The organism is Acinetobacter sp. BZX-2 (assembly GCF_055179795.1).
On record NZ_CM143686.1, the window covers coordinates 1,152,233 to 1,209,903 of the forward strand.

47 protein-coding genes and 1 pseudogene (1 of these 48 cut by a window edge) are annotated in these 57,671 nt (G+C 38.4%); 27 read left to right on the forward strand and 21 right to left on the reverse strand.

Going from position 1 to position 57,671, the window contains the following annotated elements; all coding sequences use genetic code 11:
* The first annotated feature begins 113 nt into the window (after positions 1 to 113).
* The 4 genes from ACY45D_RS05340 to ACY45D_RS05355 all read left to right on the forward strand — a co-directional run bounded on the left by ACY45D_RS05340 (position 114) and on the right by ACY45D_RS05355 (position 3,092).
* Positions 114 to 656, forward strand: a complete 543-nt coding sequence (locus ACY45D_RS05340) for a hypothetical protein (protein WP_463108764.1) — start codon at positions 114 to 116, stop codon at positions 654 to 656.
* A 64-nt stretch (positions 657 to 720) separates the two neighbouring features.
* Positions 721 to 2,037 carry a hypothetical protein gene (locus ACY45D_RS05345; protein ID WP_463108765.1) on the forward strand — a complete coding sequence of 439 codons (1,317 nt, stop codon included), beginning with the start codon at positions 721 to 723 and terminating at the stop codon, positions 2,035 to 2,037.
* 83 nt (positions 2,038 to 2,120) lie between these two features.
* Entirely contained in the window at positions 2,121 to 2,774 is a 654-nt protein-coding gene (adk, locus tag ACY45D_RS05350) for an adenylate kinase (protein ID WP_120382823.1), read from the forward strand.
* Between the two features lie 87 nt (positions 2,775 to 2,861).
* Entirely contained in the window at positions 2,862 to 3,092 is a 231-nt protein-coding gene (locus ACY45D_RS05355) for a hypothetical protein (RefSeq protein ID WP_463108766.1), read from the forward strand.
* 83 nt (positions 3,093 to 3,175) lie between these two features.
* Here the strand turns inward: ACY45D_RS05355 and ACY45D_RS05360 are convergent, their stop codons facing one another.
* The 3 genes from ACY45D_RS05360 to ACY45D_RS05370 form a co-directional block, all read right to left on the reverse strand.
* Positions 3,176 to 3,685 carry an N-acetyltransferase family protein gene (locus ACY45D_RS05360; RefSeq protein WP_463108767.1) on the reverse strand — a complete coding sequence of 170 codons (510 nt, stop codon included), beginning with the start codon at positions 3,683 to 3,685 and terminating at the stop codon, positions 3,176 to 3,178.
* Between the two features lie 137 nt (positions 3,686 to 3,822).
* Positions 3,823 to 4,503, reverse strand: coding sequence for an endonuclease III (gene nth, locus ACY45D_RS05365; RefSeq protein ID WP_463108768.1), 681 nt, complete (start codon positions 4,501 to 4,503; stop codon positions 3,823 to 3,825).
* A 10-nt stretch (positions 4,504 to 4,513) separates the two neighbouring features.
* Positions 4,514 to 5,311, reverse strand: a complete 798-nt coding sequence (locus ACY45D_RS05370; protein WP_463108769.1) for an RnfABCDGE type electron transport complex subunit B — start codon at positions 5,309 to 5,311, stop codon at positions 4,514 to 4,516.
* A gap of 303 nt (positions 5,312 to 5,614) precedes the next feature.
* Between ACY45D_RS05370 and gdhA the strand changes: the two are divergent.
* Positions 5,615 to 6,986 (forward strand): annotated as a pseudogene (gene gdhA, locus ACY45D_RS05375) (NADP-specific glutamate dehydrogenase).
* Positions 6,987 to 7,249: 263 nt separating this feature from the next.
* Here gdhA and ACY45D_RS05380 read toward each other — a convergent pair.
* The 3 genes from ACY45D_RS05380 to rlmH form a co-directional block, all read right to left on the reverse strand.
* Positions 7,250 to 8,029: a DUF4377 domain-containing protein gene (locus ACY45D_RS05380; RefSeq protein WP_463108770.1), complete on the reverse strand. Its 780-nt coding sequence runs from the start codon at positions 8,027 to 8,029 to the stop codon at positions 7,250 to 7,252.
* Positions 8,030 to 8,176: 147 nt separating this feature from the next.
* Positions 8,177 to 8,953: a dioxygenase family protein gene (locus ACY45D_RS05385; RefSeq protein WP_463108771.1), complete on the reverse strand. Its 777-nt coding sequence runs from the start codon at positions 8,951 to 8,953 to the stop codon at positions 8,177 to 8,179.
* Positions 8,954 to 9,262: 309 nt separating this feature from the next.
* Positions 9,263 to 9,745, reverse strand: coding sequence for a 23S rRNA (pseudouridine(1915)-N(3))-methyltransferase RlmH (gene rlmH, locus ACY45D_RS05390; protein WP_463108772.1), 483 nt, complete (start codon positions 9,743 to 9,745; stop codon positions 9,263 to 9,265).
* A gap of 202 nt (positions 9,746 to 9,947) precedes the next feature.
* On the opposite strand from rlmH, the gene ACY45D_RS05395 reads away from it, so the two are divergent.
* Positions 9,948 to 10,844 carry a M28 family peptidase gene (locus tag ACY45D_RS05395; protein ID WP_463108773.1) on the forward strand — a complete coding sequence of 299 codons (897 nt, stop codon included), beginning with the start codon at positions 9,948 to 9,950 and terminating at the stop codon, positions 10,842 to 10,844.
* A gap of 280 nt (positions 10,845 to 11,124) precedes the next feature.
* On the opposite strand, the gene ACY45D_RS05400 is transcribed toward ACY45D_RS05395, so the two are convergent.
* The 4 genes from ACY45D_RS05400 to ACY45D_RS05415 form a co-directional block, all read right to left on the reverse strand.
* Complete coding sequence (locus ACY45D_RS05400) at positions 11,125 to 11,502, reverse strand: VOC family protein (protein WP_463108774.1); 378 nt, start codon at positions 11,500 to 11,502, stop codon at positions 11,125 to 11,127.
* 222 nt (positions 11,503 to 11,724) lie between these two features.
* On the reverse strand, positions 11,725 to 14,154 hold the full coding sequence (lon, locus tag ACY45D_RS05405; protein ID WP_463108775.1) for an endopeptidase La: 2,430 nt from the start codon (positions 14,152 to 14,154) through the stop codon (positions 11,725 to 11,727).
* Positions 14,155 to 14,452: 298 nt separating this feature from the next.
* Positions 14,453 to 15,043, reverse strand: a complete 591-nt coding sequence (locus tag ACY45D_RS05410; protein ID WP_463108776.1) for a 5-formyltetrahydrofolate cyclo-ligase — start codon at positions 15,041 to 15,043, stop codon at positions 14,453 to 14,455.
* A gap of 5 nt (positions 15,044 to 15,048) precedes the next feature.
* Positions 15,049 to 15,426 (reverse strand): MerR family transcriptional regulator, encoded by a 378-nt coding sequence (locus ACY45D_RS05415; protein ID WP_463108777.1) that lies wholly within the window; start codon positions 15,424 to 15,426, stop codon positions 15,049 to 15,051.
* 81 nt (positions 15,427 to 15,507) lie between these two features.
* On the opposite strand from ACY45D_RS05415, the gene ACY45D_RS05420 reads away from it, so the two are divergent.
* Positions 15,508 to 18,441 carry a heavy metal translocating P-type ATPase gene (locus tag ACY45D_RS05420; RefSeq protein WP_463108778.1) on the forward strand — a complete coding sequence of 978 codons (2,934 nt, stop codon included), beginning with the start codon at positions 15,508 to 15,510 and terminating at the stop codon, positions 18,439 to 18,441.
* Positions 18,442 to 18,593: 152 nt separating this feature from the next.
* Here ACY45D_RS05420 and rsmI read toward each other — a convergent pair whose 3' ends face one another.
* Entirely contained in the window at positions 18,594 to 19,433 is an 840-nt protein-coding gene (gene rsmI / locus ACY45D_RS05425; protein ID WP_463108779.1) for a 16S rRNA (cytidine(1402)-2'-O)-methyltransferase, read from the reverse strand.
* A 10-nt stretch (positions 19,434 to 19,443) separates the two neighbouring features.
* Between rsmI and ACY45D_RS05430 the strand changes: the two genes are divergently transcribed.
* From ACY45D_RS05430 to ACY45D_RS05445, 4 genes are all read left to right on the forward strand, one after another.
* Entirely contained in the window at positions 19,444 to 20,394 is a 951-nt protein-coding gene (locus ACY45D_RS05430; protein ID WP_463108780.1) for a penicillin-binding protein activator, read from the forward strand.
* A gap of 36 nt (positions 20,395 to 20,430) precedes the next feature.
* Entirely contained in the window at positions 20,431 to 20,847 is a 417-nt protein-coding gene (locus ACY45D_RS05435) for a YraN family protein (protein ID WP_463108781.1), read from the forward strand.
* Positions 20,848 to 20,960: 113 nt separating this feature from the next.
* Positions 20,961 to 21,662 carry a BON domain-containing protein gene (locus ACY45D_RS05440; protein WP_463108782.1) on the forward strand — a complete coding sequence of 234 codons (702 nt, stop codon included), beginning with the start codon at positions 20,961 to 20,963 and terminating at the stop codon, positions 21,660 to 21,662.
* Positions 21,646 to 22,539 (forward strand): alpha/beta hydrolase, encoded by an 894-nt coding sequence (locus ACY45D_RS05445; protein WP_463109433.1) that lies wholly within the window; start codon positions 21,646 to 21,648, stop codon positions 22,537 to 22,539. Before ACY45D_RS05440 ends, ACY45D_RS05445 begins: the two co-directional genes overlap by 17 nt.
* Before the next feature lie 77 nt (positions 22,540 to 22,616).
* Here ACY45D_RS05445 and nudC read toward each other — a convergent pair whose 3' ends face one another.
* The 3 genes from nudC to dnaQ form a co-directional block, all read right to left on the reverse strand.
* Positions 22,617 to 23,375 (reverse strand): NAD(+) diphosphatase, encoded by a 759-nt coding sequence (gene nudC / locus ACY45D_RS05450; protein ID WP_463108783.1) that lies wholly within the window; start codon positions 23,373 to 23,375, stop codon positions 22,617 to 22,619.
* A complete protein-coding gene (locus tag ACY45D_RS05455; protein WP_463108784.1) occupies positions 23,375 to 25,018 on the reverse strand; it encodes a chemotaxis protein in 1,644 nt (547 codons plus the stop codon). The genes nudC and ACY45D_RS05455 overlap by 1 nt, the downstream gene beginning before the upstream one ends.
* 128 nt (positions 25,019 to 25,146) lie before the next feature.
* A complete protein-coding gene (gene dnaQ, locus ACY45D_RS05460; protein WP_463108785.1) occupies positions 25,147 to 26,718 on the reverse strand; it encodes a DNA polymerase III subunit epsilon in 1,572 nt (523 codons plus the stop codon).
* A gap of 215 nt (positions 26,719 to 26,933) precedes the next feature.
* Between dnaQ and ACY45D_RS05465 the strand changes: the two genes are divergently transcribed.
* From ACY45D_RS05465 to ACY45D_RS05490, 6 genes are all read left to right on the forward strand, one after another.
* The gene (locus ACY45D_RS05465; protein WP_463108786.1) at positions 26,934 to 30,248 is read left to right on the forward strand and encodes a lytic transglycosylase; all 3,315 of its coding nucleotides are present in this window, start codon (positions 26,934 to 26,936) and stop codon (positions 30,246 to 30,248) included.
* A 98-nt stretch (positions 30,249 to 30,346) separates the two neighbouring features.
* Positions 30,347 to 32,200, forward strand: a complete 1,854-nt coding sequence (locus ACY45D_RS05470) for an extracellular solute-binding protein (protein ID WP_463108787.1) — start codon at positions 30,347 to 30,349, stop codon at positions 32,198 to 32,200.
* 102 nt (positions 32,201 to 32,302) lie between these two features.
* Positions 32,303 to 33,373, forward strand: coding sequence for a microcin C ABC transporter permease YejB (gene yejB / locus ACY45D_RS05475; protein WP_463108788.1), 1,071 nt, complete (start codon positions 32,303 to 32,305; stop codon positions 33,371 to 33,373).
* Positions 33,373 to 34,389 carry an ABC transporter permease gene (locus tag ACY45D_RS05480; RefSeq protein WP_463108789.1) on the forward strand — a complete coding sequence of 339 codons (1,017 nt, stop codon included), beginning with the start codon at positions 33,373 to 33,375 and terminating at the stop codon, positions 34,387 to 34,389. Before yejB ends, ACY45D_RS05480 begins: the two co-directional genes overlap by 1 nt.
* Positions 34,361 to 35,953: a dipeptide ABC transporter ATP-binding protein gene (locus ACY45D_RS05485; RefSeq protein WP_463108790.1), complete on the forward strand. Its 1,593-nt coding sequence runs from the start codon at positions 34,361 to 34,363 to the stop codon at positions 35,951 to 35,953. Before ACY45D_RS05480 ends, ACY45D_RS05485 begins: the two co-directional genes overlap by 29 nt.
* A 103-nt stretch (positions 35,954 to 36,056) precedes the next feature.
* The gene (locus ACY45D_RS05490; protein WP_463108791.1) at positions 36,057 to 37,301 is read left to right on the forward strand and encodes an NADH:flavin oxidoreductase/NADH oxidase family protein; all 1,245 of its coding nucleotides are present in this window, start codon (positions 36,057 to 36,059) and stop codon (positions 37,299 to 37,301) included.
* 31 nt (positions 37,302 to 37,332) lie between these two features.
* Here ACY45D_RS05490 and ACY45D_RS05495 read toward each other — a convergent pair whose 3' ends face one another.
* From ACY45D_RS05495 to map, 5 genes are all read right to left on the reverse strand, one after another.
* Positions 37,333 to 38,040 (reverse strand): glutathione S-transferase family protein, encoded by a 708-nt coding sequence (locus tag ACY45D_RS05495; protein ID WP_463108792.1) that lies wholly within the window; start codon positions 38,038 to 38,040, stop codon positions 37,333 to 37,335.
* A 493-nt stretch (positions 38,041 to 38,533) separates the two neighbouring features.
* On the reverse strand, positions 38,534 to 38,677 hold the full coding sequence (locus ACY45D_RS05500; RefSeq protein ID WP_463108793.1) for a hypothetical protein: 144 nt from the start codon (positions 38,675 to 38,677) through the stop codon (positions 38,534 to 38,536).
* Complete coding sequence (locus ACY45D_RS05505; RefSeq protein ID WP_463108794.1) at positions 38,670 to 39,896, reverse strand: MFS transporter; 1,227 nt, start codon at positions 39,894 to 39,896, stop codon at positions 38,670 to 38,672. Before ACY45D_RS05505 ends, ACY45D_RS05500 begins: the two co-directional genes overlap by 8 nt.
* A 202-nt stretch (positions 39,897 to 40,098) precedes the next feature.
* Positions 40,099 to 41,217, reverse strand: a complete 1,119-nt coding sequence (locus tag ACY45D_RS05510) for an OmpW/AlkL family protein (protein WP_463109434.1) — start codon at positions 41,215 to 41,217, stop codon at positions 40,099 to 40,101.
* 320 nt (positions 41,218 to 41,537) lie between these two features.
* The gene (gene map, locus ACY45D_RS05515; RefSeq protein WP_463108795.1) at positions 41,538 to 42,365 is read right to left on the reverse strand and encodes a type I methionyl aminopeptidase; all 828 of its coding nucleotides are present in this window, start codon (positions 42,363 to 42,365) and stop codon (positions 41,538 to 41,540) included.
* Positions 42,366 to 42,598: 233 nt separating this feature from the next.
* Between map and rpsB the strand changes: the two genes are divergently transcribed.
* From rpsB to ACY45D_RS05545, 6 genes are all read left to right on the forward strand, one after another.
* Positions 42,599 to 43,351 carry a 30S ribosomal protein S2 gene (gene rpsB / locus ACY45D_RS05520; RefSeq protein ID WP_004831703.1) on the forward strand — a complete coding sequence of 251 codons (753 nt, stop codon included), beginning with the start codon at positions 42,599 to 42,601 and terminating at the stop codon, positions 43,349 to 43,351.
* A gap of 139 nt (positions 43,352 to 43,490) precedes the next feature.
* On the forward strand, positions 43,491 to 44,372 hold the full coding sequence (gene tsf / locus ACY45D_RS05525) for a translation elongation factor Ts (RefSeq protein ID WP_463108796.1): 882 nt from the start codon (positions 43,491 to 43,493) through the stop codon (positions 44,370 to 44,372).
* 167 nt (positions 44,373 to 44,539) lie between these two features.
* Complete coding sequence (locus tag ACY45D_RS05530; RefSeq protein ID WP_463108797.1) at positions 44,540 to 45,133, forward strand: DUF3465 domain-containing protein; 594 nt, start codon at positions 44,540 to 44,542, stop codon at positions 45,131 to 45,133.
* A gap of 139 nt (positions 45,134 to 45,272) precedes the next feature.
* On the forward strand, positions 45,273 to 46,094 hold the full coding sequence (locus ACY45D_RS05535) for an AraC family transcriptional regulator (RefSeq protein WP_463108798.1): 822 nt from the start codon (positions 45,273 to 45,275) through the stop codon (positions 46,092 to 46,094).
* An 84-nt stretch (positions 46,095 to 46,178) separates the two neighbouring features.
* A complete protein-coding gene (locus tag ACY45D_RS05540; protein WP_463108799.1) occupies positions 46,179 to 46,922 on the forward strand; it encodes an AzlC family ABC transporter permease in 744 nt (247 codons plus the stop codon).
* On the forward strand, positions 46,919 to 47,236 hold the full coding sequence (locus ACY45D_RS05545) for an AzlD domain-containing protein (RefSeq protein WP_463108800.1): 318 nt from the start codon (positions 46,919 to 46,921) through the stop codon (positions 47,234 to 47,236). Before ACY45D_RS05540 ends, ACY45D_RS05545 begins: the two co-directional genes overlap by 4 nt.
* A gap of 232 nt (positions 47,237 to 47,468) precedes the next feature.
* Here the strand turns inward: ACY45D_RS05545 and ACY45D_RS05550 are convergent, their stop codons facing one another.
* Both ACY45D_RS05550 and ACY45D_RS05555 read right to left on the reverse strand, forming a co-directional pair.
* The gene (locus ACY45D_RS05550; RefSeq protein WP_463108801.1) at positions 47,469 to 48,458 is read right to left on the reverse strand and encodes an ABC transporter substrate-binding protein; all 990 of its coding nucleotides are present in this window, start codon (positions 48,456 to 48,458) and stop codon (positions 47,469 to 47,471) included.
* A gap of 4 nt (positions 48,459 to 48,462) precedes the next feature.
* Positions 48,463 to 49,050 (reverse strand): ANTAR domain-containing response regulator, encoded by a 588-nt coding sequence (locus ACY45D_RS05555; RefSeq protein ID WP_463108802.1) that lies wholly within the window; start codon positions 49,048 to 49,050, stop codon positions 48,463 to 48,465.
* Between the two features lie 419 nt (positions 49,051 to 49,469).
* Between ACY45D_RS05555 and ACY45D_RS05560 the strand changes: the two genes are divergently transcribed.
* The 4 genes from ACY45D_RS05560 to ACY45D_RS05575 all read left to right on the forward strand — a co-directional run.
* Complete coding sequence (locus ACY45D_RS05560; protein WP_463108803.1) at positions 49,470 to 50,849, forward strand: MFS transporter; 1,380 nt, start codon at positions 49,470 to 49,472, stop codon at positions 50,847 to 50,849.
* A gap of 35 nt (positions 50,850 to 50,884) precedes the next feature.
* Positions 50,885 to 53,431 carry a nitrite reductase large subunit NirB gene (gene nirB, locus ACY45D_RS05565; protein ID WP_463108804.1) on the forward strand — a complete coding sequence of 849 codons (2,547 nt, stop codon included), beginning with the start codon at positions 50,885 to 50,887 and terminating at the stop codon, positions 53,429 to 53,431.
* A gap of 138 nt (positions 53,432 to 53,569) precedes the next feature.
* Positions 53,570 to 55,195, forward strand: coding sequence for a nitrite reductase small subunit NirD (nirD, locus tag ACY45D_RS05570; RefSeq protein WP_463108805.1), 1,626 nt, complete (start codon positions 53,570 to 53,572; stop codon positions 55,193 to 55,195).
* A gap of 356 nt (positions 55,196 to 55,551) precedes the next feature.
* On the forward strand, positions 55,552 to 57,671 hold the 5' portion of the coding sequence (locus tag ACY45D_RS05575) for a molybdopterin-dependent oxidoreductase (protein ID WP_463108806.1). The gene runs 685 nt beyond the window's last position; 2,120 of the gene's 2,805 nt are visible here — the first part of the coding sequence; its start codon is at positions 55,552 to 55,554; the stop codon falls past the right edge of the window.

Here is a 57,671-nt window from a genome sequence, read left to right on the forward strand (position 1 = left end):
CAGTAAATTTATGGTGATTTGTATATGAGTGATAAAATAATTCTGTTAAAGTCAAAAAATTACGGATAAATAAATTCGACCTAAGTAAAAGGTTAGGGGTAATGGAGAAAATAATGAAAAAAATATTTCCCTTATTATTGCTAGTAGCAATAGGAAATTTTGCGCATGCGACCAGCAGAGATAGTTTGCCAAGAGATGTGGAAAAGTTTTTACCAGAAGCAAAAATTAAACCAGAAGATGCATCTAAATGGAATCTTGGGGCTGGTGTTACACAGAAAATGATTCATGTGAATGGTGAGTGGGTCAATCCTTATGGGATTGCTTACGTTAAGCTAGGTTCATTCTACAATGATGATCATGCATTCGGTGGGCAGATTGGTTATCGTATACCTGTCGCTTTGAATGGAACGGATAAAAATGGTTTTTACCTCGGTGTTTACGGCGGATCTTTGCAAAGTAAATCTGTAGATGGAAAAGATGAAGTTCAATATGGTGCAGGTGGCGATTTGTCTTATGTATTGTTAAATAAAGAGCGTATCAGTACTTTCAGTGTGGGCATCGGTGCAGGCAGTGAATTACATGATAAAAATGGCAAGATGATTGTGGAAACAAGACCACAAATACAATTTGCTTACACATTAAGTGTAGGCTTTTAAAATTGATAATGATGTTATGAATACCTTTTGCCCGCAAATATTGAAATAAATACGAGAGTCATGCATGTTGGAATACGTTAGTGATTTGTGGCACGCTTTTACAGCCCGACCAGATCATCTTGCCATATTAAGTATCATTCCTGTGACCGCCTTTGTAACATGGGCGCACGTGTGGATGGCCTTGAAAATGGTCTTTTATCCAATTAAATTCTGGGGTTTTCATATCGGCCCATTGCCCGTAGGTTGGCAAGGCATTGTGCCACGTAAAGCTGGACGCATCTCTGGTATTATTACCGATAATACTTTGTCAAAATTAGGATCACTCAAGGAGTTTCTTGAGGCGATGGATCCTGAGGACATGGCTCGTATCATCGGTGAACAGGTGGGTTTTGAGTTGGAACATTTGATTGATGAAGTGATGATCGATCGTAATGCAACTTTGTGGGAAAACCTGCCTTATTCGATTAAGCGTAGAATTTATAATCAAGCACATAAACAGATGCCGGGGATTCTAAAAGAACTCGTGACTGAGCTTACGATGAGCGTGGAATCTTTGGTGGACATGAAAGAAATGATTGTTCGCCAAATGGAAGGTGATCGTCGTTTAATGGTGTATATGTTCCTGAAAGTGGGACAAAAAGAAATTAACTTCATTTGGCATATCAGTGCGTTAATTGGAGCATTCTTTGGTATTTTTCAAATGTTTGTTTATGTATTTGTACCACAACATTGGACAGTTCCATTTTTCGCAGCGATTTGGGGCTTCTTGACCAACTGGATCGCAATCTGGATGGTGTTTAACCCTGTAGAACCGCATTATGTACGTTATCCTCAATTTTTTGAGTTAACTAAAAATCGCAAATTTCCATGGATTAAGCCTGTCATTCCTCGTATCGGAACGTATAATGTGCAAGGTGCTTTTATGAAGCGCCAAGAAGAAGTTTCTGATGTTTTTGCAAGTGTAGTCACAGAAGACCTAATTACGTTAAAATCGATCATGAGCGAAATGATGTATGGGCCCAAAAAAGACAAAACACGACGTATTATCAAACGTCATGTCAATGTTATTATGGAATCGCCTTTAATTCGTACTGCTTTGCAATTGTCAATAGGTCCGAGTGAATACGCAAAGCTCAAGACAGACTTGATTGATCGATCAATTGAAATTACGATGGTACCTGTTTGCGACCCTGCGTTTAATGCGAGCCGTGCAAAGAAAATCTTTCAGATGTTTAAAGAACGTATTCGTGAATTAACACCGACAGAGTTTCAAAACTTATTACGTCCCGCTTTTCGGGAAGATGAATGGATTTTGATTGTATTGGGCGGTGTCACTGGATTTTTTGCAGGTTTAATACATTTGTTTGTGGCTTTCATATAATTTAGATGCCATTCCGATGACAAATATAAATTTGTCATGGCAAACGGTATCATACATTTTGTTTTAAATGAGGATGTTTTTTTATGCGCATTATATTACTTGGACCACCTGGAGCAGGCAAAGGTACACAAGCTCAGTTGATCTGTAAGCGCTACAATATCCCACAAATTTCAACCGGTGATATGCTCCGTGCTGCGATTCGTGAAGGTACTGAATTAGGTCTTAAAGCTAAAAGTGTAATGGAGTCAGGTGGTTTAGTCTCTGACGAACTTATCATCGGTTTAGTGAAAGAACGTATTGCACAACCTGATTGTGTAAACGGTTGTATCTTTGACGGTTTCCCGCGTACCATTCCTCAAGCTGATGCTTTAGAAAAAGAAGGCATTACCATCGATCACGTTATCGAAATTGATGTACCTGATGAAGAAATCGTAAAACGTCTTTCAGGTCGCCGTCAGCATCCTGCTTCTGGTCGTGTTTATCATACAATTTATAATCCACCTAAAGTGGAAGGTAAAGATGATGAAACGGGTGAAGACCTTGTTCAACGTCCAGATGACGAAGAAGCAACGATTCGTAAGCGTTTAGGTTCTTACCATACTGAAACTGAACAGCTTGTTGGTTTCTACCAAGGTCGTGCAGCTTCTGGTGAAAATGCACCAACGTATGACAAGTTGAATGGCTTACGTGCGATCGAAGAAGTTCAAAAAGATTTATTTGCAATCTTAGATAAATAAGACTGCATTCAAAGCGTGATTTAAAGCTTTGACAATCAAAGAGACCTGATTCATATTAGGTTTCTTTTTTTATGTGAAGTTTTATTCATGAAAATTGCACTTTTTGGATTGGTGATCGTCTGTGTTATTGGTCTACTTGCTTTGTTGTGGATGAGCTTTAAATTACTTCGTAAGGCACAAAAAGAGGAATTAGCTGAGCGCCGTGAGTTGCATAAATCTGGGCAAAGCCAAACTGGTCAGTATCAGGTGCATCCGCAAGTGGCTGAAGAACATAAGCGTTTGGAAAAATTAAGAAAAGAGTTGGAAAATAAATGTTAATAATTTTGCGTTAAGATAAGTATTTAAGTATTAAGGTTTTTTAAAAAATTTTTAGATATTCATTTGTAAAATAAAGGCTCAGATTAATTTGCATCTTTATTTAAGAACAAGACCATTAAGATTTCATCTTGATAACCTATTTCGCTTTTCATAGCACGTGGTTCCGTCCCATAGCTTTGAAATCCATGCTTTTTATAGAACTGAATGGCGAGATCATTGGTTGATACGACCGAAAGCATAATTTGTTCAACAGAATCTTGTGCATAGTTCAGAACAGTTTGTAAAAGTTGTGTTGCGATGCCTTGGTTTCTATATTGCGGTTCAATATAAAAACCATAAATATTGGCTTTGTGAGCACTTTTTAAGCCCGACTCTTGCAGAAAAATAATTACCCCGACGATTTGCTGTTCATGATAAGCCGCAAAAATAATACTCTTTTCAATGCGTTCAGCAAACAGGGCTAAAGGACGTTGTGATTCAACAGCATAGGTCGAACCGAACATTTCAGGATTGCTTTTCAGTCCTGAAAGTCGAATTGTTCTGAAGTCATTGGCATCATGGATGTCGAGTTGTCGAATATTTATTTCTGTCATTTTCTATTTTTTGAAAAAATACTTTAAGTCAATTATAGCGTTCCATTAAATTTTATTTCAATTTGAAGATGATATTCAGTAATCAAAAAAATCATTAAAACAGATAGATATAAAAGACATGTATATCAATATTGAACTTAAAGATTCTCCTTTATTTCCTTCACTGCCCCAAACTCATATCGATCAGGCCAATTACATACATGCGAAACCACACATTCAGCGCATTTTGGTTTACGTGCAATACAGCAATAACGGCCATGTAAAATTAACCAATGGTGTGAATCTAAGATAAATTCTTTGGGAATCACCTTGATGAGTCGATGTTCTACTTCTAAAACATTCTTACCAACAGCCAAACCTGTACGATTTCCTACACGAAAGATATGTGTATCTACTGCCATTGCTGCTTGACCAAAGGCAGTGTTGAGCACCACATTGGCAGTTTTACGTCCGACTCCTGGTAGAGCTTCTAAATCAGCACGATTATCGGGAACTTGGCTATGATGTTTTTCAATGAGGATCTTACACGCTTTGATCACATTTTCTGCTTTAGAATTATATAGACCAATGGTTTTTATATATTCTTTTAAACCATCCACACCAAGTGCATAAATCTTTTCGGGTGTATTCGCAACTGGAAACAGTTTATCTGTTGCTTTATTGACACTCACATCGGTTGCTTGAGCTGACAGTGTGACTGCTACCAATAGCTCGAATGGAGAAGAATAATTTAGTTCTGTTTCAGGATGAGGACGTTGTTCACGCAAAATTTCAAAAAAAGTTTGGATCTGTTTTTTAGTCATATTTTTAACAGTCACAATATTCTCCTCAATAACGATTCTGTAGTGTCGTTAATTGTTGTTGCAATTCATTCAATTGCGCTAATTTTTTATCATCTGCTCGTACAGAAAGCTGCTTTTCAAGTTTTTTAATTTGAGTACGAAGTTTGGCTAACTCAATTGTAGTTTTAGCATCAATTGCTGTCGTCGTTTCAGCTGGTTTTTGGCTGATTTCTATAGATGGAACAGCTTGGACTTGTGTAGAAAATTGTGCAAATAATTGTGTATCAATTTCTGCACGAACGACTGGACCCTTACGGTGAATTCGTTGTTTTTCTTCTCGTTGAATATGCGCATAGTAACGATTTCTTAAATCATTCTGCTCTAAAATGCGATGTTCTTCATTGGGTAATGCTTGAATATCTTCAATGAGATCGATGCAATCGACAGGACAAGGCGGAATACAAAGCTCACAACCTGTACATAAGTCAGTCAGTACAGTATGCATCAATTTACCCGATCCGATGATGGCATCTACAGGGCAGGCACTTATACATTTGGTACAGCCAATGCATTCGTCTTCACGAATCACAGCTTTCATACGTTGTGGTCGACCATCTGTTTGTATGGGCCATACACTTTCTTCAGCAGTCAGTTTCGCTCGATTCAGCAGTTCTGCCAAGGCATCTGCAACAGGTTGGCCTCCCGGAACGCATTTATTGGCCTCTTCACCTTGGACAATAGATTGTGCATAAGGAAGGCAGCCATCGCGATGACCACAGAGACCACATTGAGTTTGGGGAAGCAGTGCATCAACTTGCTGAATAAGAGAAATTTGCGAATTCATCGGATAAAAATTTGCTAGGCCTGAAAAGGTAAATACAAGGGAAATAAGCTGAGTATTTTAGCATATTTTTATCGTATTTTTTTGACCTAAAATAAGGCTAAATATGTTCAAAAATAATGCATTTTATTAATCATAAATCATTAAAAAATAGACTGAATGAATATACTAAAATTTATTAATTTAAAATTATTTAATTGAAAATAAATATTATTTTAAAAATATTGAAAAATTGTTGTGATTTCTTGATAAAAGGGATTAAATGCTTTGCGCCAAAATGTATCTTTTTAAAATTATTGCCCAGTTTTGATTCACCTTTTCTGAGGATTGTGCGTTGAAATATACTAGCCTAAATGACTTCTTAAATTACGTTAAAGCACGTGATCCCAATCAACCCGAATTTTTACAAGCTGTAGAAGAAGTAATGACCAGTTTATGGCCATTTATTGAAAAGCATCCTGAATATGCTGAACATGGTTTATTAGAACGATTGGTAGAGCCTGAACGTGTAATTCAGTTCCGTGTTGCTTGGGTAGATGATCGAGGACAAACACAGGTCAACCGTGCATTCCGCGTTCAATTCAATGCCGCAATTGGACCTTTCAAAGGGGGAATGCGTTTTCATCCATCTGTGAATCTGTCTATTTTAAAATTTTTAGGCTTTGAACAGACGTTTAAGAATGCTTTAACGACACTGCCTATGGGTGGTGGTAAAGGCGGTTCAGACTTCGATCCTAAAGGGAAATCCGAAGGTGAAATTATGCGTTTCTGCCAAGCTTTGGTCATAGAATTGTATCGCCATTTGGGCTCAAACACGGATATTCCTGCGGGCGATATTGGTGTAGGTGGCCGTGAAGTGGGTTATATGGCTGGTATGATGAAGAAGCTCAGCAATGACACTTCTTGTGTATTTACAGGCAAGGGTCTATCTTTCGGCGGCTCTTTAGCTCGTCCTGAAGCAACAGGTTTTGGCACGGTGTATTTTGCTGAGGAAATGCTAAAAACACGTGGTGAAAGCTTTAAAGGCAAAATTGTTACCATTTCAGGTTCAGGAAATGTGGCTCAATTTGCCGCTGAAAAAGCCATGTATTTGGGTGCGAAAGTGGTTTCACTTTCAGACTCAAATGGTACGGTTTACTTGAAAAATGGTTTTACCAATGAATTGCTTGCAGAAGTGATGGAACTTAAGAATGTAAAACGTGGTCGTATTTCTGAGTTTGCTTCTAAACATGGTTTTGAGTATTTGGAAGGGCAACGTCCTTGGTCAATCAAGTGTGATATCGCATTACCTTGTGCCACTCAAAATGAATTAAATGAAGAAGATGCAATCATGCTACTGGCAAATGGCACGATGTGTGTTGCTGAAGGTGCAAATATGCCTTCCACACTCGATGCTGTTGAAAAATTTGTCGAAGCGAAGATTCTTTATGCCCCAGGTAAAGCATCCAATGCAGGTGGTGTTGCAACCTCTGGTCTTGAAATGTCTCAAAATGCGATTCGTTTGGGTTGGACTTTTGAAGAGGTTGATGAACGTTTACATGCGATTATGAAAGAAATTCATCGTAATTGTATGAAATATGGTACACAGGATGATGGCACTGTGAACTATGTCAATGGAGCAAATATTGCAGGCTTTGTAAAAGTTGCCGATGCAATGCTCGCTCAGGGTGTTTTTTAGTTTTAGTATGTTGTAGTGCTGAAAAAAACCGATGCAAAAGCATTAATGCTGATCAGTTAAGCCTTTTTAAATCCTCCCCAACCCTCCTTTGATAAAGGAGGGAGTACCAAGAATCTAAAATTATTTTAAATTCTCAGTAGTTCCCCTCTTTTTTAAAGAGGGGTTAGGGGAGATTCTTAGATGAGTAGCTACTAAATTACTCTTAACTGACTGGCATTAATGCAAAAGCATCGGTTTTTATTCATGTTTAAATTTTGAGGAACTTAGAGCGTTCCTTTTACAGATTCACGTTCAATAATCATGTCTTGTACATAAGCGTATTTTGACTGATCAGCGGCAGGATTCTTGATTTCATAACGTTTGATACGAACCACTTGGCGTTCATTTGGACGATGCGTAAAGCCATCGATATTGTCATAGAAGAAAGTCCAATCTTTATCGACTTGAGTTTTTACGCCGTTATCCGCATATTTAATTTCACGAACCAATAAGCATTGTTTCTTCATTACACCCGCTGAACATTCTTTAGTTTCTGGGCTAATTTCCAAGAAAATGGTTTGACCTTCAGATTGATATTTTGTTTCAGCTGTCATTTGACCTGTAAATATAAATTTTTCACCTGTTGGTGCAACGATGGTTAATGTTGGTTTTTCAACATCAGTCGTGTCGAGTACAAATGGAACTTTACGATCTTGGAATAACGCAACGGAAGCTTGTTCTTGTTTCATCAGTTCAGGTGAACACATCATTTGGGTGCTCATTAAGTTTCCGACTGAAAGCAAACCATTTTCAATTTTCCAAGAAGAACCTTGCGTATTACAACCTGTTGCAATACTTAAACGTTGTTCATCAAAATGCAAAACGATCGGTTTTGTTGAACCAGTGGGTTGATATGACCATTGATAAGCGCTCAATGTCTGATTGGCATTGTTTTGTTGTTGTAATACTTTCACAGCAGTATCACCTAAAGTTTGAATATCCCCAGATTGACATGCTGCAAGTGCAAATGGAAGAACAGCCAAAGCTAAATATTTGAATTTCATGTTTTAATCACGTTTAAAAAGCATAGCAATAGGATAAAGCATCAATCCTGAAAAGATATGGATACATTTTATGAATTCAGTTTCAATATGTATCCATTCAGCTAAAACTTAAACAAAAATTAAAAAAATGTGATGAAATTGTTCATATTAGTCAAAACGATAGATGTCCATGCCTAATGCACCCATAGAAAAACTACTATGTACAATACTGAAACGAGGCCCTGTACCCATTGCAAAAAATAGCGGTGCAAAGTGCTCAATCGTTGGGTGATTTTTTGCAACATAGGGAATATTTTGCCAGTCTAAAACAGCATCATATTGGTTATGTGTTAATTTATTGACTACATAATTACGGAAGGTTGATGCCCATTCAGGTACATTGTCGTTATTACCATTCCAAGAAAGTTCTCTCAAGTTATGGGTAATGCTGCCTGAACCAATCAATAAAATTTGTTTTTCACGTAAAGGTGCAAGAGTCTGACCGATTTTATAGATTTCATCAGCCCCCATATTCATTGGCAATGAAATTTCAACCACAGCGATATCTGCATCTGGATACATGTGCAATAACGGCATCCAAACCCCGTGATCACGCGGTCGAGTACTGTTTGCATGCGCAGGAATGTGCGCTTCAGCCAATAAATGAAGTATTTCTTCTGCAAGTTCAGGATGACCCGGAGCAGGGTAGCGCATTTCATAAAGTGCTGGTGGAAAACCTTTAAAATCATGCCATGTTTCAGGACGCACACCCGTATTTACTTCGAGTGCATTACTTTCCCAATGGGCTGACATGACGATAATCGCACGTGGTTTTGGAAGGTTTAAACTTAAACGATGCAATGCAGGCCCAACTTGTTCAGGATCAAGCGCGAGCATAGGTGAGCCGTGTGAAATAAATAAACCAGGGAGTGTTTGTAAATTCATATCGATAGCCTAAAACTGTGTGCACCCATAAATTTAACTGAGTTTGGTTAAATCTATTCAGTTGCTTATTCAAAATAATCAATAACAGATTGGGGGGGAAGCATCTCATTTATATCATTGTGATATATCAAATCTTTTGGATAAAAAGATAGATATATGCATGTTTGATATTGTTTAACAACGCTCTAATTCCTAACAACAATAATGTCAAAGATTCAACAATGATATAAGCCCTTTTATTTCAACAGAATGTTGCATCTATGCAACGCTCATGGTGTTTGTGGCTGCATTGTGCGAAGTAACTAAGCTTTAACCTGCCCGATGGTATGGATGATTATGATTAATTGTCATGGCACGATAGAGTTGTTCGATGAGCATAACTCGAACCATAGGGTGCGGCAGGGTTAGTTTGGACAATGACCAGTGCCAAGCCGCTGCTTTACGCACAGCTTCCGAATGACCATCTGGTCCACCAATCGCTAAAACAACATCATTTCCTTCAAGCATCCAAGTCTTCATGGTTTCCGCCAATTTCTCAGTACTAAACTCACGACCGCCGACTTCAAGTGCGATTAAAACTTCATTTTGTTTTAGCGCAGCCAGTATGCTGTCACCTTCAATTTGACGATATTTTAAAATATCTGCTTCTGAATCATTTTTGCCACGTTTTGCCATGGGTAATTCAAGGATTTGTGTCTGTACAAAAGGCTGAATTCGTTTGAAATAGTCTTCAAAACCTGTAAGTACCCAAGCAGGCATTTTTTGACCAATGGTAAGAATACGGATTTTCATATTAACAATTTCTAACGTGGCAATAGTGCATTATAACGCTATATTGATCTTTCTCAGGATGAGAATCAGGACGGTTTTTAAATAACAGGGTTCAAATAACAAGCAATTACCGCATTAACATTCAAAATTGGGTTTATCGATGCAATTTCAAGATGTCTTCAATACGATTTTAAAACGGCTTATGCTGCTTTTAGTGAGCTGTATGTCAATATACAGCTATGCCGATAACAATATTTATCGCCAAGCCGATACTTATCGTTTAAAAAATTATTTAAATCGTATTATTGCGCCGCATGCGTTTAGGAATCATCAAAATATTCAAGAGTTAGATCGTGTAGCAGCCTATATCAAACAACAAGTTGAGCAATTTGCGATACCTTGTGAATATCAAACTTATCAAGTTGCAGCTAAAACTTATCGTAATGTGATTTGTCATTTGCAGACAGGAAATGCTCAAAAAGTCATTATCGGTGCACATTATGATGTTTATGGAAATTTTAAAGGTGCGGATGATAATGCTTCAGGCGTAGCAGGTGTAATTGAAACGGCTCGTATTCTGGCAATCAACAAGACGCGCCTAAAACAAAATGTGGATTTTGTATTTTATACCTTGGAAGAACCGCCTTATTTCCGAACCGAAAACATGGGCAGCTATGTGCATGCTAAATCTATTCTGAATCAAAAAGATCAGATTCAGGCCGTCTATATTTTAGAAATGATCGGTTACTTTGATCATAAACCAGTACAAGATTATCCATCAGGTTTGGCTTTGTTTTACCCCAAGCATGGTAATTTTATTGGTGCTGTCAGTAATTTTGGTTCACGAAATTTAAGTGAAAATTATTGTGATTCAATGAAATCAATTCGACAGTTAGATTGTCAGCGTTTAATTGCGCCATCATTTGTACAAGGTGTTGATTTTTCAGACCATTTGAATTATTGGAATTTTGAAATTCCTGCGATTATGATCACAGACACTGCTTTTTTTAGAAATAAACATTATCACACCAAGGATGATACTGTTGAAAAGTTGAATCTAAATAAAATGGCTGAAGTGGTGAATGGTTTGGCTTATGTACTTTTAGAAAAGAATAAATAGTTTCTAAATGTGGGTTAAAATGCACTTTTTTAGCACATAAAAAAACACAGTCTTAAAAGTTAGACTGTGTTTTAACTTCTAATCGTCTGGAGAATCGGCTAGAAGTTAATCAACTACAAACAGAAATATACTCTCTATAGAGATGAGGGTATTTTGCGATTATTCAAGTAGTTTGGATGGTTTCTCTGCTTAAAATTTAAACACATTTTCAAGCAATTTGAAATATCAAATGACACAATTTATGAAAAAGAATTTTCTTTACTCAACTGTATTCATTTGACTATTTCATTGAATGTACGCCAAAGTTATTACCTTCGGTGTCGATTCCTAACAGAATATAACCATGTTCACCAATGGAGGTTTTTGCTTGTTGTATTTGTCCTCCCGCAGCTTCAATTCTTGCTTGTTCAATTGCACAGTCTTCACTACTAAAGTAAATAATGGTGCTATTTGAACCCGCAGGCATTCCTTCCATTTTTACCAATGCTCCAGTTGCACCATATTGTTGCATATCGGAAGGAAAAGTCCACATTTCCATCGATGTGTCATTGGGATCACTCAGTTGAGTCAGTTGTAGATTGAATAAGGATTCATAGAATTGTTTCGCTCTATTCATATCATTGACATAGATTTCGAACCAATATATTGGATTTGACATGTGTGTATTCCTTTTATTTTAGATTAAACTGATGATTCAGCATTATTATTCAAGCCTATTGATTATGCGGCAATGTACAAGCAGTAAAATTTGAATATTGTAAAGGGGCAGTATATCGTGCAGTTTTTTTGTATAGATAGCGACTATCTATCAGATTTATAAAATAAAAAAAGAGCGCCGTAGCGCTCTTTAATTTTGTATCAAGCTTTATATCACCAAAGCTTAATGACGTGCTGCTTTTTTGCTGTCGTCAACGGCTTTCACGATCGGCGCTTTGACCAATGGCTTAGGTTGTTCAACCAATGCAAGTGGAAGAATCTCATCGATGCTTTTCACTGCTTTAATTTCCAAACCATCTTTCACGTTTTGTGGAATTTCAGCCAAATCACGTACATTGTCTTGTGGGATAAAGACCAGTTTTACGCCACCGCGATGTGCAGCTAGAAGCTTCTCTTTTAAGCCACCAATACGCATTGCACGGCCACCTAAGCTAGTTTCACCTGTCATCGCAATATCAGGACGAATTGCAATTCCTGTAAATGCGGAAACAAGAGCAGTGGTCAATGCTAAACCTGCAGACGGTCCATCTTTCGGTGTAGCACCTTCAGGTAAATGCACGTGTACATCAGTTTCCTCAAAACGCGAAGCTTCAATACCCAGTTCATCTGCACGAGTACGAACAACCGTCATTGCAGCGGTAATTGATTCCTTCATTACGTCACCGAGTGAACCCGTGGTAATGAATTTTCCTTTACCTTTGACTGCTGCAACTTCAATGGTGAGTAATTCACCACCAACAGAAGTCCAAGCCAAGCCATTTACACGACCGATTTGTGCTTCAGTTTCAGCCATACCGTAATCGAACTTATGCGCACCCAAGTATTCTGGTAAGTTTTCAGCGGTTACATCGATATGTAAATTTTTCGCTTTCTTACTTACAGATTCTTTCACTACTTTACGTGCAATTTTCGATACTTCACGTTCAAGGTTACGCACACCTGCTTCACGTGTATAACGACGCACGATGTCACGAATTGCTTCTTCATGAACAGTCAATTCTTTAGCACGTAAACCATTGTTCTTAATTGCTTTTGGAACAAGGTAGCGGTCTGCAATATTGACTTTTTCATCTTCGGTATAACCCGGAAGACGAATCACTTCCATACGGTCTAAAAGCGCCTCTGGAATGTTCATGCTGTTTGCAGTACAGATGAACATCACTTCAGACAAATCAAGATCGAGATCTAAATAGTGATCGTTGAATTTACTGTTTTGTGATGGATCTAATACTTCAAGCAATGCAGATGCAGGGTCGCCACGGTAGTCTTGTGCCATTTTGTCAATTTCGTCGAGTAAGAACAGTGGGTTCTTCACGCCAACTTTTGTCAAAGACTGCACAATTTTACCTGGCATCGCACCGATATAAGTACGACGGTGACCACGGATTTCTGCTTCGTCACGTACGCCACCTAAAGCCATACGTACAAATTCACGACCTGTTGCTTTTGCAATTGATTCACCTAGTGAAGTTTTACCGACACCTGGAGGACCAACTAAGCAAAGGATTGGACCACGAAGTTTTTTGACACGTGATTGAACAGCTAAGTATTCAACAATACGTTCTTTGACTTCATCCAAACCATAGTGGTCTGTGTCCAAAATTTCCTGAGCTTTCGGCAAGTTAATGCTGACTTTGCTCGCTTTATTCCAAGGCGTATCTAAAATCGCCTCAATATAGTTACGAACGACAGCAGCTTCACTTGACGCAGGTTGCATTGCTTTCAGTTTACGGAATTCGTTTTCAGCTTTTTTACGTACATGCTCGGGTAAATCAGCTTCAGCTAATCGTTTTTCGATTTCTGCAACGTCATCTTCCGCACCACCATTCATGTCAGAAAGTTCACGCTGAATCACCTTCATCTTTTCATTGAGGAAGTATTCGCGTTGGTTTTTCTCCATTTGGCGTTTTACAGAGTCATGTAAAGTTTGTTCAATCTGTTGTTCTTCAGATTGTTGTAACAAATAAGTCATTAACTCTTGTAAATGCGCTTCGAACTCATCGTGTTCTAAGAATTTTTGTTTTACATCAATATTCAAAGGGACACGAGTTGCAACGAAGAATAATAATTGCAATAAATCATCTATCTTATTTGCCGCAGCGATTAACTCACGTGCATTACGCAATTTTGCTTCTGCGTATTGGGAGAATAGTGCACGTAATTCTTCGACACGTGTTGCTTGAGTTGATGCATTAACATCAACAGTCATCGGGCTTAATGCATGTTCAGCAGAGAGGTATTCATCATTGTCAATGATTTCAACCAATTTAGAACGATGTAAGCCTTCAATTAATACTTTTATACAGTTTTCATCGTTTTCGTGATTCACAACTTGCACGATCTTCGCGACAGTACCGTATTGATATAAGTTGTCGTGATCAATTTCTTCTGTAAGCGAATCTTTTTGTGCAACCACAAATACTAAATTGTCACTGTTACGAGCCACATCAACTGCATTGATCGATTTTTCACGACCTACAAATAGCGCAATTTGCATGTGTGGATAAACCACAACATCGCGTAACGCTAAAAGCGGTAATACACTTGGAACCTGTAGCTCTAAGCTTTCTTGATTCATAATAATCTCAGACATGGGCACTCCTAATGAGTGACAACGGTGTTGCCATGTTTTTTATAGTGATTGCTATTTTAAAAATTACAAGGGCATTGCCGAATAAAAAGCGAAATTATTTGCAAGTCCTTGATTCTATATTGGGTCTTTATGGTTGAATTGGCTGAACTGTCAGCGGAATAACTTTTATTCTTAGCTTATTTAGTGCTATTTTTATGAAAAATAATGCTAAGCATTGTTGCCAAGATCACAATATTTTTATCTAAAAATATGCCATTTACCGTGATTTTTACAGATAATAAAAATAATTTTTCAGCTGTTATTTACGCCGAAAATAGAAAGTCTTCGATGGACAAATAAAAGCATCTAAAGCTTGATCCCAAGCATGACGATCTAAACTTAGATCTAAGTACTGAAAATCATGGCCTAAGCCTAGGCGGAAAGGTTTGTGTGGTGCAGAAGCCAATGTTCGGTCATAAAATCCACCGCCCATGCCCATACGTGTGCCATAACGGTCACAGGCGAGTAAGGGCATGATTAATAAGTCTAAATGTGAAACATGAATGCCACGACTTGCCATGGGTTCAAGCATTCCCAAAGGATGTAAGCTAAATCGTTTATTTCGGTAGATATTTTTTGAAATTTTCACCCAAACTAAATGATGATTCATATTACAAATCATGGGCAAGTAAACTGTTTTATTCAGCGCAAAGCATTGCTCTATTATTTTTTTTGTCTGTATTTCACCAAAGGCATCTAAATATAATCCGATTTTTTGCGCCGCATGAAATTGAGGACATTTTAAAATTTTTTGTAAACATTGAGTCGTAGAAATACTGTGCTGAAAACGGTTGAGGTTGCGGCGTTGTTTTCTTAATTTTTGTCGTAAAGTTGAAGTTTGCTGAGTCATAAAAATTACTGTTTTAACGCTTTTAAAATTGGACAACAATTTTCTGTTGTGGTTTTACATTCATCAATCCAAGTACTTAGACGTATTTTAAGCGATTCTAACTCATGAATGCGTTGATCAATTTTTTCTAAGCGTTGTTGAATCACATGACGGACTTGTTCACGGTCATTGAGTTGTAAATTTAATAACTCTTGAACTTCACTCAATTGTAGACCTGCATCTTTGGCTTTTTGAATAAAACTCAATGTTTCAACATCTTGATCATTGTAATAACGATAGTTTGATGTGGTTTCAGGCACACGTAATAAGCCAATCCGTTGATAATAACGGATCGTTTCCACACTCACATGACATTGTTTTGCAAGTTTTCCAATCGTGATCATAAAAACCTCAAAAAGACTTGACTCTGTACCTAGGTACAGAGTTTATCTTAACACAATCAAGAAAGAAAAGAGGTGAGTCTGATGAGTGGGCATGAAAAATCAAATTGCTGTTCGGGGCAGAAATCTACATTAGAGTTGGTCAAAACCGACCCTGTGTGTGGCATGAATGTGTCTGAAGACTCAGCGCATTCTTTTGAGTTTGAAAATAAAAAATACTTATTCTGTAGTGATCGCTGCAAACAGAAGTTTATGCAAAATCCGCAAAGTTATTTGCCAAAAGATCAACAATCAGCGTCTTCAGCTTGCTGTGGTGAAACACCAGAAGTTAAAAAAATAGCCTCTTGCTGTGGAACTGATCAAGCTGAAGCTAAAACTGAATATATTGATCCTGTCTGTAAAATGACCGTAACGGATTTAAGCAAGCCACATACAAATTATCAGGGTGAAACCTACTATTTCTGTTGCAATGGTTGTTTGAATAAATTTACGACAAACCCTGAACAATATTTACATCCACAAGTTGAAACAACGTCAGGCTGTGGTTGTAGCAGTAAAACTAAGCCTTTAGCAGAAGCTCAAGTAGAAGAAATTCAGCCAAAAAACGCTGCATGTTGTGGTGGGAAAAAACCTGAGCCTATAAAAACATCCAGTTGTTGTGGTGGAAGCCATGCTCCACACAATGCTTCGCAGTCTATGCCTGATCATGCTTTGCATAACCACCATTCGCACGATCATCATGCTCATTCAACGGGTACAGCGATTGATCCTGTTTGTGGAATGTCAGTTGATCAAAGCACAGATTTAAAAACAGATTATCAAGGTCAAACTTATTATTTTTGCCATCCTTCTTGTTTGAATAAATTTAAACATGATCCTGAACCTTATCTGATTCCGATGGAGCAACGTGTTGCACCAGAAGGCATGGATGATGTGTTATTCACCTGTCCAATGGACCCTGAAATTGTGCAAAAAGGGCCGGGAACTTGTCCAATTTGTGGTATGGCTTTAGAGCCTATGCAACCGACTTTGGATGAGGGGCCAAATCCTGAATTGGTCGATTTTTCAAATCGTTTTTGGAAAACTTTGCCATTAACACTGATCGTTTTTGTATTGGCAATGGGCTCACATATTCACGCTTTTATTCCACAACATATTCAGCCGTGGATTGAATTGGTGTTATCTATTCCTGTGGTGCTTTGGGCAGGATGGCCATTTTTAGAGCGTTGCTGGATTTCATATAAAACTTGGCATTTAAATATGTGGAGTTTGATCGGTGTTGGGATTCTTGCAGCATTTATTTACAGTGTAGTGGCAACCATTTTCCCATCACTGATCCCGATGGAAGCCAAGACAGGGCATGGTGTTGCGGTCTATTTCGAAGCTGCATGTATGATCGTGTCTTTGAGTTTGCTCGGTCAAATCATGGAGTTGAAAGCACGTTCTAAAACAGCAGATTCTTTACGTGCTTTACTTAAGTTGCAACCCAATAAAGCCAAACGTATTGAAAATGGGCAAGCTGTTGAAGTGGATATTGCGCAAATACAACAGGGTGATATTTTACAGATTTCATCGGGCGAGCAAGTTCCTTTAGATGGTGTTGTTCTTGAAGGTAAAACCTATATTGATGAATCGATGATGACAGGTGAGCCTGTTCCTGTGAAAAAGGAAAAGGGTGATCATGTGATTGGCGGAACAGTCAATCAACAAGGTTCGATTCGTATTGAAACCACAGCAGTGGGGACGCAAACCACACTTGCTAAAATGATTCAAATCGTGGCAGATGCACAGCGTTCAAAAGCACCATTACAGAAAATGGCAGATGTAGTTGCCAAATACTTTGTCATGATCGTTTTGGCGATTAGTGCTTTCACCTTTATAGCATGGATGGTGTTTGGTGGGGCGAATTTTGATTTAGCCTTGATGTGTGCTGTTGCAGTACTCATTATTGCATGTCCATGTGCTTTAGGGCTTGCCACACCAATGTCTGTGATGGCAACCACAGGTCGTGCTGCGCAAAAAGGTGTGTTGTTTAAAAATGCTGAGGCGATTGAAGCTTTGAGTAAGGTTAATGTTGTTGTCGTGGATAAAACAGGAACATTAACTGAAGGTAAACCAAGTTTGAAAGAGGTTAAATTGTTGTCTGATCAAATAGATCAACAGCAAGCTGAGCGTTGGATTGCTTCCTTAGAACAGTATTCAACCCATCCAATTGCACAGACCTTAACAAAGTTGGTCGAACCCAAAGATTTAATTCAAATTAATGATTTTGAAGATGTGACTGGTTTTGGTGTTAAAGGTACGATTGATGGGCAAATGATTTATGTCGGAAGTCAAAAGCTTTTGCAAAACTTAAATTTAAACATGGATGCAAATACGCTACAGCAAATCGAGCAGATTCGAGAAACAGGTAATGTATTGAGTTTCTTGGCCAATGAGCAAACAGTTTTAGCGTATATCGCCATCCACGATGCGATTAAAGCCAATGCCAAACAGGTGATCGATCAGCTACATGCGGATGGTATTGAAGTGATTATGGCAACAGGTGACCATGAAAAGAATGCACAATTGGTGGCAAAAGAATTGGGTATTCAACATGTGTATGGCAACTGTGATCCCACTGAGAAATTGAATATTGTGAAACAGTATCAATCACAAGGTAAAGTTGTGGCAATGGCTGGAGATGGCATCAATGATGCACCCGCTTTGGCACAGGCTGATGTGGGGATTGCAATGGGTACGGGGACAGATATTGCCAAACAAACAGGGCAAGTGACTTTGGTTAAAGGTGATATTCGTGGTGTTGCAGATGCTTTACATATGGCAAAGCAGGGTGTGCGTAATATGAAGCAGAATCTTGCATTTTCCTTTGTTTATAATGGTTTAGGTGTGCCTGTGGCAGCAGGTATTTTCTATCCTTTAACTGGTTTGTTGTTGACGCCGATGCTGGCAGCAGTCGCAATGTCGTTGAGTTCATTGTCTGTGGTAATTAATGCGTTGAGATTGAATAAATCTTAATGATTTTGATTGTATATTGTTGAAATTAAAAAGTTCAGGATATCTGATAAATCCTCCCCAACCCTCCTTTTTCAAAGGTGAGGAGCATGCTCCACAAGGGGGAGGATTTAAAAGTTTCTAAATTTTTACAGGGTCTTTTTTTTGTGATGTGCTTAAGATTTATCCGTCAATTCTAAAGCACGTTGATAAGCAACCTTTTTCTTAATGCCAGTTAAATCCGCAGCCAATTGTGAAGCGGCTTTAACTGAAAGATCTTCAAGTAAACGTAGTAATAGCTTATCCAATTTTTCTTGATCTAGATCTTTTTCAGTTGGTGCGCCACCAATCACCAATACAATTTCACCTTTTTGCTGATTGCGATCATTTTCAATAAAACTGACCAATTCTGACAATGTCATTTTTTTAATGGTTTCAAAGGTCTTGGTAATTTCACGAGCAAAACCAACAGGGCGATCTGCACCGAACACATTCGCCATGTCTTTGACACTGTCCAAAATACGATGTGGCGCTTCGTAGATGATCATGGTTTGAGTTTCATTTTTTAATTTTTCGAGTTGTAATAAACGTTGAGACTGCTTTGAAGATAAAAAGCCTTCAAAACTAAAGCGGTCACTCGGTAAGCCTACAGCACTCAACGCAGCAATTGCGGCACATGCACCCGGTACAGGAATCACACGGATATTATTTTCCTGAGCAGCACGAACCAACTTAAAACCAGGGTCACTAATTAAAGGTGTACCTGCATCACTCACAAGTGCAACATTATCACCATTTTTTAATTTTTCGATAAGTATATCAATTTTGTTACTTTCATTGTGATCGTGGCACGCTGTGAGCGGAGTTGATATATTATAGTGTTTTAATAATTGAGCAGATTGGCGTGTATCTTCTGCCGCAATCACTGAAACAGACTTTAAAATTTCAATAGAACGAAAAGTCATATCATCTAAGTGCCCAATTGGGGTCGCTACGACAAATAATTGAGCACTCATAAGGTTCTCCATGAAGAATAAAATAGTATTGAATTGTATAAAAAGAATGGCGTTGCTAGGAATAATTGGATCTACAATCCAAATTCATGCAGAGGTATTGGTTATTTTACCCGAAACTGGCCCTATGTCGCGAGCGGGTTTAAGTATCAAACAGGGTATATTAAGTGCATATCAAGTTGGGAATAACAATATTCCATTAAAATTTGTCAATTCAGAACAGAAATCACTCAAATTAATTTTGAAGCAGAATGTCAATAAAAAGACGCAAATGATTATCGGCCCATTGGCTCGGCCTGATGTAGAAGCTTTAATTAAGCTTAAACCTAAAGTGCCTGTTTTGGCGTTGAATGAGGTTTATCCGACCCATAAAAATGTTTGGCAATATAGTCTTTCAAAAAATGATGATGCTTTAGCACTGTTGGATTATATTCACCATGATCAGGTTTCAAAACTCTATGTGGTTCGTGAGAAGGGGGCTGAAGCGGAGTCAATTAACTTTCTCAATGCTTTATTTTTGAATTATCGAGGCGAGGTTGATCCAGTTGAACAAATGCCGAAAGTGAGCGCGAGTAATGAAGGGGTTTTGTTGCTAGGTTCAAATGAATGGTTGTCTAGTTTAAAGAAATTACAGAAAAAGAATATTTATACACAAGCGATTGCGGTCAATGAAAAAAAAGCTTTACCGAAGGGCATGAAGTTTTGTGATGTCCCTGCATTGTATATCGCTGAATGGAGCGATGTGATTCAAGCTTATAAAGAGAAACCGACCTCATTACCGTATCAACGATTGTATGCATTTGGTGGCGATGCATGGCATATTGCTGAACATTTTGTACTTAACCCAAAGGCTAAAAATTTAACGTTTAGTGGTCGGACTGGAAAAATTAAAATTGAAGCTAATCGTGTTGAGCGTATTCCGCAGTGTTTTGAACGCTCTAAAAGCAATTTAGTGGCATTGTAGATTCTGATCGATCATAAAATTACAGTATTCTTCATCATGGCAAAAAATTCTTTAGGTCAATGGGCGGAGCAAGAGGCAGTAAATATTTTGCTCAGCCATCACTATCAAATTTTAAAATTGAATTATTTCTCGCAATTTGGGGAGATTGATATTATTGCCCAATACCAAAATAATCTTATTTTTGTTGAAGTCAAAGCCAGAACACCTACACAGCTAGGTAAAGCATTTGAAGTGGTAAGTTTATCAAAGCAAAAGAAATTATTGAAAACAGCTTTGAAGTTTTTACAAGATCATCCTCATTATGAACAATACTATTGTCGTTTTGATGTAATTAGTTTTGATTTACATCATAAAATTGCAAAAAACGTACAGCAAGACTTTACTCAAATCTCTTATGATCAAGCATGGATTGAAAATGCATTTACTTTAGATGCGGACTTGATTAATCTGTGATTGAAAATTCAAGCATCGTTATTTAATAGTTATTTAAAAAATATAGAATATTTTAGTGTAAAGGCTTTCCATGAGGATGGTTTTGTCGCTAAATTCAATAGGAGTTTTGCTGAGTGTTAAAGCGTATTGTCATAACCATGATGTGTGTAGCAAGTTTGTCTGGTTGCGCAAGTTTTATCTCAGGTGGCACAGGTTCTGCACCAGTTGGAACAGAAAGTGGTGTTAGATCTTTAGGTCAAGTGTTCATTGATTCTTCTATTGAACGTACTGCGAAAATAAATTTATATAAACTCGATGCTCGTTTTAATCAATCTCGCGTCAATATCAGCAGTTTTCATAGCAATGTGTTGCTCACAGGGCAAGTACCTGATGCACATTTGAAGCAGTTGGCTGAAGATAATTTACGTGCAATGAGTGATGTAAAAGCAGTGCATAATTATATTACTGTGGGTAATCAAATTGGTTATAGCACGATTATGCAAGATGCGAGTGTCACTGCAAATACACGTGGTTTGATTATGAAAGCACCTGTCGTTTCAGACAATAAAGTGCTTATTCATACAGAAGATGGTGTGTTGTATGTTTTAGGTCGTTTAAATAATGCTGAAATTGCAGACTTAAATGATGTTTTACAAAAGGTTGGAAATGTGACTAAAATTGTGACCTTGATTGATAATATCGAGCAAGGAAATAATTCAATCCAATCATCATCATTTACAGCACCTGTTGTGAATAATACGCAACCTGATGTACAGACTCCAGTTGCGATTGATCCAGATGCTGTCGAGCCAAGCAAGAATGTTATTCAACAATAAGTTGCGACCTTTAAAAGATCAAATCGTTAAACAATTGGAAAGTCTTAAATCGCAATATAAAGATTTCCGCTTATATGATTTAGGTAGTATGACCATCAATGGATTGACCCCGAAAAAGGGGTATTCCATTAAGCCAAATATTGCTTATGGTTTGAAAGCTCGACAACGCTTAGATCTTTATATTTCGAATCAAAATAAACACAAACCACTGATTATTTTTGTACATGGTGGTGCGTGGAGTCATGGCGATAAAAGTGCTTATAAATTTGTCGGCGAAGCATTTAGTCGTTTTGGCTATGATGTGGCGGTGATGAATTATCATCTTGCCCCTGAACATAAGTTTCCAAGCTACGTGACAGATTTGGCTGTTGCTTTGAATTATTTACAGCAGCAACAAACGAAACTGGGTATTTCAACAGCCAATATTGCACTGATGGGCCATTCAGCGGGCGCATTTAATATTGCATCTTTGTTGTATCATCCACAGCATTATGATTTGCAGATTAAGCAAAATATCAAAGCAATGATTGGTATTGCTGGGCCTTATCATTTTGATTATAAAGGTGATCCTTTGGCTGAAGCTGCTTTTGATCAGAGTGTGCCTTTTGAACAAGTGATGCCTTATTATTTTGTCGAAACCAATACAGTAAAACATTATTTGTTTTTAGCTGAAAATGATCAAATCGTGAAAGACACAAACTCTTTGGATTTTAAATTACAACTTGAACAAAAGGGCAATCATTGCGAAATAAGAGTGATTCCAAAGACTGGGCATATTTCAATTATGGGCAGTGTGTCGAGTTTAGTGAGCCGATTCTTTAAAACACGTTCTGAAATCATTCATATTTTGGACAATATATTTAAAAACAATCAGTAATAAATGCGCTTAGCAATAAAAAACACCGAGCAATCGCTCGGTGTTTTTTATTTGTTGAATGTCCATTGTTGCAATGCTTAATCTTGATGCATGGGTGTGTGATGAATCACATGCTCAATCATGGCATGTGCAATACTGCCTGAGAAAGGTGTTTCGGGAAGTTGATCAAATTTGAAGAATTGAGCATCGCTAATTTCTTCTTCCTGCAACACGATTTCACCAGATTCGTATTCAGCTTTAAATGCCAACATTAAGTTGCTTGGAAATGGCCATGGCTGACTTGATAAATAAGTGACATTTTTTACATGTAAACCTACTTCTTCCAAAGTTTCTCTTTTGACAGCTTCTTCCAAAGTTTCGCCAACTTCAACAAAACCCGCAATTAAACCATACATATTGCTGATATTTTTTGCATTCTTTGCCAGCAGAATTTCATCTTTACCCCGTGTAATCACGGTAATAATGCAGGGTTGTACACGCGGATATTGATGATAACGGCAAGCAGGGCAAACCATTGCATATTCAATAGGGTGGACTTCTGTTTCATGCCCACAATGACTACAAAACTTATGGTTTCTACGCCACTCTAATAGTTGGACTGCACGACTGGCTTGTTCAAATTGTGGTTTCGTCCACTGTGAAATAAGCTGACGGATGGGAATGAGTTGATATCCCTCAGGAATCGCATCTTCTGCTAAAAGATCTCGGGCAATGATTTGATCACCCGAGCTAAAACTAATATCACTTGCTAGTTTTTCAACTTTGGGAAGTTGAAGATTTTCATCCACTAAAAGTTGGTGATGATGAAAAATATAAGCAAGTGATAATTCAGACATTAGGCAACCGATTTCAATTTTTGACTACTGGTTAATGCAACATTAAACATGGCTTGTAAAACGGGTTGTTTATTTTGCAGATTTTCAATCATCATATCTGCACTCGCCAAGACATCCAGCAAATGATTAATTTGTTGAGCATCAAAGCCTTGTTCTTTGGCAAGTTGAGTTTGTACAAAATCGGCTGCTTCTAATAAAGCTTTTTGCCCATCTTTTGCAGAAAGGAACAACATCGCACCCGCAATCTCTCTCAGTTGAGATGGGATTGTTTCTAAATTACTTGCTTGATTGTCTTGTAGATATTGAATCAGCGTGGTTGCAGTCAAATCCGCAGTTGTCTTGGTTTCAGCCAGTAAAGCAGTGTGTGCTTCGTCTAAACGATCCAAGGAAATCTGTAGATTATTCACTTTTAACTGTAGACGATTCGATGTGTAATTACGCTCTAAAATACCAATTGAATTCATTGCAGATAAAATGCTATTCATCAATTGTTGAACATAACTTTCATCTTTAAGCATATTGTCTTGAGCCAAAAGGTCAGCTTGCTGTTTTAGTTCTATATAAGCTTCATTTAAGTTTAAAACTTTAAAAACATGAGCGAGATCATTCAGCTTCACTTTGATTTCTTGAGCTTTTTCACTACTCATATTGTGATAGTTAAACTCAATATCATTACGGATTTGTGACATTTCATCGGTAATTAATTGGCTAACAGTATGAATCGTATCAAAGTCTGGGCCATACAAATGGCGGCTAAAAATTTGTAGTTGCGTATCTGTCAGAATATCTTCACCGACATTGATTTGCTCACGAATATGCTGTGAAACATCATCTTCTTGGCTGATACAAATGCTCAAGATATTTGCAGTGTCTAAAACAGAGGCTTTAAAAGCTTGTGGGTCTTTGAAAAACAACGAAATATTGGTTTCGATACCAATGAGTGTTCTTAGACGGGCATCATTTAAAAGAATATTGTCAATTTGATTTAAAGCAAATGCAACCAAGCTCCAATATTGTGCGCTTGGTTGGTCTTTAGAAAAGTTTTCTAAATATGCACCAACCAATTTCAGGCCTTGCAAATCAAGTTTAGTTTCTTGTTGTTTCAACAATTTATGTAAACATAGCTTATATAACTTATGTACATAAACTGATTTTTCTAATTCAGGCGATTGCGGAAGCTTAAAGTTTGGCGTGACGCAATCGAGTAGTGGAACAATCGCTTGGCCTTCAGGGGTTAACTCAAGCCCCAATACTTGCTCTAAATGATTTAAAGAATCATGTAAAAACTGTGGGACTTTAACTTCACGCAAGCAACTAAATTCAATATAGCGTTTGAGCATGGTGGTGCCTTCGCTCAAAGCAATCACTTCTTCTGTATTGATATCACGCGGATTTTGCATGATTTTACGCATCAGCTGTGCGGCTAATTCCGTAATTTTGGCAACTTGTGGCATGTCAATCAACATGAGTACATGAGCACATTGCTCCAATTGACTCAATGCATCATCAATACCAAAAGGTAAAGTTTGATCTTCAACTAAGCTACTCACAGCTGATTCTACTTGTAGAATTGAATTATCGACTTCTTTTTTAATAATAAGTAATGCCGTCGGATCAAAATGTATAGAGGTTTGGTAAGACATTGATCTGCACCTATCCAGGGTATCTAAATGTTCTATTTTTAGCCTCATAATAAGGCTAATTTTTCTAAGTTTTAATATAGCTGAAGAATGAAATCTTTACAGAACAAAATCACGATTTAATGGCAATTTTATTTTGCAAAAATGCAGGCTTCCCCGTATTTCTCTTGGTATTGTTTGACCCAGTTCTCATGCGCATCTAATTCTTCATCAGAAGGAGCAATGACTGGAAGATCAAGTTCGAGTCTTTGTCGAGCAACGTTCCCTTGACCTTGCTCAGTATGTGCAGAAATCGCATCCATGTCAAAAGATACTTGTCCGCCTGTCATGGCTAAGTAAACGTCAGCTAAAATCTCGGCATCGAGTAATGCACCGTGGAAGGTTCGATCTCGTTGCGGGATTTCATAGCGGCGTACTAAAGCATCCAATGAGTTTTTCTGCCCTGGATGCTTACTTTTCGCCATTGCCAAAGTATCGGTGACTTCACAGACTTCCGATAACGCAGGTAAGCCAGTACGTTTAAACTCCATGTCTAAGAAGTTCATATCGAAGCTTGCGTTATGGGCAATAATTTCACTATCTTTTAAATAGTCAAATAACACCTGTGCAATTTCAGCATATTTAGGTTTATCTTTTAAAAACTCGTCTGTAATACCGTGAATCGCCTCTGAGTCACCTACAGGTTTTTCAGGGTTAATATAAATATGGATCGAACGCCCTGTAAGTTTACGATTGATCATTTCAATCGCACCAACTTCAACGATTCGGTCAGTATCCTGATAATAAAAACCTGTCGTTTCTGTATCGAGAATAAACTGTTTAGGACCTTGTAAATGAAGCGTTGCAGGAGTAATCACAATCTGAGGATGAAGATCCGACACAGTATTTGAATTCTGGCTTTTTTCAATACGATCGATAGCATCTGCTGAATTTGGCATTTCAGAACTTTGATTATCGGTCATTGCTATTTCTTCATTCATTGGTGAGTTGGCTTCAATTTCTTTGCTTGTAGCGGATTCGTTGTGTTCAGAATCGAGCTGTATAGAGGGAGCTGTATCTACAACTATTGCGTCATCAATAAGTGTTTCTTCAACGACTTCTTCATCTTGGATTAAGTCAAAACCAAAAGGGTCATCAAATAACCAATCATTTTCTACTTTTTTTTTATCATCTAATAGAGCGTTTGACGCATTTTCTGAATTATTGATTAACGTGTTTGGCTGAAGATTTTTTTCAGTAACATCTATTTGTGAATGTTGTGATTGGGTTGCTGATTTTGCTTTTAAGGTCTGTTCTGTACCTAAGTTTGCCAATTGATCTGCCATTTCATTGCCCGCATGACCTGCATGACCTTTGATCCAGTTCCACTCAATTTCACGGCCTTGGCAGGTTTTATCTAGTTTTTGCCAAAGATCAGGATTTTTTACATCTTTCCAATTTTTCTTTTTCCAACCTGTGATCCATTCAGTGATGCCACGTTTAACGTAGTTGGAATCTGTCCAAATAATCAATTTGGCATCCATAGGGCAGAACGCAATCCCTTCAATGGCTGCGGTTAACTCCATACGGTTATTGGTTGTGTCTAGCTCGCCACCACACAATTTATGCTCTTTAGATGCGGTAATAATATATGCACCCCAGCCACCCGGACCTGGATTGCCTTTACAAGCCCCATCGACATAAAGAGTGATTGTTTGTGACATAGTAATAACCAATGAAAGTGAAGAAAGAGTTGAACATAGCGGTTTAAGAATTTATTGTATACGCAAATCAGCGTTTTCTGCGCATGAACTGAGATTTTTTTAATTTCTTGTAACATTTGTATGCAATTCGCATTCAAATTTTGCCTTGTATGAGTCTATAGCTCTACTAAAATGGCAGAGATAAAATAATTTACTAAATGTTGTTCGGAACCCTTATGTCTAAAGCTACCACAATGGTGTGGCAACCTACTGCGTCTGTTTTCTTTAAATTATCGTTATTAACATCTGCATTGGCCGCAGTGGGTTTGACTACTGGTTGTTCCTCGACTCCATCTAATTCAAAAGTTCAAACCTCAAAACAAACAGGCATGTTGGATGCGAGCAGTTTAGATTCGCTCGAAGATCTATTGTCTGCAACAGATATGCGTGCTGTAGAAGGTGATCGCTTACTGATTTTAAAACACGGTGACGTTTGGAAGCGTATGACCGTTGGTTTTAAAATGAATGAAGATCATTGGGATCCTCGTATCGATGCGCAACGAAGCTGGTTTGTTTCTCGTCAGCCTTATATTGACCGTTTGAGCGCACGTGCGTCACGTTATCTTTATCATACTGTGAAAGAAGCTGAACGCCGTGGATTACCGACTGAATTGGCATTATTGCCTATTATTGAAAGTTCATACGACCCTGCTGCAACCAGTAGCGCAGCAGCTGCAGGTATGTGGCAATTTATTCCAAGTACAGGGAAAATTTACGGTTTAAGACAAACCAGTATGTATGATGGTCGCCGTGACGTAGTTGAGTCTACACGTGCAGCATATGAGTTCTTAGGCAGTTTATATAATCAGTTTGGCTCATGGGAATTGGCTTTAGCTGCTTATAATGCAGGCCCAGGACGTATTCAACAAGCCATTAACCGTAACCAAGCGGCAGGCTTACCAACAGATTATTGGTCTTTGAGATTACCTCAAGAAACCATGAACTATGTGCCGCGTTTCTTAGCCGTAGCGCAAATTATCAAAAGCCCATCAAAATATGGGGTGTCGTTACCACCGATTGCAAACCGTGCCCATTTTAGAGAAGTAAATATTCCTGCAGGGGTTCAACTCAATCAAATTGCTTCAATTACTGGACTCAGCCGTGCGGAACTGTATGCATTAAATCCGGGGCATCGTGGTGAGTCAATAGATGCATCAAGTACATTGCGTATTTTGATCCCTGCAGATGTTAGTCCAACCATTGATTCTAAATTAAGAGCTTTAAAACCAAGTTATGATGGCGGATTGTGGGCAAGTAATAACGGACCAACCACAGCAACCACCACGTTGTCACCTACACCTGTAACGACAACAGTTACACAAACCATCAATCCAGCAAGAACGACACCACCTGCTTTAACTGCAAGTAATAACAGAACATCAAACACGAAAACCTCCAGTTCTGTTAGCCCATTAAGTACCTTAAAAAATACGCCACAAGGTTCAGAGGCTTTGGCTAGATTTGCTGCCAATGCTGATGTACCGAGTGCGCCACGTATTCCTGTTGCTGTCACTACGGCAGCCAATGTGAAACCTGTTGCCGTTGAACCACCAATTTCTGCACAAGAAAAAGCTCGAATTCTCGCTGCAATTCAAGCAGAAGGTGAAAAGGAAACAGTGAAGCAAGTTTTAGAACCACAAGCTTCTCAAGCAGAAAAAGAACAAGTCGTTCAAGAAATTAAAGCAATTGCTCCACAAGGTACAGAAATTGTCGATCCTTATGATGGCAAGATTAAACTTACTGCAATTCAAACCAGTCAATCTGTTGCGGAAGTGCAAGGTAAAGAGAATATCGTCGGTTTTGCTTATCCAAAAGGTCTTGCTGATACAACGCCTGCAAACTCTGAAGAAGCTAAACTTAATCAGGGTAAAAGTTTTAAAAAGACCGATAGTGAAGTTGTTGTAGAGCCTCCTAAAGGTAAACGCAGTACTTATACTGTGCTGTCAGGTGATACTTTAGCGACAATCGCATTGAAAAACGGCGTCAATTGGCGTGATATTGCCAAATGGAACCAAGTCGATCCAAATGGTACGTTATTCGTGGGTGCAACATTATATTTGTATGATGCTAAACCACAGATTGATGCACCTGTTAGCGCTAAAAAAACTGTTGATAATGCACCAACAACGTATGTGGTTAAGCCAAATGATAGCTTGACCAGTGTGGCAGATCAGTTTGATTTATCTCTTTCACAATTGGCAAGCTATAACAATTTAAATACCAACAGTAATCTATTTGTTGGGCAGAAGCTAAAGTTAAAAGATGTTGCAGATAATAAATTGTCTGAAATTAGCAAGACAGTTGTTCGTGCTGATACATCTAAACCTGTCGCAAAAATTAAAACCAAAAATTATGTGGTTAAACGTGGTGAATATCTTAAAGTTATTGCAGATCGTTATGCCTTGTCTGTACCTGAGTTGGCAGATTTAACCCCAGGTTTGGATATTGCAAGTAGCTTATATGTGGGGCAAAAAATTAATGTGCCTTTACATGAGATGAAAGATGAAGACACTAAACAAGAGTCGAAACTTGAATCTAAAGTGATTGATCAAAGCAAGTTTAAGAATGTTAAAGCAGACCTTGCATATAAGACTGAAAATTACAAAGTTCAAAGTGGTGATACTTTATCCAGTATTGCAAGTCAGTCAAAAATGACCTTATCTGAATTGGCTGAGTTAAATAATTTATCAAAATCTAAAGGTTTGATGGCAGGGCAAGTCATTAAGATTCCTGCGGGTAGCTCAACACCAGATACCTATACCGTTCAATCGGGGGATAGCCTGATTGCTGTAGCCAATAAGTACAATTTGCAAGTGAGTCAAATTGCAGACTTGAATAATTTACAAAATAATTCAGGTTTATTGGTTGGTCAGAAACTTAAATTAACAGGTACGCCAGAACCAACAGTTAAAGAAAGATCTAACGCTAAAAATGATGATCAATCAGAAGCATCAGGCAAAGATATTCATGTCGTGAAGTCTGGTGAGACCATGGCAAGTATTGCAAGAAAGTACAAATTGCAGTTGTCGTTTTTAAGTGAATTGAATGGTTTGAGCCGTAATGAAGCCCTACAAGTTGGGCAACGTTTAAAAGTTGATGGGGAATTACCCAGTAAATCCTCGCTATCTAAAGAAAAAGACAAAGATGAGTTAAAAGCTGCGGCGAAATCGTCATCTAAGGTTTCAACCAAAAACACGGAAAGTTATACCGTTAAGTCAGGTGAATCACTGAATGCGATTGCAAGCCGTGTTGGTCTATCTGTTCAAGAATTGGCTGAGTTAAATAATTTAAATCAGCGAGCAGGCTTGCAACGTGGTCAAAGTATTCGTGTGCCGAAAACAGTGACTGAATACAAAGTAAAAAGTGGTGATTCCCTCATCCGTTTGGCAAGTAAATATGGCATAGACACCAATGAACTTGCTGAAATGAATGATATGAAGTCAAATGCCGCTTTGCGTATTGGTACGGTTATTAAAGTCCCAAATCTTTAATCGATCATGAGCGTCTGTCGATGAACATTGATGGAATGTCGACAGACGCTAATCCATAATCACTTCTAGATTGTTTTTAGATTGAAGGAAATCAGCTCATGCGTTTGAGCATCGCACATGTAGGTTCAATACTACCTACATTGGGGTTTTGTGTAATTGGTTTCGTTGGTTCAAATGTACATGCCGCTGTACAGACGACAGCGTACATTGCCATACACAACAGCGCCCAATATGCCAATGCTCAGGCAATGCCTTATGCCAACATCAACGCACCGAAAGGTGGTTATATCAGCATGGCAAGTAATGGGACTTTTGATAATCTTAATAGTATGAATGGTAAGGGAAGTGCGACGGATGGGGTCAATTATTTATTTGATACCCTAATGGATAGCTCGCTTGATGAACCCGGTGTGTTATATCCGTTACTGGCTGAAAAAGTCAGTTATGATCCGCAAAAGACTCAATTCGTTATTTTTCATTTAAATCCTAAAGCACGTTTTAGTAATGGCACACCCGTTACCGCAGAAGATGTTAAATTTTCTTTTGATACAATTCAAACGAAAGCAAATCTTGGTTTTCAAATGTACCTGTCTGATTTGGCGAAGACGGAAGTTTTGTCAAAATATGCTGTTAAGATGTCTTTTAAATCTAAGCATAATGCGGATATGCCACTGATTTTGGCAAAAATCGCGATCTATTCAAAAGCAGATTGGAAAAATAAAGACTATAGCAAAGTGACATTGCAGCCTATTTTAGGTTCTGGCCCTTACTTAATTGAGCATATCGATGCAGGGCGTAGTATTACCTATAAACGCAATCCGAATTATTGGGGAAAAGACCTAACTGTTAATCGTGGGCGTTATAATTTTAATCAAATGAAGTTTGTTTATTATCGAAATCCTGATATTGCTTTTGAAGGATTTAAGTCAGGACAGTATACCTTTCATCAAGAAAAGAAAGCACGAAACTGGGTGACGGCTTATACCTTTCCTGCGGTTAAAGCTGGTTTGGTGAAACAGTATATTTCTAAAGTACAAACCCCAGCACTGACGCAAAGTATTGTCTTTAATACCCGAAAAGCACCATTTAATGACATTCATTTTCGTCAAGCTTTGACCTATGCTTATGATTTTGAATGGATCAATAAAGCTTTATTGTATGGGCAGAATATACGCTTACAAAGCCATTTCCAAAACAGCGAATTGGCAGCAACGGGTAAACCAAATTTACAAGAGCTTGAAATTTTAAAACCGTATTTGACTCAACTTAATTCTACGCAGCGGCAAGGTGTTTTGGCGGATTGGAAATATCCAGTTTCGGATGCAAGTGGTTTTAATCGGCAAAATTTATTAACAGCACGAACAATTTTGTTAAAAGCAGGCTATGGTTTTAGAGATGCTAAACTGGTTGATCGTCAAGGAAAACCGATTCGTATTGAATTTTTAATTCACCAAGATGGTGATTTAAAAACTTTATTACCTTATATCCGCAATCTTAAAAAACTGGGTATAGAAGCCAATATTCGTCAAGTTGATTATCCGCAATATACTGAACGTATGCGCCGTTCAGACTTTCAAATGACACCCATGGAAATGCCACAGTCTTTGACCCCAAGTGTTGAACAACTACAAATGTGGGGCAGTAAAGCGGCAAATGAAGTGGGCAATTACAATTATTCTGGGATTCAAAACCCTGTGGTTGATCAGTTGATTCAACAAGTGATTCTTGCACCCAATCGTCAGCAATTGGTGATTCGTAGTAAAGCTTTGGATCGGGTATTGCGGGCAGGTTATTATCAAATTCTGACTTATGGTAATGATAAAAATTGGTATGCTTATTGGAATATGTATCGGCAACCTGCGATTAAGCCTAAACTATCTTTAGGTTTAGAGTATTGGTGGTCTGATCCAATTCAGCAAAACAAAGTAGCGCATTATCTTAAAAATAGATAATTTGATGATTGAATGATCACTATTTTCCGTTATAAATAATTTAATACTCATCATTATTTAAATTTTTTATATTGCATGTGGTCACAAGGAACCTCATTTTCAATGGGCATATATATACTCAAAAGACTCTTGCTGATTATTCCAACATTGTTTTTCATTCTCCTGATTAACTTTGTGGTGATTCAAATCGCACCGGGTGGCCCTGTCGAACAAGCCATTCAACAAGCAGAGAACTTTCAAGGTGTTAACCGTGGAACTGCGGGATTATCGACTTCAATTAATGAGAGTCAGTACCAAGGTGCGCGTGGTCTAAGTGAAGAAATGGTCAATAAAATCAAAGCACAATATGGTTTTGATTTGCCCATTTATGAGCGTTTTTGCTTGATGATTAAAAATTACATGGCTTTTGATTTTGGAAATAGTTTTTTTAAAGATAAGCCTGTAACTGAACTGTTATGGGAAAAGATGCCCGTTACCCTTTCATTGGGAATGTGGAGCATGTTGCTTATTTATCTGATTTCAATTCCACTGGGGATAAAAAAAGCCAAACAACATGGTATGTTTTTCGATAAATCAACGTCGTTATTATTGGCTGTAGGCTATGCAGTGCCTGCTTTTGTATTTGCGATAGTGTTGGTTGTTTTTTTTGCTGGTGGTACTTATTTGCAATGGTTTCCGTTACAAGGTTTAGTTTCAGATGATTTTGAAAGTTTAAGTTTATTTGAGCAAATGAAAGATTATTTGTGGCACATGACTTTGCCTTTGACCGCTATCGTTTTGGGTGGTTTTGCACGTTTAACTTACCTGACTAAATTTTCTTTTATGGAAGAGTTGGGGAAGCAATATGTTTTGGCTGCTCGTGCCAAAGGTTTTACTGAAAATCGGGTTTTGTATAAACACATCTTTCGTAATGCAATTTTAGTGATTGTTGCAGGTTTGCCCGAAGCATTGGTGAGCACGTTCTTTATTGGCAATCTCTTTATCGAAATTATTTTTAATTTAGACGGTATCGCATTACTTGGTTTTGAAGCGATACAACAGCGTGATTATCCTGTTATTTTCGGGACACTATTTTTACTGACTTTATTTGGAATGATCTTGCGATTGATCGGTGATTTACTTTATCAGATCATTGATCCACGGATTAATTTTGATTCGAGAGGTGTCGAGTAATGTCACCGATAACACAGGCTCGAATTCAAAAGTTTAAACAGAATCGTTTAGGTTACTTTTGTTTTATCTTATTCATTATTTTATTCATTTTATCTTTAGCTGCCGAGCTGATTGCCAATGAACGACCTTTATTGGTGAAATATGAACAACACTATTATTTACCTGTGCTCAAAACCTATCCAGAAACAACGTTTGGTGGTGTATTTGAGACTGAGGCAGATTATCGAGATCCTGTCGTTCAACATTTGATTGATGAAAAGGGTTGGGCTGTTTGGCCAATTTTGCGTTATTCCCCTCAAACTCCCAATTTAGATTTAGCGGTTCCAGTACCATCGCCACCGACTGCTGAGAATTGGTTAGGTACAGATGATCAAGGGCGTGATGTACTGACTCGTCTTTTGTATGGCTTACGCATTTCTTTAGTTTTTGGTTTGGCTTTGACTGTATTTGCATCATTTATTGGCATTATAGTCGGTGCAATTCAAGGCTATTATGGTGGATGGGTAGATCTGATTGGGCAACGCATTATAGAAGTTTGGGGCGGTTTACCGACTTTATTTATCGTCATGATTTTTGTCAGTATGTTTAAACCCAATGTATATTGGTTATTTCTCATCATGCTGTTATTTGGGTGGATATCCTTGGTGGGTATCGTTCGAGCAGAATTCCTCAGGGCACGTCATTTAGATTATGTCAAAGCTGCAAGAGGGCTAGGCGTGAATGATTGGAAAATCATGTTTCGACATATTTTGCCCAATGTGATCAGTTCAAGTTTGTCGCAATTTCCTTTTATATTAACGGCCAATATTACTGCTTTAACCGCCTTAGATTTTCTAGGGTATGGTTTACCGCCCGATACAGCTTCACTTGGTGAATTGTTATTGCAAGGTAAAAATAATTTAAATGCGCCGTGGTTAGCGCTATCAGGTTTTTTTAGCTTAGCTTTGGTTTTATCTTTATTGATTTATATTGGGGAGGCGACACGAGATGCATTCGATCCAAGACGCCAAAAATAACCCAGAATTATTACTCTCTGTAGCAAATTTACAGATTGAAAATACACAACAGCCATTGGTTCAAAAGCTTAATTTTGATTTGCATGTCGGTGAAACAGTTGCCATTGTGGGTGAAAGTGGTTCAGGTAAATCACTGAGTGGCTTAGCACTGATGGGCTTATTGGCTGAAAACTTAAAAGCTTCTGGTCAGGCTTTTTATCATGGTCAAGATTTATTGGCCATGCAAGAACTCGAATTACAGCAAATTCGTGGTCGAAAGATTGCGATGATTTTTCAAGAACCTACCGCTGCACTGAATCCTTTGCACACGGTCGTTAAAATTGTTGGCGAACCGTTATTGATCCAAGGAATGTCTAAAGAAAAAGTGCGTAAACGGGTCTATGATCTATTGAGCGATGTCGGTATTTCTGAACCTGAAGATCTATTAAATCGTTATCCGCATGAGCTGTCAGGTGGGCAAAGGCAGCGTGTTTTAATTGCAGCTGTACTGGCTCTCGAGCCTGAAATTATTATTGCGGATGAACCGACTACTGCACTAGATGTCACCTTACAGTCTCAAGTTCTAAATCTTTTACAACTTTTGATATTGAATCATAAAATGGCCATGATCTTGATCAGCCATGATTTAAACTTGGTGAAAAAATATTCCAATCAAGTGATTGTAATGAATAAAGGTGTTGTTGAAGAAAAGGGGACAGTTCAGGAAATTTTTAACAATCCTCAAGCCGATTACACCAAGTTTTTGTTAGAAAATGATTTTGGTGAAGCCAATCCACTGCCGCAACAAAGCAGTTCGATATTGTCCTTACATCGGGTTGCAGTAAGATTTCCGATAAAGAAAGGTTTATTCAATCGTGTTAAAGATCATTTTGTTGCGGTTGCTCCCTTAGATTTAAGATTACACCGATCTGAATCGATAGGTATTGTTGGCGAAAGCGGTTCAGGTAAAACATCTTTGGCTTTGGCAATTTCAAGATTGATCGACAGCTCAGGAAGTATCTTTTTATTAAATAAAGATTTAAATCGTTTGAATGAGCGACAATTACGTCCATTTCGAACAAACTTTCAAATGGTTTTTCAAGATCCAATTAGTAGCCTCAACTCACGTATGACTGTTGAGCAAATCATAGGTGAAGGTCTTGCGATGCAGAAATTGAAGGCCATAGAAATTGATATTCGTATCAATGAAGCACTTCAAAGTGTTGAATTACCTTTCCAATGTCGACGACGCTATCCGCATGAATTATCAGGTGGGCAACGGCAAAGAGTGGCTTTGGCACGTGCGATCGTTTTACGTCCTAAATTGTTGATTTTAGATGAACCAACTTCAGCATTGGATCGTACAACTCAACACGCGATTATCAAATTATTGCGCCAGTTACAAATTGACTATCAAATGAGTTATCTCTTTATTAGTCATGACTTGCAAGTCGTCAAAGCACTTTGCCAACAAGTGATGGTTCTGAAAGATGCAAAATTGATTGAATTTCAAAACACGCAAGCCTTATTTGATAAGCCTCAACATGATTATACAAAAAAATTAATAGCAGCCAGTCAGTATTAATTTGCGACATTTACAAATTTGACAAACGATATTGTCAAATTTACACTTGACCTATCGTATATTTTATTTAGAGTAAATACTCTACACCTTAAGAGACTTAATCATGAGCCATCTTGCACAACCGATTCAAATTAAAAATACAATATTTAAGAACCGCCTGATCAAAGGAGCAATGAGTGAAGCTTTGGCAAATCGTGAAGGTCAACCCAATAATTTACACCTAGGTTTGTATGAAGCTTGGGCGAAAGGTGGTCTTGGTTGTGCGATTACAGGCAATGTCATGGTCAACATTGAGGCGAAAAATGAGCCGGGTGTTGTTGCTATTGAAACTGAGCATGATTTAGAAAAATTAAAAGAGTGGGCAAATGTTGGTAAGCAATATGGCATGGTGCAATTGATTCAATTGTCACATCCAGGTCGTCAATGTCCTAAAGGTCTAAATCGTGAAACTGTTGCACCATCAGCAGTCCCTTTTAGCCCAATGTTAGCGACCACCTTTGGTACACCACGTGCGCTACGTGAAGATGAAATTCTAGATATTATTCAACGTTTTGCAGAAGCCGCGCGTATTTGTGAAAAAGCTGGTTTTGAAGGTGTGCAATTACACGGCGCACATGGTTATTTGATCAGTCAGTTCCTTTCTCCATTGACCAATAAACGTCAAGATCAATGGGGTGGTTCTATTGAAAACCGTATGCGTTTCTTATTAGAAATTTATAAAGCAGTACGTGAAAAAACCTCTGAAAACTTTATCGTGTCGGTAAAACTGAATTCAGCAGACTTCCAGCGTGGTGGGATCACTGAAGAAGAAGTGGTGCAAGTTTTTAAAGCGATCGATGCGGCAGGTATCGATTTAATCGAAGTTTCAGGTGGTACATACGAAGCACCAGCGATGGCAGGTGCAAAAGCGGATAAACGTAAAGAAAGTACCATTGCACGTGAAGCTTATTTCTTAGATTTTGCTGAAAATATTCGTAAAGAAGTAAAATGTCATCTTATGGTGACAGGCGGTTTCCGTACAGTACAAGGTATGAATGCAGCATTGGATAGTGGTGCATGTGAGTTTATTGGTATTGCACGTCCTTTGGCCGTAGAACCAGATGTAAGCAATAGCTTGATTGCAGGACGTGACGTGCGCTACGCCGTTGATGCAATTAAAACAGGTATTCCGTTTATTGATAAAATGGCGATTATGGAAGTGCTTTGGTATGCAGCGCAATTTAAAACCATCGCTCAAGGGAAACAACCGAATCCTAAACTTTCACCGTTGAAAGTGTTTTTAAATTATGCAAAAAATAATGTGAAAGCAGTGCTTCAAGGTCGTGTTAATTCTCGTAAATCGGCTTGATGTGGTTTAAATCATTGGTGGTTTTAAATCATTAATACGCATTTGACCAATATTTTTGAAAGACTTGTGCAGACCATTGTCCTTTTGTTAATGCAATTTGAAAGGCTGGTCTGCTTTGTATTTGTAATAGATAGCGTTGAATCTCTGAATATTGTTGAAAGTCTAAATCAAGTTCAAAACAAGCCTGTAATGGGAACCAAAGTTGAATGTCTGCAATGGTGAACGTTTCACCCGCAATCCATGTATGAGTATGTAATTGTTGCTCAACAAGTTGCATTTGTTGATGTAGTGTCTTATTCAAAAATCCACGATCAAAAGCATGTTTAAAAAGCCGAGCAAAGTAATGCAATGGAAATGGTGTCCGTTGCACAATTCTGCTGAATATCTGCTTAAGTGCTAAGTTTGGCATGAAATTGGTTTCAGAAAAATTCTTCCAAAAATAAAAATCAATCACTTCCTGAGCCTGTAATCCTTGGATGCCCAGTTGTTGAGTGGCATGGCTTAAATAATCAGTAATCGCAGCAGTTTCAGTTAACACAATTGGAGCAACTTGTTTATGATCCGCAATGAGTAAAGTGGGAAATTGGGCAAATGGATTGAACTGTTTTAATTCATCGTTTTGATTCTCATCAAGATGTTTCTTATAGGTTTTTAAATCATAGTCTAAGCCTAATTCTTCCAGTAACCATAGAATGCGCTGCGACCGTGATTGTATTAAATGATATAACGTTAAATGCATCGTTGAATGATTAAGAGACAGTAGGTGATTAGAAATAGCAGAACAGTTGTTTGATGTAAATTTTTTATTCACAAAAATAAGCTTATTCAAATAACAAAATGCTTTGATGCTATGTTTTAAACATAACCTGAGTTCGGGATAAGATATGTTTCCAATTATATGATACGCGGAAACGTCAGTCGCATTGTTCGAGGCAGGGCTACATTTGTAATATACTGTTTTTGCGATATATTAGATACTTTATAGTATCTGTCGAGTTAGCGACTGACAAATGGTTTTGCCTACTTTTCCCGAAAGCCTTGCGAGGTAGTACCTCTCAGGTCGAACCGAAGGTTAATCCTTACATCTGACTTTAAACAGTAAGACTCCCGTCGTGCCTGATCTATTTTTTCAATAACATATATCAGAGTTTATCCCGAACTGACGTTAAACATAAGGTGCTGAGTGAGGTGAGAATGTCTTATTAACGAATAAGACATTCTATTTTTAAAACTTAATGTGCACAGAACGCCATATTAAAATATTCAAATAAATCAGGTGTATTCATCCAAAGGAAAATAGCAAAACTGAAAATGAGGATTAAACCAATCCACAGTACTGCTTTTAACCATGAAAATGATAATAATGAATCAGTCATGAACAATCGCCTCCTCATTGACAAAGAAATGCACAATCACGCCTAAAGCACTCAGTACAATCGAAGTGATCCAAATCGCATTGTAATTCCCTGTGAGATCATGGTTTAAACCACCAAGCCATCCACCAAAAAAAGACCCAACCTGATGCGTAAAAAACACGAGACCTGTGAGTGTGGTGAGGTATTTAACGCCAAACATATTGGCCACAATACCGTTGGTTAATGGTACGGTAGATAACCATAGCAGTCCCATGATGATACCAAAAGCATAAATTGTCCAAACACTCAGTGGGAGTGTTAGAAAGGCAATAATAGCCACACCACGTAATCCATAAAGTCCCATCAACAAGTGAGGTTTTGAAAATTTATCGCCTAAATATCCTGCTGTATAAGTGCCGAGAATATTAAATAATCCAACCAAAGCTAAAAACATGGTTCCTGTAGAAGCATCAAAACCATGATCGATTAGATAGCCGGGTAAATGAATGCCTAAAAATACCACTTGGAAACCGCAAACTAAAAAACCAAAAGCAAGCCATAAAAAGGGTTTGTGCTGTAAAGCAATTTTTAGGATTTGTTTGAATGATAAATTGGGTTTGGCCACCTGTGTCACTGCATTCGGTGCAACATACATCGGTGCTTTCAGCATCCATGCAAGCGGAACAATCAATGCCACCAAGATTGCTGTAATGACCAATGCAGACGACCATCCAAAGTTTTTAATTAACAATAGGGTCGTTGGCAACATAATAAATTGCCCAAAAGAGCCTGCGGCACTGGCGATCCCCATGGCCATACTACGTTTACTCGGATGAGCTGCTCGACCTACAGCTGAAAGAAGAATTGAAAATGAAGTTGCGGATAAGGCTAAGCCAATAATCACACCGACACTAAAATCAAGTAATAATGCATTTGAGCTGATCGACATCAGAAGCAAGCCAAGGCTATATAGTACGCCACCTACAATCACGACTTTTTTACTGCCGTATTTGTCTGCTAATGCACCTGTAAAGGGTTGCATTGCACCCCAAAGCAAATTTTGTATTGCAATTGCTAAGCTGAAAACCTGATGACTCCATTGAAACTCATTACTCATTGGTACCAGATAAAGCCCAAAACCATGTCGTACACCTAAGGAGAGCGCTAGAATAAAAGCACTACCAATCAGCATAAAAATGAGTGGCTTTGAAAAGCGGGTATCATCTGTAATATGAGACATAAGTCATCCAAATCTTGGTACTAAAACCTTTAAATAGCAATTGTAGATGATTGAATGTCGAATGACGATAAAATAAAGATTGAACAATCGATAAATATTTTTTATAGGCTTAACTTTATTTCAAGTCTTTAAAATTAATCATAATCTTTTAAGTGAGAACGACCCAAAGGTCGTTCACTTTCAAGTTTGAATACGCTGCTATTTAAAAACGATAACCAATACCTGCATAGCCTAGAATAGGATTGATTTCGATATCTGTTTTAGCATTGATCAAATCTCCATATTGATCATCTGCAACCGTAATTTTTGTGGTTCCTTTCAATTGTGCGTAGGAAACAGAACCGACAGCAAACCAACGATCATTAAAATCATAAGTAAATCCTGCTGTTGCGATTGGAGCAAAGACATCCTCAGCATCTAATTTCACTTTAGGATTGCCACTACTTTTTTTGCCATCCAAAGCAGCACCTGCTTGATTTTGTTTTAAATTGACAATCATGTGGCCTGCATTAATTAAGTCTTGTTCAATATTTTTATTGATCTCCAACTCATTGAAATAGGCGTACATCATTCCTACACCAATATAAGGTCTGAATTTATTTACACCTGTTTTTCCAAAATGATATTGAAACTCAAAAGCAGGTGTCCAAGCACGTGCTGAAGCTGCTTTTTCATGTGCTTCTAGGTCTGTAATGAAAATATCTTTCTTTAAGGGTAAATCACCTACCAGAGAGCCTATACCGCTTGGGGTCGCAATTCCTGAGAGCGGTGCATAAATTTTTCCTTTACCCATAATATCAACTTTGGGTGGGACACCAGCTTTGATTTCAAGAGAAATATTGTCAGTAAAGAAATAGTTAGACATGATTCCAAGCGTTGTAACATCATCTGCTTCAAGGCCTGTACCTTCTGACTCCCATTGAGAAAGCCCATTGATGGTCGCTTCACCTGCAACATTCGATTTTAAATATTTGGTACCAGTTTCATCTTTATAAGACAACAAACCGACCACATCTAAATCCACGGCTGTTTTTAAAAAATTCTTTTTGGCTGTCGCACCACTTTGGCTTTCATCAATTGCGCCAAGTACAGAGTCAACTTTTACATCACCTACCGCTGCTTTTTGACCTTCATCTACTGCGGTGTTGATTTGAAAAGGTTGAGCTTTCCCCGTAGGTTTGACATGAAGTGCACCGACAGAAACTGAAAAACGTTTAAAACCATCGCCATCTTTAAAGCTAAAGTAAGGGGAACTTGCATGACTGAGCAGAGGTGTCAATGAGCACGATGCGACAAGGCACAGTAAGGGCTTATTCATAATTGGACTCCATGTCCGAAAATTGATACTAATTTTTATAAGTGCTCATTATTGATAAGTTGGATAAAAAAATATTGTTGTTTTTGAAGGGATATTCTTTTCACAAATGTATTATTTTTCTTGAAGTTTTATCATCGGGTTTAATAAGTACTTGGATCATGTAAGTTTGTTACCTTGTCATTACATTTTTTAGAAGACTAGATTTTTTGACTATTTTTTTTAAAACAATAGCTTATTGTTGGATTTTAAAATTAATGATAAAAAAAGGTCACCTAGAGGTGACCTTTTAAAATAAAAATCAGGGTCATTGAGTCAATGACTTTTTATTTTGTGAAACGAGACAAGTCCTCTTCAGGACGTGCTGTTAATACTTCTACACCATTTTTAGTCACGAGTAGGGTATGTTCATATTGTGCAGATAGGCTATGATCTTTAGTCACAACCGTCCATTTATCGCCCATCAAACGTGTTTGCCAAACACCTGCATTGACCATCGGTTCAATGGTAAAGGTCATACCTTCTTCTAAAATCATGCCTGTGTTCGGTTGACCATAATGTAGAACCTGAGGTTCGTCATGGAAAACAGTACCAATACCATGACCGCAATATTCACGTACCACGCTGAAACGTTCTGACTCTACATAACGTTGAATAGCATGACCGATATCACCAATAGTAGAACCTGCTTTTACAGTGGCGATACCACGGTACATTGCTTCTTGAGCAACTTTGCATAAACGATCCGCAAGAATAGAGGTCTCACCACCAACGATATACATCATATTGGTGTCGCCGTGGAAACCATCTTTAATCACAGTGACATCAATATTGAGAATATCGCCTTTCTTTAGAATCTTACTTTCAGAAGGAACACCATGACAGACCACGTGGTTCACTGATGTACAAATCACATGTTGGAATGCAGCACGGCCTGGCGCAGCGCCGTAACCTAAGCAAGCGGGGATAGCATCTTGTTTATTCACGATATAATCATGACAAATCGTATCAAGTTCAAGCGTCGAAACACCCGGTTTGATATGCGGTTTGATCATATCCAAAACTTCTGCAGCCAGTCGACCCGCTACACGCATTTTCTCAATATCGTCTGCGGTTTTGATTAATCGACGGGGAGCTTCATAAGTACTGTTCATGATCTTTAAAAACTTTTGGAAATTTGTATGTGACTATGGTATAAATAGCCGCCCAAATTATCAAATGCTTTTCGTTACTTTCTTCATGAACAGTTAACGAGAATTTTGATAAGGGTAATTTAAAAATCCGCACATATGTCGTCACATTGCTCTGGGTGCCTGAAGGTTTTTTAATCTTGAGGTGGAGAATGCGGACATATGGAGGCCTAACCCAAACTTTTAAGGTAAAGAAAATGGCAGATTACAACGTAAGCATGCGCGACCTTCTTCAAGCTGGCGCGCACTTTGGTCACCAAACTCGCTTCTGGAACCCAAAAATGCGTCAATACATTTTTGGTGCGCGTAACCGTATTCACATCATCAACCTTGAACACACTGTTCCTGCGTTAAATGATGCTTTGAATTTTGTTAACAATCTTGCAAGCAAAAAGAACAAAGTATTGTTTGTTGGTACAAAACGTGCTGCTTCAAACATCATCCGTGAACAAGCTCAACGCGCTGGTCAACCTTATGTAGATCACCGTTGGTTGGGTGGTATGTTGACTAACTGGAAAACTCTTCGTCAGTCAATCAACCGTTTGAAAGATCTTCAAACTCAATCACAAGACGGTACTTTTGCTAAACTAACTAAACGTGAAGCTTTAGAACGTACGCGTGAAATGGAAAAACTTGAACGCTCTTTAGGCGGTGTTAAGAACATGGGTGGTTTACCTGACGCATTGTTCATCATCGACGTTGATCACGAAGCGATCGCTATTAAAGAAGCTAAGAACCTTGGTATTCCAGTAATCGGTATCGTTGATACAAACTCTAACCCAGATAACGTAGATTTCGTTATTCCGGGTAATGACGATGCGATCCGTGCTGTAACACTTTATGCTTCTGCTATGGCTGATGCGATTCTTGCTGGTAAAGAATACGCTCAAACTCAAGCAAATGCTCAAGCTAAAGGCGAAGAAGCTGCGAAAGAAGCTCCTGAGGCTTAATGCGTTTTGACGCAAGCTTGTCATTTTTGCAATTTATAATGATGGCAAAATAAGCGTCGAGAAAGCAAAACGGCCCAGAGTACACTTTGGGCCGTTTTTGTTGAACAGATTCATATTCTACCGTATTTAGGAGAACAACATGACTGCAGTTACTGCGAGCATGGTAAAAGAATTACGTGACCGTACTGGTCTTGCGATGATGGAATGCAAAAAAGCATTAACAGAAGCAAACGGTGACATCGAATTAGCGATTGATAACCTTCGTAAATCAGGTCAAGCAAAAGCAGCTAAAAAAGCTGGTAACATTGCTGCTGATGGCGCAATCACAATTGCCCAAGAAGGTAACAAAGCAATTCTTTTAGAAGTTAACTGTCAAACTGACTTCGTTGCTAAAGACGAAAACTTTGCTGGTTTCTCTGCTAAAGTTGCTGCTGCTGCTCTTGCTGCTGGTGTAACTGATGCTGCTCAAATTGCTGAACTTAAACTTGAAGATGGTACAACTGTTGAAGAAGCGCGTATTGCACTTGTTCAAAAAATCGGTGAAAACATCCAAGTTCGTCGTGCTGCAATTGTTGAAGGTGAAAACCTTGCAGTTTACAAACACGGTTTAAAAATCGGTGTTGTTGTTTCTTACACAGGTTCTGCTGAAACTGGTAAAGGTATTGCAATGCACGTTGCTGCATTCAACCCAGTTGCTGTTACAGCTGAAGACGTTTCTGCTGATCTTATCGCGAAAGAGAAAGAAATTGCAGAAGCTAAAGCGATTGAATCTGGTAAGCCAGCAAACATTGTAGAAAAAATGGTGACTGGTTCAGTTGAAAAATACTTGAATGAAGTTGTTCTTGAGCGTCAAATGTACGTGATCGACAACGACAAGAAAGTTGCTGATGTATTAAAATCGACTGCTACTACAGTTGCTCAATTCGTTCGCTTCGAAGTAGGTGAAGGTATTGAGAAGAAAGCTGAAATGAGCTTTGCTGATGAAGTTGCTGCTGCTCAGGCTGCTGCCGCTGCTCAATAATTTTTACTGATTCAGTAAAAATATAAAAAACCCCTCAAATTCTGAGGGGTTTTTTTATGGGTATATAAAGCAATAAAAGTACTGATTTTAAGAATGTTTAAGTGCGAAATTTGTGCTACATCTTCTATAATCCATATCATATTCTATTATTTTAATTTTGACTCACTATGGCAAATAAAACTCAACTTGGTATAGGTGCTGCAATTGTAGTATTGATTGCTGCTTATTTTGGAATTGATTTAAATCAGCAAAAAAATGAATCAGTTCAACAACCTAATGTTGAATATTCAGAACAAAAAAACAATCATAGTCAACACAATACAAATTCTTCTGTTGTAAGCAATGATCAAAGTAGTGAAAGACACAATGATCAAGCCAAAAATCATCAGATCCAAAATGACCCATATACCAGTAGCCAAAGTCAGCATGGTCTTGAAGTTATTGCTAAATCCTATCAACGTAAATTAAGTAATGTACAAGTTCAGTCCGTTGGACGAGTCAAAGCAATTTTACGTGATGATAATGATGGCTTACGTCATCAAAAATTTATTCTTGCACTAGAGAATGGTCTAACAGTTTTAGTGGCACATAATATTGATCTAGCACCACGTGTCGACAATTTGCAGAAAGGTGATACTGTAGAATTTTTTGGCGAATATGAATATAGCACGCAAGGTGGTGTGATTCATTGGACGCATCGTGACCCTCAGCATCGCCATGAAAATGGTTGGCTAAAACATGATGGTAAGACCTATCAATAATTCTACCAATAATTGATGCTTCATTATTCATAAAGTCAAACAGATAAAACCGTAAAAGCGTGTAGTACAGCAATTTTGTACTATACGTTTTTTTGAATCGTGTTATTTTTAAAATAATCAATAAAGTCTGAATAGAAAGATGCAGGAGTGGGCGAGCTATTTTCACCTTAAGGAATTAGGTGGATTAGAGTTGTTAAAAGCGCAATATCACCATAAACAATTTTCAAAGCATGTGCATGAAGGTTATTGCATTGGTGTAATTGAAGAGGGCGCACAAAGTTTTTTCCGGACAGGGCAACTACATACTGCACCCAAAGGCGACATTATTTTGGTCAATGCGGACGAAATTCATACAGGTTCGTCTGCTGTAGAATCAGGATGGAAATATCGAGCGATTTATCCAACACCTGAAATGCTTTTAGAGATTAGTGAAGATTTTTTCACAGTAAAGAACAGTGTGCCTTGGTTTCCAAATGCTGTGGTACATGATATTGGTTTGGCACAGCAGCTTTCTTTACTCTTTGATTTATTAGAGCAAAAAGATAATGCACTGTTAAAAGAAAGCATGTATTTATCAACACTAGCACGTTTAATGAGTCGTTATGGACGTGCAAAATTAACGCCTGCGGAACTGCCGGAAGCTCAACGAAAAATAGAAATGGTCAAAGAGCTACTCAGTAGTTTTCCTGAGCATGATTATTCGCTTACTGATCTTGCGAGTTCGGTAGGCATTAGTCCTTGGCATTTTTTACGTGAATTTAAAAAATATACAGGTCTGCCACCACATAGCTGGTTGGTTCAAGTACGCTTACAAAAGGCGCGTCAGCTACTTAAACAAGGTTTTAGTATTGCGACCACAGCGCAGAATAGTGGTTTTTCAGATCAAAGCCATTTTAATCGTCATTTCAAAAAAGCCATGGGTGTAACACCATCGCAATATCTGAGTACTTTGCAGTATTAAAACAGCAATTTTATCCAATCTTTTGTTGTTCTATTCAAAGATACTGATGCTATTCTTTTCTGTTCTTTGTTATGGATGATGCCCATGAGTCATCAATTTAAACCTATTCCAAATCAGGCAATCACACAAAAGGCTTTAAATAAAAAAGCATTTTTTCAGGGTGTGATGGATATTTTGCCTTTATCTATTGCTGTTCTGCCATGGGGAATCTTGGCAGGTTCTATGGCAATTAATGCAGGTTTAAGTTTCGCTCAAGCATTTTCAATGTCTGCAATTGTCTTTGCTGGGGCCGCTCAGTTGGTTAGTTTAGGTCTCGTGATGTCAAATGCTTCAGTATTTACAATCATCATTACAATTTTCTTTTTGACCAGTCAGCATTTAATTTATGCCTTAAATTTTCGTAAAGAGGTCTCTCAATTTCCAATCCATCAACGCTTGATGATTGGCTTTTTACTCACAGATGAACTTTTTGCTGTAGGGATCGGAGAAAATAAGCAGCGTACTTTTGCTTATTTATTTGGAGCAGGTTTGTGCTTTTATCTGGCGTGGTGTTTGTTCAGTTTGTTGGGGATTTTACTTGCTCAATCCATTCCAAATTTAGAAAGTCTGCATTTAGATTTCTCAATTGTTGCCGTATTTATCTTGATTATTGTTCCGATGATTAAAAATATTGCCACTTTGTTTGGTGTAGTTGTCACGTTAATTTCTGCCTGTATTTTTAAATATTTTCAATTTGAAGGGGGCGTGGTTTTGTCAGGTTTACTGGGAATGTTGGGTGCAATGTTTATGGCTAAAACAACACGAAAAATCATAGGGAAAAGAAAATGACTTGGATTTTATTACTCAGCTTAGCTTTGATTGTTTTTATGAATCGCTATTTTTTTCTAGAACCTAAAATTGCATTTAAACTGCCTGTATTTATTGGAAATATGTTGCAGTATTCTGCACCATGTTTACTCACTGCAATCTGTGCTCCCATCGTATTTTTTCAGGACGAACAGTTACGTGCTTTACCACTGGATGCTTATTTTCTTACCGCCATTATATGTGTTGTTTTTGCACTGATTTCTAAGAAAATTTTGTTGAATTTAGGTTTAAGCTTATTGTGTTTTTATGGTTTGAACTATGTGTTGAATGGATAAGAGGAATCGTCAAATAGTTGATTATAGAGCGTTATTTATTAATGAAACAGCGTCATTATCTTATGTTGAACACTCAATTTTTTAAGCCCATTTTCTAAAACTGATTAAAGATCTCAATGATAAAGCAATCACTGCAATGAAGGCGGTGATTGCTTTTGTTTTGATGTTTAGTTTGAGAATAAGAGCAGGCTAAATAAAAGGTTTATCGCCAAGCTTATTTGAAAGGGTTATTTTAAATAGTGACAATGCATTGTTTTGCAATCTGTTCAATATTCTTATCACTCAGCTCTAGGCTGTCCCATTTTTGCATTTGATGAATCATCCATTCGAAATCTGAAGCTTTAGGTGAAACATCTTGAGGAACTAAGTTTTGAATAATGTTCTGGATTTTATGGAAAGATTGCACATGAATAAATTGAGAACAATTAAATCGGATGATATTGTATTCAATTAAAATTTCCCAAACATCATCAATCGATTCAATCATTTGCAGATCATTTTGTGCTTTTATGATCGCTTGGCAGAGTGCATTTAAAGTATTTGGATGCTGAGTTGCCCATTCTTGGGTAACCGCAAAAACTTTATTGGCAACTTGTGGTGCAAATTGTTGACTAGAGCAAATCGTGGTACTTAAGCCTTCAATTTCAGCTTGAATATTCCAGGGTTCGCCCACGCAAAAACCATCAATCAATTGTTTTGAAATTGCTTCAACCATATAGGGTGGTGGAAGTGTTAAAAGTTTCAACTTGTGAGCAGTTTGAGCATCAGCCAATGCAAGCCATTCTTTTAAACAATAATGATGAATGGAGTGCTGAAAAACATGTGCTAAACGAATATTTTGTTGTTGTTGAATCATAGAGGCAATTTTCTTTGCCGAGCTTTCAGGTGTATCTTCTGCGGTAATCTTGAGGTCAAAGCATAATTTTTGGCTCAAGCTAATTGCAGTTTGACTGTTGCTTAAGACCAATGGGGTTTGAAAAGGGATGCCCAATTGATCTGCACCTAATGTTGCAGCAGGCAGCATTGCAGATAAACAATGCGCTGCATCTAAAAAACCAAAGGCTAAACGATCACGTAAACTTGCCCAAGATGCTTCTTTGATTAAAGTAACATTTAAGCCTAGGTCTGCAAAATAGCCTTGATGTTTTGCCCAAAGGATGGCGATACAATCCAGTAAAGGAACATAACCTAATCGAATGTCAGTTTTTTCTAAATTCGACATTTTATTACTCCTTAATTTGAGATTGTAAAAGAAGTTGTGCATCTAATAGGCGACGAGCCATTTCCCCGATGGTCATACGATGGCTCATTGCATTTTTACGAAGTAAGGCGAAAGCATGTTCTTCATTGATATGATGCAATTGCATGAGTAGAACCTTCGCTTTTTCAATGTCTTTCCGATCTGCCAATTTACTTTTAGTGTCTTGGAGATCGTTTAATAACTTCTTATGTTTTTTATATTGTTCAATCGCAATTTCTAAAATACTGTCTAATTTTGCAGGCTGTATACCATCAACAATATAGGCGGTGATTCCCGCTTCAATTGCACTTTTAATCGTTTCTTTATGGCTATTTTTAGTAAATAACACGGTAGGTAAGTCGAATTGACTCACGCAACTTTCAATAATGTCACGTTGTGGGTGATCCATGTCTAATAAAATTACATCTGCTTGAATTTGTTGCAGATAAAGTAAATCGAGTTGGTGAGTCATCAAACAAGCGACGACATCAAATTGATGTTCGATTAATGTGAGTTTGACGAATTCTGCACGATCAAAATCATCATCGATTAAAGCTATTTTTAGTTTTGACATGGTGCTTCAGAAAAAGCCTAACTATCGTTATCCATGATAAAGCAATAAAGATGCCAAGCCATATACTGCAATAGATTGAGGCTATAGAGTAGCGTTTAGGGGATGTACCCATTTTAAACGCACTGAAATGTAGCAAAATGCGCTCATTGATCGCATTGGTTAATTTGGTGCTAAAGAGAATCTAAAAATAAATGGTCGATTAAAAAAATATTAGAATTTAAAATCATATATTTTTTATTAATTAAAACAATAATTTGAGTCTTTATATTAAATATTGGCATACACATTGCATTATCCCCTATGAGTCAAAGACGACTCTAATAGAATTTGTAAGACGGCCAACGACGTCCGCTCTGATCGACTCTGGTGTGCAGCAATCCGCATAGCAGATAACCCAATACGTTCAGTTTAGGTAGGAGATGGTCATGTCTTCAAATTTAGATGCTAAAAAAGCAACAAAAATTAGTCTTTTTAGTTTCAATAGCGCAGCGATGAGAGCTTTCCACATGAGTTGGCTCGCTTTTTTTGTCTGCTTCTTTGCATGGTTTGCCTGTGCACCACTGATGCCTGTAATCGCTGGTGAGTTCCATCTCACTAAAAACCAAATTGCCAATATTAATATTGCAGCAGTTGCAATCACAATTTTAGTGCGTTTAATTGTTGGGCCTTTGTGTGATAAATACGGGCCACGTAAGACGTATACCGCACTTTTAATTCTCGGCAGTATTCCAGTATTTGGTGTGGCATCTGCCAATAGTTATGAATCTTTCCTATTCTTTCGATTGCTGATTGGGGCGATTGGAGCGAGTTTTGTAATTACACAGTATCACACCAGTATTATGTTTGCTCCCAATGTTGTTGGTACTGCAAATGCAGCTTCAGCAGGATGGGGGAATGCAGGTGGTGGTGCAACTCAAGTTCTCATGCCATTGATGCTTGCAGCATTGGTGATGTTTGGTGTAGAGCAATCAATGGGTTGGAGAATTGCATTAATCGTTCCAGGTGTACTTATGCTGATCGTGGGTGCAATGTATTGGAAATTCACTCAAGACTGCCCACAAGGTGATTTTAAAGCGCTTCGTGCACAAGGTGTAACTGTTGGTAGCGATAAAAAAGGCGGTGTCGCAGTTTTGATGCACGCTGCGAAAAACTACCGTGTTTGGATCTTGTTTGGTGCATATGCTGCATGTTTTGGTATTGAAATCTTCATTCATAACATTGTTGCGATGTACTACGTAGACCACTTTAAATTTGGTTTAAAAGAAGCAGGTATGGCTGCAGGTATCTTCGGTTTACTCGCGTTATTTGCTCGTGCGCTGGGTGGTATCGTTTCAGACAAAGTAGCGACTAAAAAGGGTTTAGATGGTCGTACCAAAGTTCTATTTGCCATGATTTTGATGGAAGGTTTATTCCTGATCGTATTCTCACAAATGAATACCGCAGTGCTTGCCATTCTCGCAATGACCGTATTTGCACTATTCACTCACATGGCGTGCGGTGCGACCTATGCATTGGTTCCATTCATTGACCGTGATGCTTTAGGAGGTGTGGCGGGCATTATTGGTGCAGGCGGAAATGTCGGAGCAGTTGCAGCAGGTTTCTTACTTAAAGGCATGTTGGATATTCAAACAACATTGATGATTTTAGGTGGTTTAGTTGTTATTGCTGCAAGTTGTGTGTTGATGATTCGCTTCTCAGTTGAGCATAAAGAGAAAGAACAAAAGTTATTTGAAGCTGCTGTACTTGAACGTGATGGCATGGAACAAAATGCTTCAGCAAGTATCAAACAAAGCGTTTAAGCCAAAAATAACCAGAAGAATTGAGGAGAATTGATATGAAATTAGTGATGATTGGTCATGGTATGGTTGGACACAAATTCATTGAATCTGTGTTGGAAAATGCAGGCGATGAAGTTGAAATTACCATCTTGGCAGAAGAGCCACGTTTAGCATATGACCGTGTACATTTAACTGAATATTTTACTGGTAAATCAGCAAAAGATTTGACGCTTTGCCGTGCAGACTTTGCAGATGCCTATGGGATAGATCTGCGTTTAGGTACTCAAGCAACAACGATTGATACTGCGAATAAACGCATCACCACCAATCATGGCGATGTTATCAGTTATGACAAACTGGTTCTCGCTACAGGTTCATATGCTTTTGTTCCTCCAATTCCGGGTAATGATCGTCAAAACTGTTTTGTTTACCGCACCATTGAAGACTTGGATGCGATTCGAGCAGCCAGTTTAACGGCTAAAACAGGTGTTGTGATTGGTGGCGGACTATTGGGTTTAGAAGCAGCCAAAGCATTACGTGACTTGGATTTAGAAACACATGTGGTTGAATTTGCACCACGCTTAATGGCTGTGCAAATTGATGATTTAGGCGGTAAAGTTTTACGCTCAAAAATCGAAAATTTAGGGGTAAAAGTTCATACCCAAAAGGCAACTTCATCGATTGAAGAGGGTGTAAATACTACACATGTGATGAAGTTTGGTGATGGTTCTGAACTTGAAACAGATATTGTTTTGTTCTCAGCGGGGATTCGTCCACGTGATGAATTGGCGCGTCAAAGCGGATTAGCCATCGGCGAACGTGGCGGGATTGTGATCAATGATTATTGCCAAACCTCTGATGCAGATATTTATGCCATTGGCGAGTGCGCATTATGGCAAAATAAAATCTATGGTTTAGTTGCTCCGGGCTATGACATGGCGCGTATTGCAGCGAAACATGTGATGGAGCAAAGCTGTAATGAGTTCGCTGGTGCGGACATGAGTACGAAGCTGAAACTGATGGGTGTCGATGTTGCATCTGTGGGTGATGCACATGCCATGACACCAAACTCATTGAGTTATTTCTATGCAGATGAAGACGAAATGGTCTATAAAAAGATCGTCGTCAATGCTGAGAAAAATAAGCTATTAGGTGCAGTGCTGGTTGGTTGTGCTAAAGAATATAACGACTTATTACAAATGATGCTGAATGGATTGGAAATTCCAGAAAATCCTGAAAGCTTAATTATGCCAGGTTATGCACAATCATCGAGTAAATCAGGTGGCAGTGGGGTAGATTTACTACCAGATAGCGCAACAATTTGTTCATGTAATAACGTTTCTAAAGCCGATATTTGTAGTGCAATTGCCGATGGCTCAACCTCTCTCGGCGCTTTGAAAAAATGTACCAAAGCAGCGACCGCTTGTGGTGGATGTGCACCATTAGTGACCCAAGTTTTAAAATCTGAATTACAACGCCAAGGTGTGACGGTTAATAATCATATCTGTGAGCACTTTGCTTATTCACGTCAAGAGCTGTATCACTTAGTCCGTATCAATGAAATCAAAACTTTTGATGATCTGATTCAACAACATGGCCATGGTATCGGTTGTGATATTTGTAAGCCAACTGCTGCGAATATCCTCGCTTCTTGTTGGAATGATTTTGTTTTAAAACCAAGTCATGCAGGGTTGCAAGACAGTAATGATTACTACCTTGGCAATATTCAAAAAGATGGCTCTTATTCTGTCGTACCCCGTATGGCGGGTGGTGAAGTTACTCCTGACGGCTTAATCGCCGTAGGTCAAATTGCTAAAGAATATGGTTTATATACCAAGTTGACAGGTGGACAACGTGTCGACATGTTTGGTGCACAAATTCACCAACTGCCTGAAATTTGGGAAAAACTCATCGCTGCTGGTTTTGAGTCAGGTCATGCTTATGGTAAATCATTGCGTACTGTGAAGTCTTGTGTCGGCAGTACATGGTGTCGTTATGGTGTAGACGATTCTGTCGGTTTAGCAATTTTCCTTGAAAATCGTTACAAAGGCTTACGTTCACCACACAAATTAAAAATGGCTGTTTCAGGGTGTACTCGTGAATGTGCTGAAGCGCAAAGTAAAGATGTGGGCGTGATTGCGACTGAGAAAGGCTGGAATCTATATGTCTGCGGTAATGGTGGGATGAAACCACGTCATGCAGAATTATTGGCTTCAGACTTAGACACGCAAACTTTAATTCAGTACATCGATCGTTTCTTTATGTTCTATATCCAAACAGCGGATCGTTTGCAACGTACCTCGGTATGGCGTGACAACATGGAAGGTGGTTTGGACTACCTTAAAGATGTTGTGGTTCATGACTCGCTTGGTGTGGCAGCTGAACTTGAACATCGTATGAGTCATGTGGTGGGTACATATCAAGATGAATGGCGTACTGCGGTAGAAGACCCTGAAGTGCGCAAACGTTTTGTGACCTTTATCAATGCGAAAGCAGAACAACAACAAGATCCGCACATTCAATTTGCAGAAGTTCGTGGTCAAATTCGCCCAAAAACTGAAGCAGAACGAGATAGTAGCCGTATTCCTGTAGTTGAAGCTTAACAAATTAAGGTATTCAACTTTTCTTGTCGTTAAGCCTCTTTGTTTTCTCCTTGAGCTTTGGTTTTAAGTACTGCTTTAAAACCAAAGCCTAAGAGAAAGTATGAGGGGGATAGAAAAGTTTAAAAAAGGATAAAGACGATGACAATTTTAAAAGATATGAATGAACTGGATTGGTTAGATATTTGTGCTTTAGAAGACATTACTCCAAATACAGGTGTTGGTGCGTTGTTGGACGATCAACAAATTGCAATTTTTCGAGTCGGTAGTGAAAAGCGCGTTTATGCTTTAAGTAATCAAGACCCATTCAGCAAAGCCTTTGTGATGTCACGTGGCATTATTGGTGATTTACAAGGCGAGCGTGTTGTCGCTTCTCCAATTTACAAACAGCATTTCAGTTTGGCAACAGGCCGTTGTCTGGAAGATAAAGACCAAAAACTTCTCGTTTTTCCAAGTAAAATTGAGAATGGTCGTGTGCTGATTAGCCCTACACCGCAAAAAACCTATATTACCAATAATGGAACTTCTCAAGAAAAAATGAAGCTGGTTCTGATTGGAAACGGTCTAGCAGGTATGCGTTGTTTGGAAGATTTGTTAGATATGGCACCTGAGCGTTATGAAATTACCGTGATTGGTGAAGAACCATGGGGTAACTATAACCGTATTATGTTGTCACCTGTATTATCGGGCGATAAAACCATTGATGACATTATGCTACATCCGCATGCATGGTATAGCGATAAAAATATTCGCTTTATCGCAGGCGATCCAGCAGTGCGTATCGACCGTCCACGTAAGCATGTTTATACCGAAAAAGGTTTAATGGTGGATTATGATCGCCTGATTTTAGCAACAGGTTCGAAACCTTTTATTCCACCTGTAAAAGGTTCAGATTTAGCGGGTGTACTCAGTTTCCGTGATATTTACGATGTAAATACGATGCTGGATTATTCTAAATCTAAAAAGAATGCTGTCGTAATAGGTGGTGGACTATTAGGTTTGGAAGCGGCGTATGGTTTAAAACAGCGTGGTATGAATGTGACCGTTTTACATCTGATGGATCGCATTATGGAACGTCAGTTGGATGGTAAAGCCAGTCAAATGCTACGCCATAGCATTGAGCAAAAAGGGATTTCGATTATTACTGAAGCCAATACTGAAGAATTGATTGGTGTAGACGGACATGTCACTCAAATTAGACTGAAAGATGGCACTGTTTTAGATGCAGATTTGGTGGTTTTTGCTGTGGGTATTCGTCCAAATATGGCTTTGGCACAAAGTGCAGGCTTACGTTGTAATCGTGGTGTATTGGTGAATGACACCATGCAAACCTATGATCCGAGTATTTATGCTGTTGGTGAATGTATTGAGCATCGTAATCAAACTTTTGGATTGGTTGAGCCTTTATGGGGACAAGCCTTCATTTGCGCATCACATTTAGCAGAGCATGGTAGTTTAACTTTTAAAGCACCGACAGTTCCGACTCAGTTAAAAGTCAGTGGTTGTGATGTGTTCTCAGCAGGTCGTATTGATTTAGAAAATAGTGAACCTAAAGAAGACTTTGAAGATATTGTTTTAAATGATGAAAAACGTCAGATTTATAAACGCATTATTATTCAAAAAGATAAAGTCGTCGGTGCAGTATTGTTTGGTGATACTGAAGATGGTGTCTGGTATGCGGAGTTGATTTCGGATCAAACCTCAATTTCTTCGATCCGCAGTAAATTGTTATTTGGTAAAGATTTTGCATTAAAGAAAGCAGGGTGAAGTAGTCTCTATTCCTTTTTAAAAGAGTGGAATGTTCTAACCCTAAACAATCTAGGTATTGAAGTCCCTTCTCTTGCGCCATATATGGCTCAGGGAGAAGGTTAGGATGAGGGGGATTTTTAATATAAAACCTCCCCTAACCCCTCCTGAAAGGAGGGGGAATTAACTAGAAATTTTGTAAAAGTCGAAATAATCATTGGTCATAAAATTTATATCGAAAGTTCCTTCTCTTATGTCATATATGGTTCAGGGAGAAGTTTAGGGTAAGGATTTTTCAAATAAATCCTCTCACTAGCCCTCTCCTTTGAAAAGGAGAGGGAACTTCCATTAAGCGTTGAATAAGGAGCGAAGCAGAAATGAATAGTATCCCTGTAATGGAACTGCATAGCTCCACAGAACAAATGACTAAAACCACACAAACCACATGCCCTTATTGCGGTGTGGGGTGTGGTGTAACTGCAACAGTTCAAGAAACTGCTTTAGGGCAAAAAGTATCTGTTGTTGGAGATGTTAATCATCCATCAAATTATGGAAAGCTTTGCATTAAAGGCAGCAATTTAGCAGATACAATTGGGTTGGAAACGCGTGTTTTACATCCGATGTTAGGACGTACAAACCATTCTGAAACAACGCCATTAGATAGCCATAGAACACAAACCGATTGGGATACAGCGACTGATTTAATTGCCAATAAATTTCAACAATATATTGATCAATATGGTCGAGACAGTATCGCTTTTTATGTCTCTGGTCAGCTTTTGACTGAAGATTATTATGTCGTCAATAAATTCGTAAAAGGTTACCTCGGTACAGCCAATATTGATACCAATTCAAGACTATGCATGTCGTCTGCAGTGGCGGCACATAAACGTGCTTTTGGTGAGGACTTAGTTCCTGCAAGTTACCAAGACTTTGAACATACCGATATGGTGGTTTTAGTCGGTTCAAATACCGCTTGGTGCCATCCTGTGTTGTACCAACGCATTATGCAAGCGAAAGAAAAGCGTGATTTATTCGTGGTGGTGATTGATCCACGTTTTACCGCAACTTGTGAAGCTGCTGATTTACATCTCCCTATTCTGATTGGTCAAGATGTTCGTCTATTCAATGGCTTATTGCAGTATTTATATCAAAATGGTCATGTTGATGCTGAGTTTATAGAGGCGCATACCCAAGATTTAAAGGCTGCTCTTGACGTTTCTCAATCGGAAGCTGATCTTGCTGAAGTTGCAGCTAAAACAGGAATTTCTCTGGAAAAATTACAGTTATTTTTTGAGAAATTTGCACAAACTAAAAAAGTGATGACACTGTTTTCAATGGGTGTGAATCAATCTTCTCGTGGTGTAGACAAAGCCAATAGCATTATCAATTGTCATCTTTTGACTGGAAAAATTGGTCACTTAGGTGCTGCACCATTCTCAATGACAGGTCAACCGAATGCCATGGGTGGACGAGAAGTGGGTGGTCTTGCCAATATGCTCGCAGCACACATGGATCTAGGCAATCAACAACATCAACAATTGGTTCAACAGTTTTGGCAAAGTCCAACCATTGCGGATCAAGTCGGTTTAAAAGCTGTTGATCTTTTTGAAGCGGTTGAAAGCGGAAAAATTAAAGCGATTTGGATTATGGCAACCAATCCTGTGGTGAGTTTACCCAATGCAGATCAAGTCAAACGTGCTTTGGAAAAATGTGAGTTTGTGGTCGTTTCTGATATTTGTAAAGACACCGATACCACGCAATATGCCGATGTATTGTTACCTGCACTAGGGTGGGGTGAAAAAGAGGGTACGGTCACCAATTCCGAGCGTCGTATTTCAAGACAACGTGCCTTTTTAGACAGTCCAGAGCAAGCCAAAGCAGACTGGTGGTCTGTTTCACAAGTTGCTAAAAAATTAGGATTTGGTGGTTTTGACTTTGAAAATAGCCATGATATTTTCAAAGAACATGCTCAACTGTCTGCTTACCAAAATGCAGAGATTTCACAATCTTCAGAGACAGCAGTTTTCCGTTATTTTAATTTGCAAGGTTTAACTGATCTTTCATTGAATGAATATAATCAACTCGAACCTACACAATGGCCAATTTTAAATCCGAATCAAAAAGAGGGTGAAGTTGCGCAGTTATTTTCAAATGGGCAATTTAGTTATACAGATCGAAAGGCAAAGTTCATAGCGACCAAAGCCATTGATCCTGTAAACCAAATTGATAGTGAATATCCTCTAATTTTGAATACTGGGCGGATTCGTGATCAGTGGCATACCATGACACGGACGGGACTGTCAGCCAATTTAAGTACACATAAAGCTGAACCTTTTTGCGAAATTCATCCGAATGATGCGTTGAAATATGGCTTGAAAGAAGGTGAGTTGGTCGAGATTAAATCGGCTTGGGGAAACTGTGTATTGCGTGCAGTGCTCAGTGATAATATTCGCCGTGGACAAATATTTGCCCCGATTCACTGGAATGATCAATT

What these genes read in the sequence shown, in the direction of transcription:
- ACY45D_RS05380 (WP_463108770.1), bottom strand. Translation starts at nt 8,029, where the DNA reads ATGAAATTCAAATATTTAGCTTTGGCTGTTCTTCCATTTGCACTTGCA.
- ACY45D_RS05545 (WP_463108800.1), top strand. Translation starts at nt 46,919, where the DNA reads ATGACTTGGATTTTATTACTCAGCTTAGCTTTGATTGTTTTTATGAAT.
- ACY45D_RS05355 (WP_463108766.1), top strand. Translation starts at nt 2,862, where the DNA reads ATGAAAATTGCACTTTTTGGATTGGTGATCGTCTGTGTTATTGGTCTA.
- ACY45D_RS05485 (WP_463108790.1), top strand. Translation starts at nt 34,361, where the DNA reads ATGCATTCGATCCAAGACGCCAAAAATAACCCAGAATTATTACTCTCT.
- ACY45D_RS05340 (WP_463108764.1), top strand. Translation starts at nt 114, where the DNA reads ATGAAAAAAATATTTCCCTTATTATTGCTAGTAGCAATAGGAAATTTT.
- ACY45D_RS05490 (WP_463108791.1), top strand. Translation starts at nt 36,057, where the DNA reads ATGAGCCATCTTGCACAACCGATTCAAATTAAAAATACAATATTTAAG.
- ACY45D_RS05500 (WP_463108793.1), bottom strand. Translation starts at nt 38,677, where the DNA reads ATGACTGATTCATTATTATCATTTTCATGGTTAAAAGCAGTACTGTGG.
- ACY45D_RS05555 (WP_463108802.1), bottom strand. Translation starts at nt 49,050, where the DNA reads ATGTCAAAACTAAAAATAGCTTTAATCGATGATGATTTTGATCGTGCA.
- ACY45D_RS05420 (WP_463108778.1), top strand. Translation starts at nt 15,508, where the DNA reads ATGAGTGGGCATGAAAAATCAAATTGCTGTTCGGGGCAGAAATCTACA.
- map (WP_463108795.1), bottom strand. Translation starts at nt 42,365, where the DNA reads ATGAACAGTACTTATGAAGCTCCCCGTCGATTAATCAAAACCGCAGAC.
- ACY45D_RS05410 (WP_463108776.1), bottom strand. Translation starts at nt 15,043, where the DNA reads ATGACTCAGCAAACTTCAACTTTACGACAAAAATTAAGAAAACAACGC.
- ACY45D_RS05470 (WP_463108787.1), top strand. Translation starts at nt 30,347, where the DNA reads ATGCGTTTGAGCATCGCACATGTAGGTTCAATACTACCTACATTGGGG.
- ACY45D_RS05435 (WP_463108781.1), top strand. Translation starts at nt 20,431, where the DNA reads ATGGCAAAAAATTCTTTAGGTCAATGGGCGGAGCAAGAGGCAGTAAAT.
- ACY45D_RS05560 (WP_463108803.1), top strand. Translation starts at nt 49,470, where the DNA reads ATGGTCATGTCTTCAAATTTAGATGCTAAAAAAGCAACAAAAATTAGT.
- ACY45D_RS05540 (WP_463108799.1), top strand. Translation starts at nt 46,179, where the DNA reads ATGAGTCATCAATTTAAACCTATTCCAAATCAGGCAATCACACAAAAG.
- ACY45D_RS05445 (WP_463109433.1), top strand. Translation starts at nt 21,646, where the DNA reads ATGTTATTCAACAATAAGTTGCGACCTTTAAAAGATCAAATCGTTAAA.
- nirB (WP_463108804.1), top strand. Translation starts at nt 50,885, where the DNA reads ATGAAATTAGTGATGATTGGTCATGGTATGGTTGGACACAAATTCATT.
- ACY45D_RS05550 (WP_463108801.1), bottom strand. Translation starts at nt 48,458, where the DNA reads ATGTCGAATTTAGAAAAAACTGACATTCGATTAGGTTATGTTCCTTTA.
- ACY45D_RS05400 (WP_463108774.1), bottom strand. Translation starts at nt 11,502, where the DNA reads ATGTCAAATCCAATATATTGGTTCGAAATCTATGTCAATGATATGAAT.
- yejB (WP_463108788.1), top strand. Translation starts at nt 32,303, where the DNA reads ATGGGCATATATATACTCAAAAGACTCTTGCTGATTATTCCAACATTG.
- dnaQ (WP_463108785.1), bottom strand. Translation starts at nt 26,718, where the DNA reads ATGTCACAAACAATCACTCTTTATGTCGATGGGGCTTGTAAAGGCAAT.
- rpsB (WP_004831703.1), top strand. Translation starts at nt 42,599, where the DNA reads ATGGCAGATTACAACGTAAGCATGCGCGACCTTCTTCAAGCTGGCGCG.
- ACY45D_RS05505 (WP_463108794.1), bottom strand. Translation starts at nt 39,896, where the DNA reads ATGTCTCATATTACAGATGATACCCGCTTTTCAAAGCCACTCATTTTT.
- ACY45D_RS05430 (WP_463108780.1), top strand. Translation starts at nt 19,444, where the DNA reads ATGAAGAATAAAATAGTATTGAATTGTATAAAAAGAATGGCGTTGCTA.
- ACY45D_RS05480 (WP_463108789.1), top strand. Translation starts at nt 33,373, where the DNA reads ATGTCACCGATAACACAGGCTCGAATTCAAAAGTTTAAACAGAATCGT.
- ACY45D_RS05395 (WP_463108773.1), top strand. Translation starts at nt 9,948, where the DNA reads ATGTCAATATACAGCTATGCCGATAACAATATTTATCGCCAAGCCGAT.
- ACY45D_RS05415 (WP_463108777.1), bottom strand. Translation starts at nt 15,426, where the DNA reads ATGATCACGATTGGAAAACTTGCAAAACAATGTCATGTGAGTGTGGAA.
- tsf (WP_463108796.1), top strand. Translation starts at nt 43,491, where the DNA reads ATGACTGCAGTTACTGCGAGCATGGTAAAAGAATTACGTGACCGTACT.
- rlmH (WP_463108772.1), bottom strand. Translation starts at nt 9,745, where the DNA reads ATGAAAATCCGTATTCTTACCATTGGTCAAAAAATGCCTGCTTGGGTA.
- nudC (WP_463108783.1), bottom strand. Translation starts at nt 23,375, where the DNA reads ATGTCTGAATTATCACTTGCTTATATTTTTCATCATCACCAACTTTTA.
- nirD (WP_463108805.1), top strand. Translation starts at nt 53,570, where the DNA reads ATGACAATTTTAAAAGATATGAATGAACTGGATTGGTTAGATATTTGT.
- ACY45D_RS05385 (WP_463108771.1), bottom strand. Translation starts at nt 8,953, where the DNA reads ATGAATTTACAAACACTCCCTGGTTTATTTATTTCACACGGCTCACCT.
- ACY45D_RS05360 (WP_463108767.1), bottom strand. Translation starts at nt 3,685, where the DNA reads ATGACAGAAATAAATATTCGACAACTCGACATCCATGATGCCAATGAC.
- ACY45D_RS05495 (WP_463108792.1), bottom strand. Translation starts at nt 38,040, where the DNA reads ATGCATTTAACGTTATATCATTTAATACAATCACGGTCGCAGCGCATT.
- ACY45D_RS05370 (WP_463108769.1), bottom strand. Translation starts at nt 5,311, where the DNA reads ATGAATTCGCAAATTTCTCTTATTCAGCAAGTTGATGCACTGCTTCCC.
- adk (WP_120382823.1), top strand. Translation starts at nt 2,121, where the DNA reads ATGCGCATTATATTACTTGGACCACCTGGAGCAGGCAAAGGTACACAA.
- ACY45D_RS05535 (WP_463108798.1), top strand. Translation starts at nt 45,273, where the DNA reads ATGCAGGAGTGGGCGAGCTATTTTCACCTTAAGGAATTAGGTGGATTA.
- ACY45D_RS05465 (WP_463108786.1), top strand. Translation starts at nt 26,934, where the DNA reads ATGTCTAAAGCTACCACAATGGTGTGGCAACCTACTGCGTCTGTTTTC.
- lon (WP_463108775.1), bottom strand. Translation starts at nt 14,154, where the DNA reads ATGTCTGAGATTATTATGAATCAAGAAAGCTTAGAGCTACAGGTTCCA.
- rsmI (WP_463108779.1), bottom strand. Translation starts at nt 19,433, where the DNA reads ATGAGTGCTCAATTATTTGTCGTAGCGACCCCAATTGGGCACTTAGAT.
- ACY45D_RS05455 (WP_463108784.1), bottom strand. Translation starts at nt 25,018, where the DNA reads ATGTCTTACCAAACCTCTATACATTTTGATCCGACGGCATTACTTATT.
- ACY45D_RS05345 (WP_463108765.1), top strand. Translation starts at nt 721, where the DNA reads ATGTTGGAATACGTTAGTGATTTGTGGCACGCTTTTACAGCCCGACCA.
- ACY45D_RS05530 (WP_463108797.1), top strand. Translation starts at nt 44,540, where the DNA reads ATGGCAAATAAAACTCAACTTGGTATAGGTGCTGCAATTGTAGTATTG.